49 protein-coding genes, 6 tRNA genes and 1 pseudogene (1 of these 56 running past the window's edge) are annotated in these 55,598 nt (G+C 72.5%); 24 read left to right on the forward strand and 32 right to left on the reverse strand.

Features of this window, described 5'->3' with window-relative positions; genetic code table 11:
* Together ANAE109_RS13450 and ANAE109_RS13455 are read left to right on the forward strand one after the other, a co-directional pair.
* Positions 1-805 carry the 3' portion of a right-handed parallel beta-helix repeat-containing protein gene (locus tag ANAE109_RS13450; protein ID WP_012097424.1) on the forward strand. Its footprint begins 485 nt before the window's first position, so 805 of the gene's 1,290 nt are visible here — the last part of the coding sequence; the start codon falls outside the window, past its left edge; it ends in the stop codon at positions 803-805.
* Between the two features lie 387 nt (positions 806-1,192).
* Positions 1,193-2,071 carry a hypothetical protein gene (locus ANAE109_RS13455; RefSeq protein WP_041448337.1) on the forward strand — a complete coding sequence of 293 codons (879 nt, stop codon included), beginning with the start codon at positions 1,193-1,195 and terminating at the stop codon, positions 2,069-2,071.
* 63 nt (positions 2,072-2,134) lie between these two features.
* Here the strand turns inward: ANAE109_RS13455 and ANAE109_RS13460 are convergent, their stop codons facing one another.
* From ANAE109_RS13460 to ANAE109_RS13480, 5 genes are all read right to left on the reverse strand, one after another.
* Positions 2,135-3,478 (reverse strand): O-antigen ligase family protein, encoded by a 1,344-nt coding sequence (locus tag ANAE109_RS13460; RefSeq protein WP_012097426.1) that lies wholly within the window; start codon positions 3,476-3,478, stop codon positions 2,135-2,137.
* Positions 3,475-4,707, reverse strand: a complete 1,233-nt coding sequence (locus tag ANAE109_RS23465) for a glycosyltransferase (RefSeq protein WP_012097427.1) — start codon at positions 4,705-4,707, stop codon at positions 3,475-3,477. The genes ANAE109_RS13460 and ANAE109_RS23465 overlap by 4 nt, the downstream gene beginning before the upstream one ends.
* Before the next feature lie 106 nt (positions 4,708-4,813).
* Positions 4,814-6,109 carry an oligosaccharide flippase family protein gene (locus tag ANAE109_RS13470; protein ID WP_041448338.1) on the reverse strand — a complete coding sequence of 432 codons (1,296 nt, stop codon included), beginning with the start codon at positions 6,107-6,109 and terminating at the stop codon, positions 4,814-4,816.
* A gap of 184 nt (positions 6,110-6,293) precedes the next feature.
* Entirely contained in the window at positions 6,294-7,610 is a 1,317-nt protein-coding gene (locus ANAE109_RS23470; protein ID WP_012097429.1) for a glycosyltransferase, read from the reverse strand.
* A 104-nt stretch (positions 7,611-7,714) separates the two neighbouring features.
* Positions 7,715-8,932 carry a glycosyltransferase family 4 protein gene (locus ANAE109_RS13480; RefSeq protein WP_158305891.1) on the reverse strand — a complete coding sequence of 406 codons (1,218 nt, stop codon included), beginning with the start codon at positions 8,930-8,932 and terminating at the stop codon, positions 7,715-7,717.
* A gap of 381 nt (positions 8,933-9,313) precedes the next feature.
* Between ANAE109_RS13480 and ANAE109_RS13485 the strand changes: the two genes are divergently transcribed.
* Positions 9,314-11,551, forward strand: coding sequence for a polysaccharide biosynthesis tyrosine autokinase (locus tag ANAE109_RS13485; RefSeq protein ID WP_012097431.1), 2,238 nt, complete (start codon positions 9,314-9,316; stop codon positions 11,549-11,551).
* Between the two features lie 116 nt (positions 11,552-11,667).
* Here the strand turns inward: ANAE109_RS13485 and ANAE109_RS13490 are convergent, their stop codons facing one another.
* A complete protein-coding gene (locus ANAE109_RS13490) occupies positions 11,668-12,840 on the reverse strand; it encodes a DegT/DnrJ/EryC1/StrS aminotransferase family protein (RefSeq protein WP_012097432.1) in 1,173 nt (390 codons plus the stop codon).
* A 212-nt stretch (positions 12,841-13,052) separates the two neighbouring features.
* Between ANAE109_RS13490 and ANAE109_RS13495 the strand changes: the two genes are divergently transcribed.
* Both ANAE109_RS13495 and ANAE109_RS13500 read left to right on the forward strand, forming a co-directional pair.
* Positions 13,053-14,186, forward strand: a complete 1,134-nt coding sequence (locus ANAE109_RS13495) for a GNAT family N-acetyltransferase (RefSeq protein WP_012097433.1) — start codon at positions 13,053-13,055, stop codon at positions 14,184-14,186.
* 118 nt (positions 14,187-14,304) lie between these two features.
* A complete protein-coding gene (locus ANAE109_RS13500; RefSeq protein WP_012097434.1) occupies positions 14,305-16,290 on the forward strand; it encodes a nucleoside-diphosphate sugar epimerase/dehydratase in 1,986 nt (661 codons plus the stop codon).
* Here ANAE109_RS13500 and ANAE109_RS13505 read toward each other — a convergent pair.
* Positions 16,284-17,765, reverse strand: a complete 1,482-nt coding sequence (locus tag ANAE109_RS13505; RefSeq protein WP_049768586.1) for a SpoIID/LytB domain-containing protein — start codon at positions 17,763-17,765, stop codon at positions 16,284-16,286. The genes ANAE109_RS13500 and ANAE109_RS13505 overlap by 7 nt on opposite strands.
* Positions 17,766-17,970: 205 nt before the next feature.
* Between ANAE109_RS13505 and ANAE109_RS24910 the strand changes: the two genes are divergently transcribed.
* Positions 17,971-18,291 carry a hypothetical protein gene (locus ANAE109_RS24910; RefSeq protein ID WP_200860858.1) on the forward strand — a complete coding sequence of 107 codons (321 nt, stop codon included), beginning with the start codon at positions 17,971-17,973 and terminating at the stop codon, positions 18,289-18,291.
* Positions 18,292-18,406: 115 nt separating this feature from the next.
* On the opposite strand, the gene ANAE109_RS23480 is transcribed toward ANAE109_RS24910, so the two are convergent.
* The 3 genes from ANAE109_RS23480 to ANAE109_RS13520 all read right to left on the reverse strand — a co-directional run bounded on the left by ANAE109_RS23480 (position 18,407) and on the right by ANAE109_RS13520 (position 20,751).
* Positions 18,407-19,057 (reverse strand): hypothetical protein, encoded by a 651-nt coding sequence (locus tag ANAE109_RS23480; protein ID WP_012097436.1) that lies wholly within the window; start codon positions 19,055-19,057, stop codon positions 18,407-18,409.
* Between the two features lie 10 nt (positions 19,058-19,067).
* Complete coding sequence (locus tag ANAE109_RS13515) at positions 19,068-19,781, reverse strand: HEAT repeat domain-containing protein (protein ID WP_012097437.1); 714 nt, start codon at positions 19,779-19,781, stop codon at positions 19,068-19,070.
* 73 nt (positions 19,782-19,854) lie between these two features.
* Complete coding sequence (locus ANAE109_RS13520; protein WP_012097438.1) at positions 19,855-20,751, reverse strand: aminotransferase class IV; 897 nt, start codon at positions 20,749-20,751, stop codon at positions 19,855-19,857.
* A 109-nt stretch (positions 20,752-20,860) separates the two neighbouring features.
* Between ANAE109_RS13520 and ANAE109_RS13525 the strand changes: the two genes are divergently transcribed.
* Both ANAE109_RS13525 and ANAE109_RS13530 read left to right on the forward strand, forming a co-directional pair.
* On the forward strand, positions 20,861-21,253 hold the full coding sequence (locus ANAE109_RS13525) for a hypothetical protein (RefSeq protein WP_012097439.1): 393 nt from the start codon (positions 20,861-20,863) through the stop codon (positions 21,251-21,253).
* 265 nt (positions 21,254-21,518) lie between these two features.
* A tRNA-Lys gene (locus ANAE109_RS13530) sits at positions 21,519-21,591 on the forward strand.
* Between the two features lie 3 nt (positions 21,592-21,594).
* Here the strand turns inward: ANAE109_RS13530 and ANAE109_RS13535 are convergent.
* The 6 genes from ANAE109_RS13535 to ANAE109_RS13570 form a co-directional block, all read right to left on the reverse strand.
* Positions 21,595-21,954: a hypothetical protein gene (locus tag ANAE109_RS13535; RefSeq protein ID WP_012097440.1), complete on the reverse strand. Its 360-nt coding sequence runs from the start codon at positions 21,952-21,954 to the stop codon at positions 21,595-21,597.
* Positions 21,955-22,329: 375 nt separating this feature from the next.
* Positions 22,330-23,199 (reverse strand): endonuclease/exonuclease/phosphatase family protein, encoded by an 870-nt coding sequence (locus tag ANAE109_RS13545; protein WP_012097441.1) that lies wholly within the window; start codon positions 23,197-23,199, stop codon positions 22,330-22,332.
* Between the two features lie 38 nt (positions 23,200-23,237).
* Entirely contained in the window at positions 23,238-24,746 is a 1,509-nt protein-coding gene (locus ANAE109_RS13550) for a hypothetical protein (RefSeq protein ID WP_234945145.1), read from the reverse strand.
* 176 nt (positions 24,747-24,922) lie between these two features.
* Positions 24,923-25,717: a hypothetical protein gene (locus tag ANAE109_RS13555; RefSeq protein WP_012097443.1), complete on the reverse strand. Its 795-nt coding sequence runs from the start codon at positions 25,715-25,717 to the stop codon at positions 24,923-24,925.
* Positions 25,714-28,317 carry a cytochrome c3 family protein gene (locus ANAE109_RS13565; protein WP_012097444.1) on the reverse strand — a complete coding sequence of 868 codons (2,604 nt, stop codon included), beginning with the start codon at positions 28,315-28,317 and terminating at the stop codon, positions 25,714-25,716. Before ANAE109_RS13565 ends, ANAE109_RS13555 begins: the two co-directional genes overlap by 4 nt.
* The gene (locus ANAE109_RS13570; RefSeq protein ID WP_012097445.1) at positions 28,314-30,536 is read right to left on the reverse strand and encodes an NAD(P)-binding domain-containing protein; all 2,223 of its coding nucleotides are present in this window, start codon (positions 30,534-30,536) and stop codon (positions 28,314-28,316) included. The genes ANAE109_RS13565 and ANAE109_RS13570 overlap by 4 nt, the downstream gene beginning before the upstream one ends.
* A gap of 185 nt (positions 30,537-30,721) precedes the next feature.
* Between ANAE109_RS13570 and cysK the strand changes: the two genes are divergently transcribed.
* The 4 genes from cysK (at position 30,722) to ANAE109_RS25145 (ending at position 32,772) form a co-directional block, all read left to right on the forward strand.
* Positions 30,722-31,654 carry a cysteine synthase A gene (gene cysK, locus ANAE109_RS13575; RefSeq protein ID WP_012097446.1) on the forward strand — a complete coding sequence of 311 codons (933 nt, stop codon included), beginning with the start codon at positions 30,722-30,724 and terminating at the stop codon, positions 31,652-31,654.
* Between the two features lie 158 nt (positions 31,655-31,812).
* Positions 31,813-32,499, forward strand: coding sequence for a hypothetical protein (locus ANAE109_RS13580; RefSeq protein ID WP_012097447.1), 687 nt, complete (start codon positions 31,813-31,815; stop codon positions 32,497-32,499).
* 64 nt (positions 32,500-32,563) lie between these two features.
* Positions 32,564-32,636 (forward strand) — tRNA-Glu (locus ANAE109_RS13585).
* Positions 32,637-32,665: 29 nt separating this feature from the next.
* Positions 32,666-32,772: transfer RNA gene (locus ANAE109_RS25145), tRNA-Glu, on the forward strand.
* Between the two features lie 8 nt (positions 32,773-32,780).
* Here ANAE109_RS25145 and ANAE109_RS13590 read toward each other — a convergent pair.
* The 4 genes from ANAE109_RS13590 to ANAE109_RS13610 all read right to left on the reverse strand — a co-directional run bounded on the left by ANAE109_RS13590 (position 32,781) and on the right by ANAE109_RS13610 (position 35,523).
* The gene (locus tag ANAE109_RS13590) at positions 32,781-33,800 is read right to left on the reverse strand and encodes a site-specific integrase (RefSeq protein ID WP_143827965.1); all 1,020 of its coding nucleotides are present in this window, start codon (positions 33,798-33,800) and stop codon (positions 32,781-32,783) included.
* A gap of 363 nt (positions 33,801-34,163) precedes the next feature.
* On the reverse strand, positions 34,164-34,874 hold the full coding sequence (locus tag ANAE109_RS23485; RefSeq protein WP_012097449.1) for an HNH endonuclease: 711 nt from the start codon (positions 34,872-34,874) through the stop codon (positions 34,164-34,166).
* Positions 34,875-34,876: 2 nt separating this feature from the next.
* Positions 34,877-35,074 (reverse strand): hypothetical protein, encoded by a 198-nt coding sequence (locus tag ANAE109_RS13605; RefSeq protein WP_012097450.1) that lies wholly within the window; start codon positions 35,072-35,074, stop codon positions 34,877-34,879.
* A gap of 2 nt (positions 35,075-35,076) precedes the next feature.
* Positions 35,077-35,523, reverse strand: a complete 447-nt coding sequence (locus tag ANAE109_RS13610; protein WP_012097451.1) for a hypothetical protein — start codon at positions 35,521-35,523, stop codon at positions 35,077-35,079.
* A gap of 452 nt (positions 35,524-35,975) precedes the next feature.
* Here ANAE109_RS13610 and ANAE109_RS24915 point away from each other — a divergent pair.
* Positions 35,976-36,094, forward strand: a pseudogene (locus ANAE109_RS24915) (DNA recombination/repair protein RecA); the annotation flags it as partial.
* Between the two features lie 337 nt (positions 36,095-36,431).
* On the opposite strand, the gene ANAE109_RS13615 reads toward ANAE109_RS24915, so the two are convergent.
* Entirely contained in the window at positions 36,432-37,376 is a 945-nt protein-coding gene (locus ANAE109_RS13615; protein ID WP_041448342.1) for a hypothetical protein, read from the reverse strand.
* Positions 37,377-37,887: 511 nt separating this feature from the next.
* On the opposite strand from ANAE109_RS13615, the gene ANAE109_RS13620 reads away from it, so the two are divergent.
* Together ANAE109_RS13620 and ANAE109_RS23490 are read left to right on the forward strand one after the other, a co-directional pair.
* Positions 37,888-38,244: a hypothetical protein gene (locus tag ANAE109_RS13620; protein WP_012097454.1), complete on the forward strand. Its 357-nt coding sequence runs from the start codon at positions 37,888-37,890 to the stop codon at positions 38,242-38,244.
* Positions 38,245-38,485: 241 nt separating this feature from the next.
* Positions 38,486-39,088: a recombinase family protein gene (locus ANAE109_RS23490; RefSeq protein WP_012097455.1), complete on the forward strand. Its 603-nt coding sequence runs from the start codon at positions 38,486-38,488 to the stop codon at positions 39,086-39,088.
* 119 nt (positions 39,089-39,207) lie between these two features.
* On the opposite strand, the gene ANAE109_RS24920 is transcribed toward ANAE109_RS23490, so the two are convergent.
* Positions 39,208-39,804 carry a hypothetical protein gene (locus tag ANAE109_RS24920; protein WP_143827967.1) on the reverse strand — a complete coding sequence of 199 codons (597 nt, stop codon included), beginning with the start codon at positions 39,802-39,804 and terminating at the stop codon, positions 39,208-39,210.
* Positions 39,805-40,367: 563 nt separating this feature from the next.
* Between ANAE109_RS24920 and ANAE109_RS13635 the strand changes: the two genes are divergently transcribed.
* Entirely contained in the window at positions 40,368-40,601 is a 234-nt protein-coding gene (locus tag ANAE109_RS13635) for a hypothetical protein (protein ID WP_012097457.1), read from the forward strand.
* A 52-nt stretch (positions 40,602-40,653) separates the two neighbouring features.
* Here the strand turns inward: ANAE109_RS13635 and ANAE109_RS13640 are convergent, their stop codons facing one another.
* Positions 40,654-41,799 carry a hypothetical protein gene (locus tag ANAE109_RS13640; protein ID WP_143827968.1) on the reverse strand — a complete coding sequence of 382 codons (1,146 nt, stop codon included), beginning with the start codon at positions 41,797-41,799 and terminating at the stop codon, positions 40,654-40,656.
* 472 nt (positions 41,800-42,271) lie between these two features.
* Between ANAE109_RS13640 and ANAE109_RS25150 the strand changes: the two genes are divergently transcribed.
* The 3 genes from ANAE109_RS25150 (at position 42,272) to ANAE109_RS25160 (ending at position 42,650) form a co-directional block, all read left to right on the forward strand.
* Positions 42,272-42,378: transfer RNA gene (locus ANAE109_RS25150), tRNA-Glu, on the forward strand.
* 29 nt (positions 42,379-42,407) lie between these two features.
* Positions 42,408-42,514 (forward strand) — tRNA-Glu (locus ANAE109_RS25155).
* A gap of 29 nt (positions 42,515-42,543) precedes the next feature.
* Positions 42,544-42,650: transfer RNA gene (locus tag ANAE109_RS25160), tRNA-Glu, on the forward strand.
* Positions 42,651-42,791: 141 nt separating this feature from the next.
* On the opposite strand, the gene ANAE109_RS13645 is transcribed toward ANAE109_RS25160, so the two are convergent.
* The 4 genes from ANAE109_RS13645 to ANAE109_RS23495 all read right to left on the reverse strand — a co-directional run bounded on the left by ANAE109_RS13645 (position 42,792) and on the right by ANAE109_RS23495 (position 48,878).
* Positions 42,792-43,979, reverse strand: a complete 1,188-nt coding sequence (locus tag ANAE109_RS13645; RefSeq protein WP_012097459.1) for a M48 family metallopeptidase — start codon at positions 43,977-43,979, stop codon at positions 42,792-42,794.
* Entirely contained in the window at positions 43,976-45,169 is a 1,194-nt protein-coding gene (locus ANAE109_RS13650; protein WP_012097460.1) for a YjgN family protein, read from the reverse strand. The genes ANAE109_RS13645 and ANAE109_RS13650 overlap by 4 nt, the downstream gene beginning before the upstream one ends.
* Before the next feature lie 245 nt (positions 45,170-45,414).
* Positions 45,415-45,804 carry a hypothetical protein gene (locus tag ANAE109_RS13655; RefSeq protein ID WP_012097461.1) on the reverse strand — a complete coding sequence of 130 codons (390 nt, stop codon included), beginning with the start codon at positions 45,802-45,804 and terminating at the stop codon, positions 45,415-45,417.
* 134 nt (positions 45,805-45,938) lie between these two features.
* Positions 45,939-48,878 (reverse strand): ATP-binding protein, encoded by a 2,940-nt coding sequence (locus tag ANAE109_RS23495; protein WP_012097462.1) that lies wholly within the window; start codon positions 48,876-48,878, stop codon positions 45,939-45,941.
* Between the two features lie 217 nt (positions 48,879-49,095).
* On the opposite strand from ANAE109_RS23495, the gene ANAE109_RS13665 reads away from it, so the two are divergent.
* Positions 49,096-49,545, forward strand: coding sequence for a hypothetical protein (locus ANAE109_RS13665; protein WP_012097463.1), 450 nt, complete (start codon positions 49,096-49,098; stop codon positions 49,543-49,545).
* 29 nt (positions 49,546-49,574) lie between these two features.
* On the opposite strand, the gene ANAE109_RS13670 is transcribed toward ANAE109_RS13665, so the two are convergent.
* The 3 genes from ANAE109_RS13670 to metF form a co-directional block, all read right to left on the reverse strand.
* Entirely contained in the window at positions 49,575-50,699 is a 1,125-nt protein-coding gene (locus ANAE109_RS13670; RefSeq protein ID WP_012097464.1) for a pectin acetylesterase-family hydrolase, read from the reverse strand.
* A 79-nt stretch (positions 50,700-50,778) separates the two neighbouring features.
* Positions 50,779-51,174 (reverse strand): low affinity iron permease family protein, encoded by a 396-nt coding sequence (locus tag ANAE109_RS13675; protein ID WP_012097465.1) that lies wholly within the window; start codon positions 51,172-51,174, stop codon positions 50,779-50,781.
* Positions 51,175-51,223: 49 nt separating this feature from the next.
* A complete protein-coding gene (metF, locus tag ANAE109_RS13680) occupies positions 51,224-52,126 on the reverse strand; it encodes a methylenetetrahydrofolate reductase [NAD(P)H] (protein ID WP_012097466.1) in 903 nt (300 codons plus the stop codon).
* 17 nt (positions 52,127-52,143) lie between these two features.
* On the opposite strand from metF, the gene greB reads away from it, so the two are divergent.
* From greB to ANAE109_RS13700, 4 genes are all read left to right on the forward strand, one after another.
* Positions 52,144-52,653, forward strand: coding sequence for a transcription elongation factor GreB (gene greB / locus ANAE109_RS13685; RefSeq protein ID WP_012097467.1), 510 nt, complete (start codon positions 52,144-52,146; stop codon positions 52,651-52,653).
* The gene (locus ANAE109_RS13690) at positions 52,650-53,165 is read left to right on the forward strand and encodes a hypothetical protein (RefSeq protein WP_012097468.1); all 516 of its coding nucleotides are present in this window, start codon (positions 52,650-52,652) and stop codon (positions 53,163-53,165) included. Before greB ends, ANAE109_RS13690 begins: the two co-directional genes overlap by 4 nt.
* Positions 53,166-53,249: 84 nt before the next feature.
* Complete coding sequence (locus ANAE109_RS13695) at positions 53,250-54,032, forward strand: endonuclease/exonuclease/phosphatase family protein (protein ID WP_012097469.1); 783 nt, start codon at positions 53,250-53,252, stop codon at positions 54,030-54,032.
* Positions 54,033-54,166: 134 nt separating this feature from the next.
* A complete protein-coding gene (locus ANAE109_RS13700) occupies positions 54,167-54,466 on the forward strand; it encodes a YtxH domain-containing protein (RefSeq protein ID WP_041448347.1) in 300 nt (99 codons plus the stop codon).
* Positions 54,467-54,489: 23 nt separating this feature from the next.
* Here ANAE109_RS13700 and yihA read toward each other — a convergent pair whose 3' ends face one another.
* Complete coding sequence (yihA, locus tag ANAE109_RS13705) at positions 54,490-55,140, reverse strand: ribosome biogenesis GTP-binding protein YihA/YsxC (protein WP_012097471.1); 651 nt, start codon at positions 55,138-55,140, stop codon at positions 54,490-54,492.
* Position 55,141: 1 nt separating this feature from the next.
* Positions 55,142-55,588 (reverse strand): cytochrome c family protein, encoded by a 447-nt coding sequence (locus tag ANAE109_RS13710; protein WP_234945146.1) that lies wholly within the window; start codon positions 55,586-55,588, stop codon positions 55,142-55,144.
* Between the last annotated feature and the right edge of the window lie 10 nt (positions 55,589-55,598).

The following is a 55,598-nucleotide window of genomic DNA, read 5'->3' on the forward strand; positions in this document are numbered from 1 at the left end:
GTTCCGGAGCGCCGCCGCGACGGGCAAGAAGCTCTTCGTCCCCGCCCCTCCGGTCGCGTACAAGCTGACCGGCAATGTCGAGGTGAAGAACTCCGTCTATGGAGACGGATCGATGCCGCTCATCCGCATGTACGGCGCGGACGGCGATCCCGATCAACGCCCCACTCACAGCATCTTCTACATCGCGAGGTACCAAGGCCCTGGGCTCGTCATCAATGGCCTGCACCTCGATGGCCAGTGGGACGGCGGCACGAACGGCGAGTATTCGATGGGCATCTACATCCTCAGCAGCAGCAACGTGACGGTGCAGCACTGCAACATCGAGCGGGCGTATGGAGATGACATCTTCGTCGCGGCGTTCGCGGAGCCGATGTCGAACAACATCGTCATCGAGAACAACACGCTGGGCACCCCTCGCCGATGCAACATCGCGGTGAACGGCGCCACGAACGTGACGATCCGGAACAACCAGATCACGAAGACCAGCAGCTACGTCAGCGCGATCGATCTCGAGCCCGACCAGCTGGGCGTCCAGTATGTCCGCGGCGTCGTCATCGACGGCAACCGCTTCGACGTGGTGGCGCAGGCCTACTACGCGGGCGCCATCAACCTGAACAATCCCGCCCAGAACCCGGCGTCGGGCGACGTGAGCGTGACCCACAACAGTGGCACCTGGACCCCGACGGCCCCGTACATGGACACGGTCCCCGGGAGCGCCGGCCTCGTCAGCGTGGTGCCGAGCGGCGGCATCGCCAGGCAGCCCTGGTACAACGTCACCGCCACCAACAACACTCCAACCCCTTAGGCCCGGACCCTCGGGCATACCCGGAGACCCTCCCCGTGTCTGGCGGAGGAGTCTCCGGGTGGATTCTCGCCCGTGGTGGCTCCCTCGCCAGGCCACGCCGGCGGGCTTGGCTGGGGACCCTCCGCGCGGCGCACGGGTGATGGCCCGCTGCGGCCTTAACATGACCGCATGCCTCGGCCGGGCCGGCTCTGCGCGCTTCGAACCGTGCTGCTCGCGGCGCTGGCGTCGGCGACCCTCGGCGCGAAGTCGGCCATCCCGGATCGGCTCATCCCAGCGACGAGGCCCGCTGCGAAGCCTGGGGCTGGCCCACGCGCCCCGCCGGCTCCCCCCGCGCGTAGTTCGCCGCCAGAAGATGGTACGACTGCCTGGGCTCCCTCCCCTGGAGACGTGGAATGGGTCGACGTCCGCCAGTACGGCGCGGTCGGCGACGACGTCGCGGACGACACGTCTGCGTTCCGAAAGGCTGCAGCGACCGGCAAGAAGCTGTTCGTCGCGAAGCCCGCGGTGGCTTACAAGCTCACCGGCTTCGTCCGAATCGCGAACTCCGTGTACGGAGACGGCTCGATGCCGGTCATCCGGATGCACGGGGCGGACGGAGATCCGGATCAGGGGCTCGCACACACCATCTTCGTCATCGACGGTTACACCGGACCGGGGCTCGTCCTGAATGGTTTACGCCTCGACGGTCAGTGGAACGGGGTGGAGGAGAGGGGGGAGTGGTCCCATTGCCTGAGGATCACGAGCAGCCGCAACGTGACCGTCCAGAACTGCGTGCTGGAGCGGCCGTACGGGGACTGCATCTTCATCGGTCATTACGAGGGCAGCTCCCCGTCATTCACACCTGGAGACATCGTGATCCAGGACAACCTGCTGCGCGGCCCCCGCCGGTGCTGCGTCGCGGTGATCTCCGGTACCCGGGTGACGATCCGGAAGAACCGGATCCAGAAGACGTCCGATTACGTCGCGGCGATCGATCTCGAGCCCGACCCGCTCGGCTATCAGCACGTCTTCGACGTGACGATCGACGGCAACGTGTTCGAGGTCGTGCCGCTGAGGCTGGGGAGCGGGGCCGTGAACCTGCACAACCCGCTGGGGAACCGTGGCGCGCAGCAGAGCGGCAACGTCTCGATCACGCGCAATCGCGGGACCTGGACGCCTCCCGCCTCGTATCTCGAGGTTCCCGGGAGCGACGACGGGCTCGTCGCGATCGTTCCTCATCTTCCGTGGACGCGAGTGACGGTGTCCGACAACCGGCGGGGCCCCTGACGCCTGGACGAGCACGGATGGTCCCAGGCGCAGCCCGCGACGCGCGGACCGAGGGCGACCCCCTCAGGCTCGGGACGCCGCGCCGGCCACTGCTGGGTCGTCGTCAGCTCTCGAGGCCGGGGGGTGCCGGCCGGTCGGGACGCGACACGAGAGCAACGAGGCGCTCGCGACGATGGCGAAGAAGAGAGGAGCGGACGAGACCGCGATGGGGACCACGGCTGCGGTTCCGAAGACGAGGTACGCGAGGATACCGGCCTGCAGGATGCGGGAGCGGGGGTCGCCGCGCGCCTCGCCGGCGACGTGCTTCCACGCCGTCCAGAACAGCCACAGAAGCCCGAGCAAGCCGAGGACTCCGGCGCCGAGGAGCGTATCGAAGTACACGCTGTCCGAACCCTTGAGATCGTACTTTCTGCTCACGGACGAGCCGGCGTCCTCGAGCCCCGTGTAGCCGACGCCGAGGGGATGGTCGACGAAGGCCCGGAGCGCGATCCACTGCATGCCGAGGCGGGAGCTGACGTTCTCCTCCGAGCGACCCTCGCGGTACGCACGCGACACCCGCTGCTCGAACACGCTCGTCGACGCGAAGCCCACCGCAACCGTCAGGACGGCCGCAGCGACGAGGGCACCCTTGGTCCAGAAGCGCATGCGGGATACGAGAACGAGGAAGAGGAGCAGCGCGCCCGAGCCGAGCAGCCCCGAGCGACTCGCGGCGGAGACGAGGCAGATCCCCGCTCCCGCGAGGACGAGCAGCAGGAGCGCACGGTCGCGGGCGCGGGCCGGCCATGGTGTCGCGGCCCCGTGCAGGATCGCGAGGGATACGACGCTGTAGGCGAGGTCGTTCGGGTTGGTGAGGAGCCCCGTCGCGCGGCCGAGGAACACGTCCTCGTAGTTCTCCGGGCGCACCAGGTGAGCCTGCAGCGACGGATGGAGCGTGAAGAGCGTCTGCGCGGCGATGGCGGCGGCCGTCACGATCCGTACGCCCGAGGCCATCCACTGCGCGCGGAAGAGGTGCGCCGCCAGCGGCAGTATGCCCGCCAGCCCGAACCGCTTCATGAACAACGCAAACTCGAACGTGCCGTGCGTCCGGGACGCGGTCACGGCGGCGCCGATGCCGGCGAGCGCCCCGATGGCCACGACGAGCAGGACGAGCGCGATCGGTCTCGAGCCCACACCCGATCCCGCTCGGAGCAAGACCTCCCACGCGCTGAGCACCCACAGCGTGAACAGCACCGCGTCGCTCATGGTGACGCGGCCCGCCGCCGGGATCGTCCCAATCGGCCACCACAGGCACGCGAGCGGGATCGCCGCGAGGATCGCGAGGCGCGCCGCGAGCGCGACCGGGCCACGCCGATCGGCGCGTGCGCCGCCCTCCAGGTGGTCGCTCCACGTGAATTCGAGCGCGTTCATGGGCACCTCGCCGTGTCGCAGGCGTCATCGTGCATGTGAGTGTCGGCTGTGCGCTGCGCGGGACCCCGGGCGAGGGCTCCGTCGAGCGCCACCGCGAGGACACGCGCCAACCGGTCGGCTTGCGCCTCCAGCGTGAAGAGGCGCGCGACGCGGTGCGCTCCTGCGTCGCCCATCGCATGGCGTAGCGCGGCAGAGCTCACGAGCGGGTCGAGGGCCGCGGCGAATGCCGCTGCGTCCGCCGGGACGACCCTCCCCGTCACTCCATCCTCGATCACCTCGGGAATTCCGCCGACCTTCGCGCCGACGCATGGCTTCCCGAGCGCCATCGCCTCCGCCAGGACCATCCCGAAGCTCTCCTGAACGGAAGGGAGGATCGCGACGTCGGCTCGCGAGATGACGTGTGCCGCGTCATTTCGCCACCCCAGAAAATGGACGCGGGATTCGACCCCCAAGGCCGCTGCGCGGCTGCGGAGCGCCACCCCGTAGCCGGCGTCGCCGCCCTCAGGGACGTCGCCGCACAGCCACAGAACCGCGCGAAGCGGCAGCCGTGCCAGCGCGTCGATCGATACGTGCTGCTGCTTGTGCGGCGCGAGCACGCCGACGTGCGCCAGCACCACCTCGCCCGGCGCGCGGGGGGGCAAGGCCTCCCCGGACGCGGCGGACTTGCGCAGCGCGTCGACATCGACGCCGTTGTGGATGACCTCGATACGGCCGCGGTCGATGCCAGCGTCGCCCATCGCGTCGGCGACCGCGCGCGAGACCGCGACCACACGGGAGCACCGCCGCGCAACGTTCCCCAGCCTGCGCACCTCGCCGGCCGAGAAGATGCCGTGCGCGTGGTACACGACGCGCGTATCCCGAGGAACCACGCGGGAGAAGAGGAGCAACGCAGGAAGCTGGTTGAAGCAGAGCACCTTCGGACGCCGCCCGCGGATCCATCGCCGAAGCCGCAGCGCGGCCGCGCCGAGCCAGGGTGCTCGCGAGGCGAGCGCGAGGAGCCTGGCCGGGCCGTGGCCACCGATGTAGCGCCGGCTCGGCGGGGGCAGCAGGTCGATGCGGTCGACGCCCGCCCCCCGGAACAGCCGCGCATACTCCGGGTTGCCGTACGGGTCGATGATGGCGACCCGGAACCGGTCGGTCAGGCGCGGCCAGACGCTCGCCGTGACCTGCTGGACTCCTCCGATCGACGTCACGAGATCGACGACCGCGATGAGCGGCAGATCGGGCATCTCCGGATCCCTCGGTTTGCGCCACCGCGCGACCGCTGGCCAACGTAGTCACGCGAGGCATCGACGTGTAGGCGCCCGGTCGAAAGGGAGTCCCCGGTGCGACCCGTCACCCGTCCAGGGCGACCGTCGCCATGGCCGGAGCACGCGTGCCGTTCAGCACGCCGCGTGCGCACGCAAGCGCCGCACCGAGGTGGACCGCGTACGCCGCCGCATACGCGACGGAGAGGCCGAAGGCACCGCGCGAACGCAAGCCGTAGGCCGCCGCGACCAGGACGATCGCCCAGGCGGCGTTCAGGGCGAAGCTGAGCCACATCCGGCCCGCCCCGGCGATCGCGTGCCCGACGATGCTGAGCGGTGCGGCGAGGGCTCCCGCCACGAGGAGCAGCACCATCACGTCGACCGCGTCGCGAAACTCGGCGCCGTACGCGCGCATGATCCAGGGGGCGCTGACCGCGAGCCCACCCGCCGCCGCGACGGAGGCGAGCGCCGTCAGGACGACGCTCGCCCAGAACGCCCGCGCGAAGGATCGAGTGCGCCCACTGTCGTGCAGGTGCGCGAACAGCGGAAACATCACCGCTCCGACCGAGGTGGCGACGAGGACGATCGCGTTGCGCCACTGGTTCGCGGCCGCGAAGAGGCCGAGCTCGCGAACGCCGCCCGGCTGGTTGGCGACGACGGCCGAGGTGGCCCACGTGGCGGGCGCGAGGAGGACGTTCCCGAGGGTCGTCGGAATGCTGTAGCTGAAGAGGATGCGCCATTCGCGGAGCGCCTGCCGGTAGACCGGGCGCAACCCGCAGGCGCGCGTCGCGCGGCGAACCGCGACCGCGTACAGGCCGGTCGTCACGGCTGAGCTCGCGACCAGCCCGATCACGCAGCCGAGCGTCCCGCCGAGGAGCGCTCCCCCGATGAGGAGCGGGATGCTCAGGGCCGAGGTCACCGTCGTGACCAGCCCGATGGTCCGGAACCGCTGGAGCCCCATGAGCGTTCCGAGCTGCGTTCCGTTGACGGGCCCGAACAGCAGAAGCACCGATCCTACGCGCAGCGCCGTCGATAGCTGAGGCGCGCCCAGCACGCTCTCGGCGACCCATCCGGCCGAGGCCGCCAGCAGCACGCCCGTCCCTCCGCCGACGAACGCGGCCACCATTCCCGAGAGCGCAACGACCCTGCCGGCCGCCTCCGGATCGGCGCGGTAGTTTCCGGCCAGATACTTCGTGGCGGTGGTGTTGAGGCCGAATCCGCCGAGCGCCATCAGCATTCCGGCGGTCGTCTGGACGAGGTTGAACTCCCCGAACGCCGTCGCGCCGAGTCGACGTGCGACGGCGATGGACGCCACCAACGCCAGCAGCCGCGCCAGCACGGACCCGAGCAGGCTCCAGAAGGCGTCGGTCGCGAGACGGCGCACCAGCGTCGATGCGGCGACCGCTCGGGCGTGCCGGAGAAGCCAGCCCCACCGTTGCTGGAAGCCACCCGGACGCGCAGCGCCGGGGCCCACGGCTCCTGACGGAGGGGCGGCGTTGGTGTTCGCGTCCATTCGGCCGGCGCCTCTCTCGAGGAGCGCATGTCGGGAGCGCCGCTCGCGACGTACGTTAGGTCACCCGTGTTGCCTCGCCGCGGGCCTCGACGGGTTCACCTCGGCGCGCGCCGTGCAGGATCATCGAGCCCGGACCGCTCGCCGTGGCGCGCCCGATCGAGCTCGGGTCGTTCGTCGCACCGCCTCGCGGGAGGGAGCGTGAGCGCCCCGCCGCGGCCTTCTCCTGCCAGACGTGCTCGATCCGCTGCAGGAGGGGCTTCGTCTGGCGCTCCCAGGTGTTCCTCCGCGCCACCTCGAGCGCCGCCGCCGCCATGCGCCGCCGGAGCGCGGGCCGCTCCCTCAGCGTCCGGAAGGCCTCCGCGAGCTGATCCGGTCGATGGACGTCGACGAGCACCCCGGAAATGCCGTCCTGGACCAGCTCGGGGATCCCGCCGACGCGGGTTCCGACCACCGGGAGCCCCTGGGACATCGCCTCGACGATGACCAGCCCGAGCCCCTCCGTGGCGCTCGGCAGCGTCAGGACCGACGACTTCCGCAGGATCGCGAACAGGCTCGGCCCCCAGGGGACGTAGCCGCACCACGTCACGCGGCGCTCCAGCCCGAGCTTGCGGCTCATCGCCTCGAGCTCGGCTCGTCTCGCGCCGTCGCCGACGATGGTGAGCGAGGTCTCCGGGACGAGGGCCACCGCGCGGAGCACATCGTCCACGCACTTCTCGGGTGCGAGCCGCCCGACGAAGACGATCTTCAGCGGGCCCTCCGGCTCCTCGGGAAGGGAGGGCAGAATCATGTCTTCGCCGACCTGGCTCTCGTTGGCAACGAGGAGGTCCATGCGGCCGGCGCCGTACCGTACCGCGAGGTCCCGGCTGACGAACGCGGCCACGTCCGCCCGCGCGTTGATCCTCCTGCAGCCGCGGGCGACGGCGTGCCGCAGGAGCGCGTAACGCGGATAGTTCAGGACGAGGCCCAGCTCCGCGTCTCCCATCTGCTGACTCACGACGACCTGCGCCGGGCGGCAGTAGCGGTGCGCGATCAGCGCGTAGACCATGGGTTGCTTCAGCCACACGACATCCGATCTGCGGACGAGCCGCTTCAGCCCGGCGGCGGACTTCAGCAGCGACCCCGCGTAGCCGAGCGGTCCACCGCGCTGGCCGCGCGGGCCCTCGAAGAAGAGCCGACCCGCCCAGCCGGGAGGCGCGTCCATGGGGAAGAGGCGGCTCGGATCGCCCGTGTCGTCGAGGCGGCCCCAGAACGTCCAGGTGCCGACGTCGAGCTCCCGGCAGATGTACTCGAGCCTGAAGCTCGCGCTCGCGTACCACCTGCCGTCGATGCACGAGAACCGCTGGTCCGAGATGTAGGCGACATCCAACGGCATCCGAGCCTCCCCGCCACGCGAGACGTCGCCTTCGGGTCACGTCAACGATGGGTTACGACGGCCAAGCGTTCTCTCCGCCTTCTTGGGCTCCGCGGAGTTCGCCGTCACCTGGTTCTGCCACGCGACTCCCCTCGTTTGCCGACGCTGGCGTCGCGCAGGTACTCGGCCTCCAGCGCCCTCCAGAGGCGCTCCTGCTGGAACTCGCGCAGGACCCGCGCCCGCCCGGCTTCGCCGTGTCGGGCGCGCAGCTCCGGGTCCGCCAGATAGGCGAGCAGCGCGGAGCAGAGCGCCCGATCGTCGCCGGGGCGAACCAGGGTGCCCGTGACGCCGTCGAGCACCGCGTCGAGGCACCCCGGGATGCGTGAGGCCACCACCGGGAGTCCCATGGCGGCGGCCTCGATCGAGACCACTCCGAACCCCTCGCGGTAGCTCGGAAGCGCGAGGACGTCCATCGCGCGGAAGTACCGGGGAGTGTCCCACTCGAAGCCCACCATGAGCACGCGCGGATCGTTCCGGAGCGACGCCGCGACCGCGGGCGGTACCGGATCCTGTCGCTCGAGTGGACCGACCAGCACGAGTCGCACGTCGGGCAGGTCGCGCCGCAAGGTTCGCCACGCCGCCTCCAGCTCGACGATCCCCTTCTCGCGGGTGACCCGCCCGACGAATCCGATGACGCGCGCGTCGGCCGGGAGTCCGAGCGCCCGCCGGGCAGCCTGCCGCTCCGCCTGCGTCGGAGGGGCGAAACGCGCCGTGTCGACGCCGTTGATGCTGCCGGACAGGACCACGCCGAGCTTCGCGGGCGGCGCGATGCCGTCGCGCATCGCGACCTCGGCGAGCGAGCGGCTGACGCACAGTACGCGGGTCGACAGCGCGGCGGTGAGCTTCTCGACGGACAGCAGGAGCCGCCGCCGGAGGCCACGCGAGGTGACATAGACGAGGCCGTGCAGGTGGTAGATCCGGATCGGGACGCCGGTCATCCAGGCCGCGAGGATGCCGAGCAGCCCGCCCTTCGGTGTGTGAGCGTCGACGACGTCGGGACGTAGCCGCCGCAGCGTCGTACCCAGCCGCAGCAGCGACACGATGTCGCGCAGCGGCGCGATCCGCCGCTCGATCGCCACGGCCCGCGAGGCGATGCCTTCGGCCGCCGCGAAGCGCCCGAGGCCCTCGCCGGGCGACGAGACCGCGAACACCTCCCAGCCACGTCGCGAGAGGAACCGAGGTTGCCCCGCCAAGAACGACAACGTCTCGGGGACCGTCGTGACGTGCACCAGCCGGCGCGAGGGCACCGTCCCGGGTGCGTACTCGCCGCAGGGTGTGCTCACGGCGCGCATGGAGTCTCCGCGCGCCAGGGCGTTCGTCCGGCTCCCGCGGGCGCGCGCGAGAGCCCGGCGGGAAGATAGTGCGTGCTGCGCCCGGGACGAGCAGTCGCTCCGTCCGGTACGGACGCCGGCCGCGGCTCACCTGCCCTCCTTCACCCCGCGCGAGCCGCGCGTGTGCACAAACAGTCACTCCAACTGTGGGGCTGCGTTTGCGATCGCGGCTGCGAACTCTCTCCGAGTCTGCGGCCGAGGGCGTCCACGCCAGGCAACCCGGTCATGCGCGGGGCTGCGTCAAACACGCTCGTCGCGTGTCGACGCACCAGCGGATGCCCTGAGGCGCGCCTTGCAGCACGTTGCAGCGTACCAGCACTCGAGGGAGTGAACATGGCAAGCGAGATCGAGAACGTCTCCGCGCCGAGCGTCCTCGCCACGCCGCTTCCCGGCATTTCGCCGTCGCCCCTCCGAAAGCCGCGCCGCGCCGCAGAGCCGTCGCTGAACGAGATCGCCAGGATCTTGGCCGGAGGCCGCTGGACACTCGCGGCGGTGACCTCTCTCGCGCTGGCCGCGGTCGCGGTCTACCTCCTGCTGGCGCGCCCGGTGTACCGTTCGACCGCGCTGATGCAGGTCGAGGAGCCCCCCACCATCGGCGCCGCGCTCGAGCGACTCTCGCCGCTGCTCGAACAGAAGACCTCCGTCGAGGGGTACGTCGAGATCATGCGTTCGCGCATGGTGCTCGGCCCGGTCGTCGACGAGGTCGGGCTCGACGTGCTGGCGGAGCCACGCCACCTCCCGGTGATCGGGACCGCGATCGCGCGCCGCCACCGAGGCGCGCCAGCGACGCCCCGTCTCGGGCTGGAGCGCTTCGCCTGGGGGGGCGAGCGCATCTCGGTGACGCGGCTCCGAGTCCCGGCGGAGCTGGTGGACCGACCGCTCACGCTGACCGCGCTGGAAGGCGACACCTACCGGCTCCAGGACGAATCGGGCCGAGTCCTGCTCGACGGCCGCGTGGGCGCGCCCGCCTCGGCAGGAGACGGCGAGCCGCTGGAGCTGCTCGTGTCGGAGCTCACCGCACGCCCCGGGACGGAGTTCCGCATCGAGAAGCGCTCCCGCGATGACGTCATCGACGCCCTCCAGGCGGATCTCCGCATCGACGAGAAGGCGAAGGACACGGGCGTCATCGTCATCGAGCTGGACGGGCACGAGCCGAGCCGCCTCGCCTCGATCGTTTCTTCGCTGACCTCGGTGTTCCTGCGAGAGAACATGGAGCGACGCTCCGCCGAGGCGGCGAAGACGCTCGAGTTCCTGGAGTCGCAGCTCCCCAAGCTGAAGGGTCAGATGGAGAAGGCGGAGACGGCGCTGATCGACTACCGGACGAGGCGGGGGACGGTGGATCTGTCCTTCGAGGCGCGCACGACGGTCGAGCGGGTGGCCGAGCTCGACAAGGCGGTCTCGGACCTCGAGAGCGAGCGTGTCCAGCTCGCGAAGCGGTACACCGGCAGGCATCCCGACCTCGTGGCGCTCGAGCGGAGGCTCCAGGCGGTACGCGACGAGCGCGCGGCGCTGAACCCCCGCGTCCGCTCGATGCCCGGCACGGAGATCGGGGCGGCGCGCCTCGTCCGGAACGCGGAGGTGGCGACGGGCCTCTACGTCCTGCTCTCGAACCAGGCCGAGACCCTGCGGGTCGCCAAGGCCGGGATGATCGGCACCGTGCGCCTCGTCGACCCGCCCGTCGTGACGCGGCGGCCGATCCGCCCCAGGCCAGTCCCGCTCGTGGCGCTCGCGCTCATCGTGGGGCTGGGCGCGGGCGCCGCGCTCGTGATCGGGCGACGGACGTTCGACGACGGTGCCGGCGATCCCCAGGACATCGAGGCCGCCACCGGTCTCCCCGTGTTCGCGACACTTCCCCATAGCGATCGCGAGTTGCACCTCGACGAACGCCATGCGGCTCGGCGCGAGGTGCTCGCGCTCGCGGCGCCAGACGATCCCGCGACCGAGCACTTCCGCACCCTCCGCACGGCCCTCGGGTTCGTGCTGAAGGCCCGGGGCAACGTGGTGGCCGTGAGCTCGCCCTCGCCGGGCGCCGGCAAGACGTTCGTGTGCGCGAACCTCGCGCATCTCCTGGCGGTCACGGGCAAGCGCGTCTTGCTCGTGGACGCGGACCTCCGTCGCGGAGCGCTGCACCGTCACTTCTCGGCCGAACAGGGCCCTGGCCTCGCCGAGGTCCTCACCGGAAACGTGCAGCTGGAGGGAGCGGCGAAGGCGACGCTCACTCCGGGACTCGACCTTCTCCCACGGGGAGACCTCTCCTCGACGCCTGGAGAGCTCCTCGCGAGCTCCCGCCTCTCGGACGTCCTCGCCGAGGCGGGGAAGCGGTACGACGTGGTGGTCGTGGACACCCCCCCGATCCTGGCGGTCGCGGACCCGCTGCTCATCGAGCGCTGCGCGAGCGTGAACCTGCTCGTCGTGAGGGCGCGTCGGGATCGCGTGCGGGACATCGCGCTCGCGGTCGAACGGCTCGCCCAGAGCGGAATCGTGGTCCACGGCGGCATCCTGAACGATGCCCGGCTGGCGAGCGACTACGGCCGCATGTACTCGCGCGTCGCGAGCGGCGGCAAGGCCTGATCCCGGCCCCTGGCGCCGGCCGCGAACCGGCGCCCGAGGGCCCGTCGCGGCGGTGACCGCCGGGCGCGCACCCTGATCGTGTGCGCGCCGAGCGCCGAGCGCGCAGCGCGGAGCTCTCAGGCCACGACCGCGGCAGGCATGGCGTCGCCGCGCGCGGCGACGGCGCGGCGCCGCCCGACGCGCCGGACGATCTCGACGATGCGCCGCTGGTCGGCGATCGGCAGGCTGCTCGAGCTCGGCAGGCAGAGGCCGCGCTCGAACAGGTCTGCGGCGACCTCGCCGCCGTAGCGCTCGCACGACGCGTAGAGCGGCTGGAGGTGCATCGGCTTCCAGAGCGGCCGCGCCTCGATGTCGTCGGCGGCGAGCGCGGCGAGGACGTCGTCGCGAGAGGCCCCGAGCTCGTCCTCGTCGACGAGGAAGCAGGAGAGCCAGTGGGTGTGAAGCCCGTACGCCGCCTCTGGCATGGGCGTGAGCCCGGAGAGCTCCTCGAAGGCCTCCCGGTACCGCGCCGCGACGGCCCGCCGCTGCTGTACGCGCTCGTCGAGCACCTCGAGCTGCCCGCGGCCGATGGCGGCGAGCACGTTCGAGAGCCGGTAGTTGTGACCCATCTCGACGTGCTGGTACGCGGCGCCGGGCTCGCGCGCCTGCGTGGCCCAGTAGCGCGCCTTCTCCACCCATCCCGGCCGTGAGGCGACGAGCATCCCGCCGCCCGTCGTCGTCACGATCTTGTTGCCGTTGAAGGAGAACGCGGCGACGTCGCCGAACGATCCGGCCGGCCGGCCGCGGTACGTCGCGCCGAGGGCCTCCGCGGCGTCCTCGAGCACCGGGACCCCGTGTCGCCGGCAGGTCTGGAGGATCGGCTCCAGGTCCGCGCACTGTCCATACAGATGGACGACGACGACGGCGCGGACCAGCCGGCCCCGCGCGGCGCGATCCTCGAGCGCCTCGGCGAGGAGCTCGGGGCTCATCATCCACGTCCCGGGATCGCTGTCCACGAAGACGGGGGTCGCGCCCAGGTAGCGGATGGGGTTCACGCTGGCCACGAACGTCAGGTCGGAGACCAGCACCTCGTCGCCCGGGCCCACGCCGAGGAGGCGGAGTCCCAGGTGGATCGCCGCGGTGCCGCTCGCGAGCGCCACGGCGGGGCGCCCGACGCGCTTCGCGAACGCCTGCTCGAACGCGTCCAGGTGCGGACCGACGGACGAGAGCCAGTTCGAGGCGAACGCGTCCCGCACGTATCGCTCCTCGCTCGCTCCCATGTGCGGCACGGACAGGTAGATGCGTCCCATCTGGCGTCCTCGCGGGAGACGCGTGCACGGCGCGCGCGGCAGACGCGAGAAGCTATGTCATGCCTACTCGGCTGGACAGCCGTGCGGCACCATGGTCCCCACCCGTGCGCGCGGTCCAGCCCTCACGGCGTCCCTCGTCCGACGTTGCCCGAGCGTGAAGGGGCCCAAGGAGACGCCACCGTCCGCGGCGCGCGCGTCGTACCCTCCGTCGCATGCGGTATCGCACGCTCGACGCCGCGCGCCCCGACGATCTCGCCGCCTGGCTCGCGCTCTGGCAGCGCTGGCCGGGCCGCGAGGTCCAGGCCCACCCCGAGTACGCGCGGCTCTTCGCGCGGACCTGCGACCGGGTCGTGTGCGCCGTCGGCGAGGGCCCTGGAGGTGCGGTCCTCTTCCCGCTCATCCTGCGGCCCATCGCGGCGGAGCCGTGGGCCCGCCCCGGCGAGCTCCGCTGGGACGCCGTCACCCCGTACGGCTACGGCGGACCCTACACCTGGGGTGAGGAGCCTCGCGATCACGCCGCGTTCTGGCGCGCGCACGAGGCGTGGTGCGCCGACGAGCGCCTCGTCTCCACGTTCGCGCGGCTGTCGCTCTTCCCGGAGCAGCTCGCGGCGATGCCAGGGAGGGTCGAGCCGCGCGCGCCCAACATCGCCGTACCGCTCGACGGAGGCTCCGAGGCGCTCTGGCGGGGCTACGACTCGCGCGTCCGCAAGTGGGTGCGCGTCGCGCAGGCGGCCGGGCTCCACGTGGAGCTGGACCGCGACGCGGCGCGGCTCGACGCCTTCATCGACGTCTACAGGCACACGATGGAACGAACCGGCGCCGAGCCCTGGTACTTCTTCCCGCGCTCGTTCTTCGAGGCCCTCGTCGCGCGCCTCCGCGGATACTACGCGTTCTTCCACACGCTCCGCGAAGGCGAGGTCGTCTCCTCCGACCTCGTCCTGTGCTCCGTCGAGAACGTCTACTACTTCCTCGGCGGCACACGCGCGGAGGCGTTCCCGCTCGGGCCGAACTACCTGCTGAAGCACCACATCGCGTGCTGGGCATCGTCCGAGGGGATGCGCCGGTACGTGCTCGGCGGCGGGTACGTTCCCGGGGACGGTCTCTTCCGGTACAAGCGGGGCTTCGCGCGCGCGGGCGAGGTCCCCTTCCGCGCCGCGTGCGTGACGCACGACGCGCTCGCGTACGCGGACCTGGTCCGCAGGCGCGCCGAGTTCGCGTCGCTGACGGGCGCGAGCTGGGAGCCGCGCCCGGGGTTCTTCCCGTCCTATCGCGCGACCCAGGCCGCGAGCGTCGCGCCGACGGAGCCCGCGTCCTCGCCGCGCGCATCCACGCCGGCGCCGCGATGAGGGGGTGCGCGCCCGGGACGCACGCGTGAAGGTGTGCACCCTTGGTGGAACCTGACACGGGCACGTGACGCCGGCGAGCGGGGTGACGACCTCGGTGCTGCGAGCCAGGAGGTGGGGGATGGGGGAGCACGCAGCGCTCCGTCGGGCACGGCGCACCCTCGCGCTGATCGCGCTCGACGGCGTCGCCGCCGTCCTCGCGCTCGGGGCCGCGCTGTGGCTGCGCTTCGACGGGGGCATCCCGGCGGTGTACCTCCGCGCGTTGCCTCGCGCGATGACGATCCTCGTGGCCGCTCGCCTCGTGTGCAACGCCGCCGCGGCGCTCCATCGCTGGTCGTTCCGCCTCGCGGGCCTGTCCGACGCCCTCCGCGTCGTCGTCGCCTCGCTCGGGGGCTCGGTGTGCTTCACCTCGCTCTCGGGCTGGCTGCTCCCGGCCGGGCTCCCGCGCACGGTCTACGTGCTCGAGTTCTTCGTCACGACGGCCCTGTCGGGCGGCGTGCGGTTCGGCCCTCGCGCGCTGCTGCGCTGGAACGGTCGGCTCTTCGGGGACCGGGGCGGCGCCCGGACGATCATCATCGGCGACGGCGCCGCCGCCGAGCTCCTCGGTCGCGATCTCGAGCGGCGCCGTGATGGGCGCTACCGGCTCGTCGGCTTCGTCACGGCCGACGCGAGCGCCATCGGGTGGCGGATCGGCGGCAAGCGGGTCCTGGGCGACGTGTCGGAGCTGCCGCGGATCATCCGACGCCACGGGATCGCGACGGTCCTCCTCGCGGAGCGCTGCAACGATCCGGCGCGGGTGCGCCGCATCATCGACACCTGCGCCGACTGTGCGGTGCGCTTCAAGATCGTGCCCGCCGTCCTGGAGCTGTCGGATCGCCTCTCCGTCTCGATGCTCGACGACGTGTCACCCGCGGATCTGCTCGCGCGCCCGAGCGTCGCGTTCGACGAGGCCGCGATGCGATCGCTCGCGCACGGGCGCTCCGCGCTCGTCACCGGCGCGGCGGGATCGATAGGGTCCGAGCTGTGCCGGCAGCTGGCCCGCTTCGGCGTCCAGCAGCTCGTGATGGTCGACATGAACGAGAACGAGCTCTACTTCGGCGCGCGCCGCCTGACCGAGCGCCACCCGAAGCTCGAGGTCCGGACGGAGATCGCGGACGTCCGCGATGCGGAGCGGATCCGCCAGCTCGGCGACCTGTACCACCCGCAGGACGTCTTCCACGCCGCCGCGCACAAGCACGTCCCGCTCATGGAGAGCTCCCCCGAGGAGGCGGTCAAGAACAACGTCTTCGGGACGTTGCACGTCGCGCGCATGGCCCACGAGTGCGGCGCCGAGCGCTTCGTCCTCATCTCGACGGACAAGGCGGTGAAGCCGACCTCGGTGATGGGCGCGACCAAGCGCGTCGCGGAGCTCGTCGCCCGGGAGCTCGGGCGCTCCTCGCGCACCCAGATGACGGCCGTGCGGTTCGGGAACGTCTTCGGCTCGGCCGGCAGCGTCGTCCCGCTCTTCAAGGAGCAGATCTCGCGCGGCGGGCCCGTGACGATCACGCATCCCGACTGCACTCGCTACTTCATGACCATCCCCGAGGCGGTCGGGCTGACGCTGCTCGCCGGGCTCGGCGGGTACGGAGATCTGTGCGTGCTCGACATGGGGGCACCGGTCCGGATCGCCGATCTCGCCGCGTACATGATCATGCTGTCCGGTCGGAGCGGGGAGGTCCCGATCGTCTACACGGGCCTCCGCCCCGGCGAGAAGCTGTTCGAGGAGCTCCTGACCGAGGAGGAGGAGCGGAGCGAGGTCGTACGCGATCGTATCCGCGTCACCCGCAGCCCGCCTCCTCCTCCCGACCTCGTGCAGCATCTCGATCGGCTCCGCGCGTGCGCCGAGGCAGGCGACCGCGCGGCCGTCCTCGCGACCCTTCGCGAGCTCGTCCCGTCGTACCGGCCTGCTCGAGACGGAACCGGACCGCGGGGCGCGGTCGCCGCAGCGCAGCGCGCCGAGGAGATGGCGAGGGTCGGCGTGGCGCTTCCGCCCACCGAGCGGGGCCGCGGCATCGCCAGGGGTCGTCGCACCGGCTCGATGGAGCCGGTGGCCGCGGGGCCTCAGTAGATCCGCGCGATCTCCGCGCCCGAGTAGTAGGCGGCCAGGATCTCCCGGTAGCCGCGACCCGACTGCGCGCGACCCACCGCGCCCCACTGGCACATCCCCGCGCCGTGCCCCCAGCCTCCGCCGCGGAGGAGGACGCCGTCGCCGCTGCGGTCGATCACGAACATGGCCGAAGGGAGGTCGCCGAGCAGCCGCCGGATGCGGAGCTCGCCCGCGATCTCGGCGCGCCCGCGGTCTCCCTCGATCGCGAGCAGCCGGGCGCGGCCGGACACCCCGCGGGCGCCGACGGAGATCGCGCGGACGCGGCCCACGCCGAGCGGGGCGGCCGCCGCGTCGAGCGCGGGGCCGGTGAGGCGCCGCTCCCAGCGGAAGCGCGTGACGCCCGGCGCGGCCGATCCGCGACACCAGGCGTGGCCCGGGTCGGCGAGGAACGCCCGCAGGCGCGGCTCCTCGGCGAGCCCGCCCGCCCATCGCTCCGCGTGCGGCGGCGCCGCGTCGGGCCTGCCGCGCAGGCTCGCGTTCGGCGCGGCGCCCCACACCGCGTCGTTGTCCTCGCCGTGCCCGCCGCAGGTCGCCGAGTACACCGCGTCCACGAGCGCTCCCTCCCCGGCGCCGAACAGCACCTCTCCCCGCGTCGCCCGCACGGCCTCGTCCGTGCGCGCGGTGCGGGCCGCGTCGCCGCGGTACGCCTGGCAGTGGACCTCGGCGCACAGCATGAAGGGGTCCGTGGCGTGGCGCGCGCCGATCTGGGCGAGCACGTTCGAGCGGGCGGTGACCGCCTGCGCCTTGAGCGCCTCGAGCGGCGACGAGGCCGGCATCTCGCTCGGCACGAGCCCGCGGAGCAGCTCCTCGACCGGTACCGCGTGGACCGCCGCCAGCGCGCCGCGCGCGTCGAGGGCGACGTACAGCCGGCCACGGTAGGCGCGGTCCTCCCTCGCGCGCGCGCGCGGACCGCGATCGTGCTCGACGTCCTCGACGAGGACGCCGCCGTCCGCCGCGACGTCCAGCCAGAGCGCCCCGTCCGCCTCTCCGAGCGGGGCGCCGCCGTCGGCGCGGAGCACGAGCGTCCCGCGCGGCCGGGATACCACCTCGGCGTGGACGACCGCCTTCGCGCCGAAGCGCGCGTCCAGGGAGGCGATCAGCGCACGAGCCGAGTCGAGCGCGCCGTCCCCTTCGGCGAGCAGGAGCTCACGACGGGTGTCCACCACCCGCCCGGCGACGCCGTACACCGCGCCGACGAGCCGGGAGCGCACGTTCACGCCGCGCGCCGCCCACGTGCGCCGGACCGCGTCGAGCGACGCGCGAGCGGCGAGCGGCGCCTCCGCCAGCAGCGCGTGATGGACCACCACCGCGGGCGCCGCCCCCGAGGACCGCACCGAGAGCCGTGCGCCGGCCGGGACCTCGACGACCTTCCCCCCGCGCAGGGTCACTCGGCCCGGCGCCCGCGCGCGAAAGGCGATCTCGCGCTGGCCTTCCATGAGGCGGATGGTGACGAGGGGCTCGCCCGAGGGGGTGAACTGAAGGCGGTGGGACCAGAGGAGCTCGAGCGGATCGGACAGGTCGAGGGTCTGGGGGGGTGGCGTCGCTCGACTTCGCCCGTCCTGAGCGTAGCGGCCTTGGGCCGCGGAGTCGAAGGGGTCGGGGTGAGCGGCCGATGGGTCCGTCGCGGTCGGGGTCGCGGTCGTGGTCGCGGTCGCGGTCGCGGTCGTGGTCGCGGTCGTGGTCGCGGTCGTGGTCGCGGTCGTGGTCGCGGTCGGGGTCGCGGTCGCGGTCGCGGTCGGGGTCGCGGTCGGGGTCGCGGTCGGGGTCGCGGTCGGGGTCGCGGTCGGGGTCGCGGTCGGGGTCGCGGTCGGGGTCGCGGTCGGGGTCGCGGTCGGGGTCGCGGTCGGGGTCGCGGTCGGGGTCGCGGTCGGGGTCGCGATCGGGGTCGCGGTCGCGGTCGCGGTCGAGGTCGTCCCTCGACTCCGCGGCTCCGCCGGGGCGGAGCCGCTACGCTCGGGATGAGCGGCCGATGAGCCCGTCACGCTCGTCGCCCCGGTCTGCGTGGCGGTCCGTCTCCCCTGCCCCAGCGCGCAGGCGAGCAGGACGGCGGTGGCGATCGCCGGGGTCCTGCGGCCGATCACGACTCGAGCCGCGCGTCCTTCTCGGCGGCGAGCGCCTCGAGCGCGCTGGCTGCCGCGGTGCGCGCGGCGGCGGGGCTGGACGGCTCGCGGAGGCAGGCGGCGGCGCGGGTGAGCTCGTCGCGCTCGCGGAGCTCGCGGGCGCGGAGCGCCTCGATCATGAGGGCCACCTCGTCGGCCAGGTCGGCGAGCATGTCCCGGGCGCGCAGGCGCCGCGCCGGGGCGAGCCGGCCGGCGGCGACGTCGCGGCAGACGCGGCGCAGCACGAGCGCGGGGCCGGCGATCCGGTGCGTCACCACCACCGCGGCGACGAGGAGGCACGGCAGGGCGGCGGCCAGCACGACCGCGACCAGGCCGATCCGGCCGCGGTCCTCGGCCGCGAGCGCCCGGGCCAGCGACTCGCTGGCGACGGGATCCCCGAGCGCCACCACCCGGCTCGTCTCGCGATAGGCGGTCCAGAGCAGCCAGCCGAGGCCGACCGAGAGCGCGACCGCGACGGCGAGCAGGTAGCTCCCGAGCCGGAGCTGAAGCCGCGCGTCGAGCAGGTAGTTGCGGAACAGGCGTCGCGGGGTCTCTGCGGGCGCCCCTTCGGACGAGACGCCGGGCTCGAGCGGCGGCGGAGCGGACGGCGGGGCGCGAGCGGGTTCCATGATGTCCGGTTTACCTCTCCGCGAGCCGCGCCGCGAGATCCTCGCACAGCGCCCGCGCGGCCGCGTCGAGGGCCCGGGAGGCGTACGAGGCGAGCCGCGCCTCCGGGACCGCGCCGGCCGCCGAGAGCCGCGCGCCGCTCTCGAGCATGGCCGCCATGCGGCCGTCGAAGTCGACCGCCACGAGCGCCGCCTTCACCGCCACCTCCGTCCGGCCCGTGCCCTCCTTCACGTCCACGCGGAGCACCGTCGGCTTCAGGACCATTCCGCCGCGCTCGACGACGGCCCACCCGCGCGCGGACAGGTGACGCGCCAGCGCCTGGCGGAGCGCGCTGCGTGCCGCGGCGCCGCCCGCGTTCCCCGCGGGCTCCTCGATGGAGAAGGCGAGGCCCAGGGCCTCCAGCGCCAGCGACGCGGCCTCGCGCACGCCGCGATCCGCGTCCGAGCGTCGCGCGAGCTCGAGGGCGGTCCGGGCGTCGTCGCCCCGCAGCCGGCCCAGCGCCCCCGCCGCGGCGATGCGGACGGCCGGCGCCTCGTCGGACGCGAGCGCCTCCGCGAGCACGGCGACCGCGGCCGGCTCGCCCCGCTGCCCGAGCACGATGGCCGCTTGCGCCCGGACCTTGACGGAGCCGTCCTCACGCAGCGCGCCCGCGGCATCGTCGCCGGTGTCTGCACGTGCGGGAGCGACGAGGGTGAGGGCGAGCGCGCAAGCCACGATGCGGAGCATGTGCCCGGAGTGTACGCTCGTGCCCCGCGCGCGGCGAAGCCGTCTCGCGGCGCGTACCTCTGCACCCGCAGTCCTACACCGTCGCGGCCTCGCGGAACGCCGCGTGCAGCCGCAGCGTGACCGGCCCGGGGCGGCCGCTGCCGACGCGGCTGTCCCCCAGTCGAGTGACAGGGAGGATCTCACGCACGGTGGAGGTGATGAAGAGCTCGTCGGCGGTCTCGAGATCCAGGGGCCGCAGCGCCACCTCCTCCACCGGCAGGCCCGCCGCCCGGGCCAGCCGGAGCACGACCGCGCGCGTCACCCCCTCCAGGATCCCGGCCGCGAGCGGCGGCGTCAGCACGCGTCCGGCGGAGACCGCGAACACGTTCGACGAGGACCCCTCCGTCACGAACCCGGCGTCGTCGAGCAGCAGCGCCTCGTAGGCACCCGCCGCGCGCGCCTCGCGGACCGCGAGCACGTGCGTGAGGTGGGCGCCCGTCTTGGCCGAGGGGTCGACGGCCTTCGTCGAGGCCCGCCGTACGCCCACGATCGCGGCGGGCACGCCCTCGGCGTAGGCGCGCGCGGGCGGGCCCGACAGCGGCTGCACGATGACGATCGCGAGCGGGTCCACCGCGAGCGCGGGATCGAGGCCGATCTCCCCCGCCCCGCGCGTCATGACCACGCGGATGTACCGCTCGCCTCGGTTCCAGGGCGCCGCCTCCGGATCCGGCGCCTCGGCGCCGCGCGCCGCGGCGAGCGTGCGATCGATCTCGGCGCGGGCGCGATCGGCGTCCCAGCGCGGCGTGAGCGCGATGCGCCCGGCGGAGTGGGCGAGTCGATCGAGGTGCGCGCGGAGCTCGAAGGGACGACCGCCGTACGTCCGGATCACCTCGTACACGCTGTCGCCGTACAGGAACCCACGGTCGAACACCGAGACCTTGGCCTCCGAAGGCGCGACGAGGGAGCCGTCGAGGTTCACGAGCGTGCGCATGGCCGGGTTCTAACCTGCCCTCGGCCGCCGCGGTGGTCCGCGGCCGCCTGGGGCTGAAGGGGCCCGATTTCTTGACCAGCCGATCCACGGGCGATATCCCCAGAAATCGATGGATGCCGCGGTCGAGTGCACGCACTGCAAGGTCGTGATGACGAGCTGGTCGGCTCCGGGCAGCCAGATCCGCTACTTCCAGTGCCCCTTCTGCGCCCGGACCCACTCGTCGCTCTACGGCGAGGTGTTTCGCCGCCGCGCCGGCGCGCGCGTCGTCGACGCGCCCGTCCGAGCAGGCGCGCCCGCCGAGATCCCGATGGCCAGTCCCGAGGACATCCGCTGGGCCCAGGTCAAGGCGACCGCGGCGCAGTGGTTCGCGCGCGTGGAGGCGGACGAGCGGACGCGTGAACCGCGGGCGGTCCCCGTCCCGCTTCGCTCGGTCGCCGCGGCCAGGCCGGCCCCGGCCGCCGCTCGCGCGCCGGTCGCCGTCCGCGTCAGGCGCAAGGCGTGAGCGGCGCGCCGGGTTGCCGGCGCTCCGAGCTCCGCGTTCCGTCCGTCGACCGATCGGCTCGAGCTCGCTCCGCGCCGCGATCCGCGGCGGTGAGGTCACGTCGACGACGCGAGCGCCAGCCCCCCCGACCCTGACCTCTCGCCGCTTCGAGGCCGGCCAGGCCAGGCTCCCTGGGCGATGATCCCGTGGTATCAAGCGGCCCGGCACCGCGCGATGCGCACGGTGCACAGGTCTGAAGAATTCGCTAAGAAAGCAAGGCACCTTCGAGGCGCTAGCTCAACTGGCAGAGCATCGGCCTTTTAAGCCGGTGGTTCTGGGTTCGATTCCCAGGCGCCTCACTCTCACCTGTCGGGCTCTTCTTCTGGACGCGCGCCGGGAGGCGCCGTGCCCTCCGCCAGCGGCCTCGGCAGCGCCGCGGGCGGGTAGAGCTCCGTGACGTCCACCCACGTCTCGGAGCTCTCCCCGGAGAAGACCATCTTGTAGCGACGGACGGCGCCGCAGACGTCGAGGTCGGCCTGCGCTCCCACCTTGCGCAGGACGGCGATGCGGTCCTTCCTGCAGCCGTGATCGAACGCGACGGCGTTGACGAGGAACTGCGACACGCGCGTCGTCTCGCCGTGCGGAGCCGCGACCCGGGTCGAGCCACAGCCGGACGAGGCTGCGACGACGAGCGACAGCGGAAGGGCGGCGATCGCTCTCATGGTTCACCCGCTGCCGATGCTATCGGCAGGGGCCCGCGCGCGGACTGTCCGTGCTGGTCCACCCCATCGGTGAGCGCCCGTCTCCCCTCCCTCAGTCTGGCTCCCCGCGACCCGGCGGCTCCCGGCGCTCGACCGGCTCGCCCTCACGGTCCTGTACCTCCTCGGCTCGAGGGATCACCGCACCCGCGGGCGGACGCCCCGGAGAGCCGTCGCCGAGGATGCGCGGCGTGCCGTCATCGAATCCAGGCGGATTCGGCCCCGGCCCGCCCGCCAGTCCCGGCTCGGTTCCCAGCTCGTCCTTCGGCTTGCGCTCGTCGGTCATTGAGCCACCCCTCCCCCCTCAAAGCTGGATCGCTCCACCCCCGCCGGGGAACCTCACGGCAGGCGGAGATCGAGCACGACGGGCTGATGATCGGAGGCGCGCGCCACGTCGGTCCCGCGCTCGACGACGGCGCGGACGATCGCCGCCGCGCTCGCCCGACCGACGAGCAGCGCGTCGAGCCGCTCGGCGGGTGAGCCCGAGGACCACGTCGTCTCCCAGCTCGGCAGCGGATCGACGTGGGCGCCGTCCCCGGCGAGCGGCGCCAGCGCCGGTGCCGTGGGCGGATCGTTGAGGTCGCCGCCCACCAGCACGAGCGCCTCGGGGTCCGCCTCGGAGATCGCGTCGGCGATGGCCCGCATGCGGGCCGCCTGCGCCGCGCGGCGCGTGCCGTCATCGGAGAGGCGCGAGCTGAGGTGGCTCGCGACGATGGCGATCCGCCGGCCGCCCACGCCGAGGTGGACCTCCACGCAGTCGCGCGGCCACAGCGTGCGCCCGTCCCCGTCGAGCTCGGCGGCGTGGCTCACGTACCGATGGATGGAGGGCCGCGACAGCACCGCCACGTCGATGCCGCGCGGATCGTTCCCCTCGACCAGCCGCGCCTCGCCGTAGCCGGCGCGCGCCGCCAGGGCGGACGCGAGCGCGAGGGTCTCGACCTCCTGGAGCAGGACCACGTCGGCGTCGACCCGGAGCAGGACCTCCGCGACGGCGTCGAGCTTCGCCTTCACCGCCTCGGGGGACGGGAGCGCGTCCTCGGCCCCAGGCGGCAGCAGGCGATCCTCCGCGTCGAACAGATCGTGGACGTTCCAGGTCGCGACGCGCAGCACAGTTCCCTCGAGCCCAGGGCGCCGGTCCGCGGGAGCGTCCAGGAGCGGACCGCACCCGGCGACGACGGCCGCGACGAACGTGAGCGCTCGTGACCTCATGCCGCGGGCACGATTGCAAATCGAGCGCCCGCGGCGACTCAGTAGGTCGCGTACAGCGCCACGTTGCCGGTGAGGCCCCACGAGGTCGACCCGGCGCCCTCCGCGGTCGTCAGGGGTGAGCGGGAGAGGGCCGAGATCTTCAGGCCCAGGTGGCGACCGAGGTCCGCCGCCGCGCTCGCCACCACCCCGAGCTCGTCGCGATCGACGCCGAGCGTCTTCGCATGAGACCAGGTGGCGCGGGCGAGCAGGCGGAGCGGATCCCACGGCCGCGCGACGAGCTGGGCGTACGCGCTGCGGCCGGCGAGCCACCCGCCCTCCTCGAGGTAGCCGACGGTCAGCCCGCCGCGGCGCCCGAGGAGCCGCGGGATCCCCAGCTCCGGCCCGGCCCAGGCGCGACCGAGGTCGTGCTCCGCGTCCCGGGAGAACCCTCCGGTGGCGCCGAGGCGGAGGAAGGATCCGAGCTCGACCGCGGCCCAGGCGTCCGCGGCGTCGCTGCGGCCCGGGAAGAGGGCCGGCTCGGTGACCTCGGGCCACGCCAGCCCGGCGTGACGGTAGCTCGCGCCCAGGGAGACCGTCCGCGTAGGCCGGGCGGCGACGTCCACGCGCGCCGCGTCGAGGAGGGCGCCCGCCTGCTCCTCGCCGCCCGCGCCCAGCTGGGCCTCCGCCGAGACCTCCCCCGCGCGCAGCCAGGCGCGTCCGGCCAGCGTCGCCTCGACCCGGGTGCCCAGCTCGGGCGAGCGGACCACGGCGAGCCGTCCCTCATGCCGAAGCCTCCCGCCACCCAGCGCGCGCTCCAGGGACCAGAACCCGCCGCCGGTCGAGCGCTCCGTGGTGGGCGAGAGCGTGTCTGGCTCGGGCACCACCCCGCCGAACAGCCCCACCTCGGCGCTGCCTCGCCGGACGGACGCGCTCGCGCCGTCGAAGACCGTCGCCCCGAGCACGTGGTACGGCAGGATTCGACCGGCGGAGAGCCGGACGGCGGACACGGGCGCGGAGAGCTGCGCCTGCCACAGGTACAGCCGGGCGTCGTCGTCGGGCCGGAAGCGCGGGTTCGCGCCCGGAACCCAGCGCTCGGCGCGCGCCTCGAGATCGAGGACCACGTCCGCGCCGAGCGGCGCGCCGCGCAGCGCGAGATCGAGCCGCTCGACGGAGAGCGTCGACGCTCCCGTGGAGGCCCAGCTCACGTGCTCGAGCCCCGCCACGGCGATCCGCCGCCGCGCGGGCGCCTCGCGGCGCTCTCCGGGACGGAACTCGACGCGCACGACGGGCGCCTCGGCCGCGGCTCGGGCGCGCGCGGCCAGCTCCTCGGCGGTGGGGAGCGGGGCCGGCGACGGCGGCGCTGCGGGCTCGGGAGCCGGCGCGAACGTGACCGTGTCGCCCGGACGGAGCGCCGTCGCGGGGCAAGCGGCGTGGTGCTCTCCCAGCTCGTCCACGGTGCAGCGGCCCGCCTCGGCGCCCCTGCGTCGGGCCATCACCACGGCCTCGAGAGCGAGCCCATCGGCCGCGCCGACGTCGAGGTAGGCGCGCGCGGCGGTGACGTAGACCACCGCGCCCGTGCCGCGACGACGTTCGGGGCGGGGCGCGTCGGTCGCCGTTCCGGCGCTGGAAGGGGCCGGCGAGGCCGCGAGCACGACCGCTCGCCCTTCGACAGGCTCGGGGCGAGCGGAACCGGTTGCGGGCAGCGCAACGGCGGAGACGACGGCGAGCAGGAGGCAGGCGCGCATCAGCCTTCCACCCGCCCCGCCGGATGACACCCGAGGCACGCCGGGGTCTCGTAGCGGTAGTCGGGCTGGTTGTCGTGCCTCCCGTCCGTCTCCGCCCGCACGTGGCACCCCAGGCAATCCGCGACGGTGAAGTCCGCGCCGAAGGGCTTGTCGGCGCGCCAGGCGGGGTGACACCGGAGGCAGTCCGCCCGATCGGCGACGTGCTTCGTGCCGGAGCCGATCGGGAACCCGGTGTGAGTCGACAGGCGATCGACCTGCGAGTCCGCGTGGCAGGCGAGGCAGCGGCGCGAGTCGAAGGCGTAGCCGCCCACCTGGAGGTGGTCGCCGTCGGCGGTCGCGCGGGTGTGCGGGTGGCACCCGGCGCACGCGAGCGCGGTCCGGTCCGTCGGCGAGAGGTGGCACTCGCGGCAGGAGGTTCCCGCGTGCGCGCCGCTCGAGATCGGGAAGATGGGCCCGTGGTTCACCCCGGCGCCGTCGGGGTGGCAGCGGTAGCAGGCCTCGCTCGCCCAGGAGAAGTCCTGCACCGCGGCGTCGGCGTGCTGCTGCGCCACCTCCGCCTCGCTCGCGTGCGCGCCGGTGTGGCAGTGCAGGCAGTCGAACTGCCGGAAGCTGGGGAAGTCGGCGTGGCAATCGTCGCAGCTGCACTCCTCGTGCGGCGTGCCCGGCGTGGCCGGGAACGAGCGGGCGGCGTGCTGCTCCGGCGTGGGCATGGTGAGCCAGGGTGGCGCCGGGTCCCTGCAGCCGGAGAGCGGCGCGAGCGCGAGGCCCAGCGCGACGAGGAGCGCGCGCGTCATGGGAGCCCTCCGGGGCGGGCGCGGCCGAGGTTCTCTCCGCCCCCGTCGTCCGTCGAGAAGCGGTGGCACTCGTAGCAGCGCCGGTCGGCGCAGGCGAAGCCGCCCACCGGCTCGTGCTCGGCGCAGGAGTGGCAGCGGGTGCAGGCGGCGGTGCCCGACTGGCACGCGAAGGGCTGACCGTAGTCCACGGGAGGGATCGACGTGTGGCAGTCGCGGCAGCGGATCCCCGCGTGGTGGCCGCGCGTGATCGAGAAGCACTCCTCGTGCGCGGGCAGACCCGCCGGGGCGAACCGCCAGGTGCCGTGGCAGCCGCGGCAGTCCCGCGGGAAGCCGGCGAGGTCGTGATTCACCGGGGAGGCGCCAGAGGCCGCCCGCTGCCAGTCCGGCTCGTGGCACGCGACGCACTCGCGCGTGGGGCGGGTGAACCCGCGATCGCGGCGGTCGCCGTGGCAGGACTCGCACGGGGTGACCGCGTGCCGGCCCGTGAGGGGGAACGCGCTCCGCCGGTGCGCGTCGGCGTCGAAGGTCGTCGTCTCCCAGCCGGTCGCCTCGTGGCACCTCTCGCAGCGCCGGCCGAGCCGCCCCTGGTGCACGTCCGCGTGGCACGCACCGCAGGCGCGCGGCAGCGGCGTGGCGAACGACGCGTCGGGGTGGCAGCCCCGGCACGACGCCTCGCGGTGCCGTCCCTCGAGCGGGAAGCCCGTGGCGTCGTGCGAGAACGCGACCTTCTGCCAGCTCTCCGCCGTGTGGCAGCGAGCGCAGCGGGTCTCGCCGTCCTGCCGGAACGCCCCCCGGTGGAAGTCCACGTGGCAGGCCTGGCACTCGCCCGGGAGGGGCCGGTACCGGCGCACCTCGACCGTTCCCACGCGCGCGGCGGGGTGGCACCTCTCGCATGCGACCCCCCGGTGCTTCCCCTCGAGCGCGAAGGCGGTGAACGGCTTCCGGTGCTCGAAGCGGAGCGGCGCCGGCGCCTTCCAGCCCTCCGTCCCGTGGCAGCGGCCGCAGTCGGTCCCCTTCCCCTCCGCGGCGAGCTGTCCCGCGTGCGCGTCGGCGTGGCACGCGGCGCACGAGGTGTCGAGCGGGCGGTAGCGCACCGTCCCGGCCGCGTCGCGCCGGTGGCACGCGCCGCACGCGGCCTTCTCGTGCTTGCCGGCGAGGGGGAACCGGCTGTCCTTCGCGTGATCGAACCGCGCACGGCGGAACGACTCCACCAGGTGGCAGCTCGCGCAGCCCCCCTCCTCGAGGCGTTTGCCGAACTGACCGGCGTGCGGATCGCGGTGACAGGTGCGGCAATCGCGCGCCCTGGGCACGTCGAAGCGCGCGAGGCTCGCCTTCACCGGCCGCCCCGCGCGGCGGAGCTCGGCCCGGGTTCCGGTCGGGATCGTGCGCTGCTCGTCCTTCGGGTGGCACAGGGCGCAGGCCACCGCGCGGTGAGCGCCCTCGAGGCGGTAGGCGAGCCGGTCGTGATCCGCGGCCTCGAAGCGCGCCGGGAGCCAACCTTCCAGGCCGTGGCAGGCGTCGCAGGTCCGCTGCGGGGTGCCTGCCGGCGCCTTCAGCGCCGTCGCCAGCGTCTCGAGCTGCCCCGCGTGCGCGTCGGCGTGGCAGTCGGTGCAGCGGCCGAAGGGCAGCCCGCGGAAGCGGGCCTTCGCGCCTGCGGTGGAGCCGTGACAGGCCTCGCAGCGCACCGCCGCGTGGGCCCCGCGGAGCGGGTAGCGCGTGCGGTCGTGGAAGGCGCGCTCGCGCACGGCGCCGCTCACCTTCCTCCAGTCCGCGGGGGCGTGACAGCCCGCGCAGGCCGACCCGAGCCGACCCTGGTGCGGATCCTTGTGGCAGTCCGTGCAGGCCTGGAACGCGAGCCCCTTGTAGCGCACGAACCCCGACCGCGAGACGGGCGGGGTCTGCCCGGGCGCGCCCGACGGCGGGGCCGGCTCCGGCTCGCTGCGGTGACACTTCGCGCACGGGATCGTCGCGTGCTTCCCCTCGAGCGGATAGGCCGCCCGCGCGTGGGCGAAGCGCGGAGCGGGCTTCCAGGCGTCCTCGACGTGGCAGCGCTGGCACTCGGCGCCGAGCTGCCCGCGGTGCTCGTCGAAGTGACACGCGGCGCAGGCGGTGGGCGCCCCGAGCAAGGTCTCCCGCCCCGGCTGCTTGCCGAGCACCTCGAGGACCGCCGGATCGCGGACCAGGCGGCGATCGTGGCAGCGCGCGCAGTCCACGCGCCGGTGCTTCCCCCGCAGCTCGAACCCTGCCCGGGCGTGATCGAACCCCTTCCTGCCCGCCCTGCCCCAGTCGACGAGGGGGAAGTCGCGGCCCTGGTGCTCGTGGTGGCACGTCTCGCAGGCGCGCTCCCTCGGCGGGAGCCGGCCATGGAACCCGCGCCCCTCCAGGACGCGCGCCCGGAGCTCGGTGTGGCACGAGAGGCAGCGGTCCGGCGAGAGCTGCTCGCCCGCGACGTGGCACCTCGTGCAGCTCGCGAGCCCCTCGAGCGCGCGGTGGGGGCGGGAGAGCTCCCCGGGCGAGAAGACGCTCTGCGCCCTGGCCACGCTCGCGAGCATGGCCAGGGCGGAGAGGACGAGGGCGGAGGTCGCGCGCGAGGTCGTCATCTGCGGAGGAGCCCGTAGCCGAGGTAGAGCGAGAGCCCGATGTGGGCGGCGATGGCGAGCACGAGGAAGACCGCCAGGGAGGCGTGGAAGACGCGCCAGCCGCGCAGGAGGCGCTTCAGCGAGCCGTAGAAGCGGATCTGCCAGCGGAGCCGCGCGAGCCGCACGACCTCGTCGCGCAGCTCGCGGAAGCGGCGCCGGTCCTCGAAGCGGCCGCGCAGGGCGAGCAGCCGCACGCGCACCGAGAGCGCCTCGAGGGGCATCCGCACGAAGAGCAGCGCGAACGAGCTCGCCTGGACGGGAGCGGTGACCCGGTCCACGAGCGCCCGCGCCGGAGCGCCGCCGCGCGCGAGCAGCGGCCCGAGGTCGTCGCGCAGCCGCTCGAAGCGGGCGAGCAGGTCCGCGAGCTCGACGGCCTTCCCGCCGTCGGACGGGACGGCCCCGTAGATGAACCGGCCCACGATGCCCGTGGTCACCACGATGCCGAGCGCGCCGGCCGTGCCGCTCGCGAGGAGGTTGTTCGACTGGAACGCCGCGTGGAACGCGATGACGAGCGGGCTCATGAACCCCACGAAGACGTGGAAGTCGAGCCAGCCCTTGATCTTCCCGAGCGCCCCGAGCCGCTTCCAGCGCTTGCGCGCGGCGTAGAGGAAGTTGGAGAGCATGAACGCCGTCGCCGCGATCCCCACCCCGTGCCCCCACGGCCCCGCCGACTTGAGGCTCGGGTGCGCCGGAGAGCGGAGCCGCTCGACGCGCGACAGCGGGTAGTACTCGTGCCCCTTCCACGCGAGGAAGGCCAGGATGGCCGCGCCGGCGAGGACGTAGAGGACCCGGAACACGCGCCGCCGGAGGCGCTCGGCCCGCTCCTGGCCCGCCGCGGCGCGGCGTCGCGCCGCCTTGGCGTCGTCGCCGCGCTCGCCGGGCGCCTCCCCGTGGAAGCGCCGCAAGGCGACGCCGGCCTTCGCGAGGAACTCGAGCGGCAGCTCGCCGCCCACGTTGACGATGACGAAGTCGTTCTCGAGGCTGGTGACGTGGCCGCCGAGCTCGAGCGAGACCTCGCCCGGGCGGATCTCCCGGACCTGGGACGGCAGGAGCATCGTCACCCGCCCCGCCGCCGCGAGCGCCTCGATCTGCTTGCGGTTCGCCTCGCGGCAGCGCGCGAGCTCGGCGCCGCGGTACGAGAGCGTCACCTCGGCGTCGCTCTGCCCGGCGAGCTGGATCGCCCCCTCGAGCGCAGCGTCCCCGCCGCCGACGACGAGGACCTTCGCGCCGTCGTACTGCTCCGGATCGGTCAGGCCGTAGGAGACCTTCGCGAGCTCCTCACCGGGCACGCCCAGCTTCCGCGGCGTCCCGCGCCGGCCGATGGCCAGCACCACCTTCGCGGCGGGCACGGGGCCGCGCTCGGTCTCCACGACGAAGCGGCCGTCCTCGCCGCCGATGCCGGTGACCTTCACCCCGTGCTCGACCCGGATCGCGGCCCGCTCGAGGACGCGGCGGAAGTCGGCGAGCAGCTCCTCCTTCGTCATGAGGCGCCGCCCGAACCGACCGACGAGCGGCAGCTGAACGGTCTCGGTCATCGCGACCTTCTGCCGCGGGTAGTGCGCGATGGCGCCGCCCACCTCGCCTTGCTCGAGCAGCCGGAACGGCACCCGCCGCGCCTTCAACCCGAGCGCCGTGGCGAGGCCGGCCGGGCCGCTGCCCACCACCACGACCTCGCCGGAACCCGGCGCGACGAGCTCGGCGAGCCGCTCGGCCGCCTCGAGCCCCTGCGCGAAGGCGTTCTTGATGAGGCCCATCCCGCCGAGCTCGCCGACGACGTGCACGCCCGGGCGGGAGGACTCGAAGAACCCGTCCACCTCGGGGAGGTCGACGCCGCGCTCGGCGGTCCCGAACACCAGCCGGATCGCGCCGACCGGACACTCCGCCGCGCAGCGTCCGTGGCCGATGCAGTGATCGCCGTGCACGAGCCGCGCGGCGCCGTCCACGACGCCCAGGATGTCGCCCTCCGGGCACGCGCGCAGGCAGGAGAGGCTGCCGATGCAGATGTCCGGGTCGATCACGGGGTGCAGCGAGCGCGGGAGGTGCCCGCCGCGCGCGGATCGCTCGCCGAGCGTGGCCTCGTCACGGCGCTGGCGCGCGCTGCGCCGCGCCACGTGGCCGCGCGCGAGGAGCCCCACGGCGAGGAGAGAGCCGGCGACGATCACCGCGGAGGCGAGATCCATGGGCGGGCGAGATCCGGCGTCCACGTTCGCGCGTAACTTCGCTGTCGGGCAAGTACCGGGAACGGGTCGCTCGCACCGTGGGTTCCTGGCCTCCGCTTGACAAGCCGACCATCCGCTTTTAAAGATGGCCTCCGCTATAACGGACACGGGCCCGCGCGCCGCGGGCCGCTCTCGCGGAGACCCAGATGCGCATCGCGGACGACATCACCCGGCTCATCGGCAACACGCCGCTCGTGCGGCTCAACCGCGTCATGGACGGCGCGCGCGCCACCGTGGCGGCGAAGCTCGAGAGCTTCAACCCGTGCTCCTCGGTGAAGGACCGGATCGGCGTCGCGATGATCGAGGCGGCGGAGCGCGACGGGCTCATCAAGCCGGACACGGTCCTCCTCGAGCCGACGAGCGGGAACACCGGCATCGGCCTCGCCTTCGCCGCCGCCGCGAAGGGCATCCCCATCGTGCTCACCATGCCCGAGACGATGAGCGTCGAGCGGCGCAAGCTCCTCCTCGCGCTCGGCGCGAAGCTCGTCCTCACCCCCGGGCCGGAGGGCATGAAGGGCGCCATCCGGAGGGCGGAGGAGCTGGCGGCCGAGGACCGGCGCTACCTCGTCCTGCAGCAGTTCGACAACCCGGCGAACCCGGAGATCCACCGGCGCACGACCGCCGAGGAGATCTGGCGCGACACGGAAGGCCGCATCGACATCCTGGTCGCCGGCACGGGGACGGGCGGGACGATCACCGGCTGCGCCGAGGTCCTCAAGGCGCGCAAGCCGGGGCTGAAGGTCGTCGCCGCGGAGCCGGCGGACTCGCCGGTCCTCTCCGGCGGCAAGCCGGGGCCGCACAAGATCCAGGGCTGGGGCCCGGGGTTCGTGCCGAAGGTCCTGAACGCGAACCTGGTGGACGAGGTGATCACGGTGGGCCACGAGCCCGCCGGCGAGATGGCGCGGCGGCTCTGCCGGGAGGAGGGGATCCTCTCCGGGATCTCTTGCGGTGGCGCCGCCTGGGCCGCCCGAGAGGTGGCGCGCCGGCCCGAGAACGCGGGCAAGCTCGTGGTGGTCGTGCTGCCCGACACCGGCGAGCGCTACCTCTCGACCTGGCTGTTCGAGGACGGGGCGCGCTGACGCCCCGTCCGGCAGCGTCCGGCGGCCTCGCCCCCTGACGCGCCGCGGGATCGCGGCGTCCCGAGGGCTCGAGTCGCGTTGCCGGCGGCGCGGCTGCCTCCTACCTTCCAAGGGAGGGGCGGCGTCCCGCTCCTCGACCTCGGGAGGCAGCGCCGCTCATGACGCACGCGTCGCGCGAGGAGCTCCGCGCCGAGCTGACCGGGCGCATCCCCTCGTCCTACTCGCCCTGGCTCCACCTGACGATCCCGACCGTCGGCGGCCTCGCGCTCGCGGCGTTCGCGCTCTCGCGGGTCGAGGGGCTCGCCGCCTGGGAGCTCCTCGTGCTCCCGCTCTTCTTCGCGGTCGGCAACGCCGTCGAGTGGCACGTGCACCGCGGCCTGCTGCACCGGCGCGTGCGCTGGCTCGGGGTCTTCTACACGCGTCACACGCCGCAGCACCACATGGTGTTCGCCGCGGACGACATGGCGCTGCGCAACCCGCGAGAGCTGAAGCTCGTCCTCCTGCCGGCGTACGCGATCTTCGGGATCGTCGTGCTGACGTCCCCGGTCACCCTCGCGCTCGCGTGGCTCGGCCAGCCGAACCTCGCCGCGCTGTGGGTCGCCACCGTGGTCCTGTACGTGCTCTCGTACGAGTGGCTCCACCTCGCCTATCACCTCCCGGAGCACTCCCTCGTTGGACGGAGCCGGGCGATCGGGTTCCTGCGCCGCCACCACCAGCTCCATCACGTCACGCATCTCATGCACCGGTGGAACTTCAACGTGACGGTGCCGCTCTGGGATCACGTACGCGGGACCGTGTATCGCCCGCGCGCGGTTCCGGCCCATCCCTCGCCCGTCCGGCACTGACGCTCGTCACAGGCCCTGCGCCGACCCTTTGACACGCGGCTACTTGTCGGGTACTAGACCGCCCGACCCCATCGTCTAGAGGCCCAGGACTCGGCCCTTTCAAGGCCGCAACCGGGGTTCGAATCCCCGTGGGGTCAACTCGTCTCTCCCGCTCGGCCGAATCCCGGGCCTCGTAGCGCCCTGCGGGCGCGGAGACGATGACCCGCATCGGGAGAGCCCAGGATCCTCGGCCCTTTCAAGGCCGCAACCGGGGTTCGAATCCCCGTGGGGTCACTTTCTTTCTAACTGAAGTTGCTGCTGTTTTTCTCGGACGCCTGATTCTGTGCCCGATTTGTGCCCTGGTCCTCCAGGGCCCTGATCCCCTCGACCGGAGCCGAGGCGGACAGGTGCAGGTAGCGCATCGTCGTCTCCACCGACTGATGCCCTGCGAGTCCCTTGATGGTCAGCATCGGGACGTTCCGCGCAGCCAGCCGCGAGCAGAACGTGTGACGGAGGATGTGGACCCTCCCACCCTGCCGTAGCCCTGCCCGACGCTCAGCGACGTCGATGAGCCACTTCAGTGGCCACTTCGTGATCGGCTCGATGCCCTCGTAGAGGATGCGAGGGCCCTTCAGATGCCGGTGGGCGTGTAGCGCTGCCTTCAGCCTCGCGGTCATCGGGACGACTCGCGGCTTGCCGCCCTTTGGCAGGGTCACAGCCCCGTCGCACTCCGACCGCTGGACCTTCATCAGGCCTCGAGTGAAGTCGAGATCCGACCACTCCAGGGCGAGTATCTCCCCGAGCCGGAGACCGGCGTCACCGCCCAGGAGGACGGCAACGTGGGTGCGGGGATCGACCTTTCCGGCTGCCGAGACGAGCCGCTCGAGCTCCTCGTCCTCGTAGAACTCGACTACCGGCTTGGCGGACTTGAGGAGCCGTATCCGGCACGGCATCGCCTCGATCACCCGCCACTCCACCCCGACCTTCAGCATCTTGGAGAGGACGGTGACGACGTTGTTGACGCTCTTCGGCTTCAGCTTCTGCGCCGAGAGCCGCCCCTTCAGCAGCTGCACCTGGGCGTCATCCACCTCGTCCAGGCGGCGGTCGCCAAGCGACGAAAGGTGCTTTTTCCAGATGCGTTCGTGCGTCGCGATGGTTGAGGGCTTCTGCTGGTTCGCCTGAGCGTGGCCCTCGATGAACTTGGGCCAGAACTCAGCCAGCGTCAGTACCTCCTTCTTCACCGGAGCTTCGGTCCCGCCCTGGGCCAGGATCTGGTCACGCCTCTTCGCTGCCCAGAGCCGAGCCTCTGTCTTGTTCGCCACCTGGGCGACGACTCGCTCCCGGACGATCTGTCCGGATGCCAACCTGATTCGGATTTCACAGATCCAGCCGCCCCGCTTACTGCGCGTGTTCGGCTTGACGATGATGCCGTCCTTAGCTTGCGCCACCGGAAACCTCCGAAGGCGACAGCCCACAGGCGACGACCCCTAGCACGTCCTTCCGGCGGAGGTACACGCTCCTCCCCACCCGGACGACGTCGAACTGGCCTCGCTTGATCCGACAGCGCAGGGCGTTCTCCGTCATCCCCAAGACGACGGCGGCTTCCTTCAGCGGAAGCAACATCGGTTCGGCCACGGCTCACTCGCATCGCCACTCCTCCATGAGATCGGCGCTAGGGTTGTCAGCTACGCTGCCTCGGTCTCATCAGCGGTCTCGTCCTCGTACATCCACTTGTGTTCCTGGAAGTACTCCTCGCACTCGCGGTCCTCGTACTGCTGGCTGGAGTACCACTCCTCCTGTTGCTCCCAGGTGGCCTTGCGGATGGGTTGGACAAGGGAGGGGGTAGAGTAGCTATTGGCTACTCTACGATCCGCGTGGGGGTGCGGATTCCCCAATGTGACCGCAGTGTTGGCCGCGTAGGGCCGCGCAGGGGAAGAGCTGATCCCCTTTACCCCTACGCACCTGAACATGACCTTGCGGGCTCTACCGTCGGTGAACGTCATCATCCACTCGAAGGGGTCCTGGTCTCCCTTGTCGTTGTTACACCTGCTGCATGAGGGGACCATGTTGTCGATGTCGCTGCCGCCTCCGCGCTCCAGCGGGATGAAATGATCGTCTTCCTCGTACTTGCCCCCGCAGTAGAGGCACTTGTTCCCGAACAGCGCTGCCTTGGTCCTCATCTGCTCTGCGGTGTAGGTGCCCGCCAGCCCAGCTTGTGCGGCCCGCGTGTTGTTCTTGTGGGCCCGCTTGTGCGCCTTCTGCAGACCAGCTGCGGCCCGACGTTTCCGCGCCTTGTCGTTCTCCTTCTCCTGGCACGGCTGGCACCGCCGACCACAAACGATGGCCGTACCGCAGTCCTTGCACTTCTGAGCCTTCACTTCCGTCGTCGTGTCCATCGCTACTGCCCCGCCTTCTCGTCATCGACCAGGGCCACACCCTCGTAGCCCTCCAGCTGCGCCTTCTTCAGCGACTCGAACACTCGCGCTGCCTCGTCACCCGCGAGCCGGCGGACGTCGTCCACGGACATGGCCAAGGCTTCGGGGGTCAGCTTCAGGAACTCGGCCTGCTTCTTCCTGGGGTAGGGGAACTTGGCCATCGCTATGCCTCCTCCGACGCGGTCTCGGCTGCAGCCAGCTGCGGTGTGTTCCGGGTGACGATGGGCCCGCCGTTCTTCGCGACCGTCGGCTTCCAGGTCTTGCCCCGGGCGATGTCGTAGACCGTCCCGGGAGCCACACCGAACTTCTTCGCGACCTCGCTGATCGGCCGGCCCGAGCGCAACTGGCGCAGCATGTCGATGACGTGGACCTCGCTCAGCTTGCTCTTCGCGCAAGCGGCGCCCTTCTTGCGCGGGCTCTGCCGCTTCCTCGGCGGCGCCGTCCGCTTCAGCGTCTCTTCCATGCTCCACCCACGGACCAGCCGGGACCGGATGACCTTGTAGGTCAGGTCCGTCCTACCCATCGCCTGCGCCTCCTTCACCAGGGAAGGGATGTCCACCTCCTTCAGGTCCACCTTCGACGGCTTCAGCTTCGTGATCGTGATGCCCACGGGCCTCGCTCCCTTGATTGCGCGGATTGTTTGTCACCGCCCCGATACGGACCCACATGTATATGCTTCCGTCCGGAGAGACACAAGACCCATCGAGCTGAACCCGCTGGGACTCAGGCCATCCGCATGCCATAGCGTATACGCCTGTCCAATCAATCCGGTGCCGTGCTGGCGCGGCGGCTCTGCGTAATATTGGTTCTTTGGCCGCTGGTGCACTGGCATTCCGACCCAGGATCAGCCTGGGGTTCTCCTGCGAGCCAGCGACACCTTCCGAACCCAAGGCGAGGCCACGGCGATGAAGAACGCCAGGACGGAAGGCGCGGCGATCCTCTAGGCGATCGGCCTGAAGCCTCACGAGCGGGCGATGGCAGAGGCTTCTGAGTTGGATCGGGGGAGACGCTGCGATTTCAGCGGTGGAGCGGCAGCGACAGGATCTCGCCCACCCTGCCCTCGGCCACGCCTTCAAGTTCTACGCACGCAGCGCCTCAACATCCGCCACATCGACGCGATCAAGGATGGCGATCAGGTCATCGGGAATCGCGCCCGCGTGAAGGTGGTGAAGAACAAGGTCGTCCGCTGCCACGGCTAAGCGGCGCCAACGTCTTCACCGCAGCCCCGACCGAGAAGCAGGCCAACAACGTTTTCCAGCCTGCCAGGAGATGCTTCGCCTGCCTCCCGAGGTGCTTGATGTGTCACATTCCGTAAGCTTGTGTGCTGACGGCCAACCCTCCGACAGTCCCGTCAGCACTCCACGTCGCCGGTCACCAGTCGCGGCCGGAGCCCGGCGTCGCAGGCGAGATGGCGCCCCGCGCTGATGGGCTTGCCGCGCCGAGGAACTCCGCCATCGGTCGTCGAGCCCCGGGGCACGTGCCGTCGGGAGCGCGTCTGGCGCGCGCCGCAACTGCCGGTCATCGTAGGTGCCGCACGAGCTGGTCGGACCGTACGTAGTACACGTACCGGTCGTCGACGCGAGGACTCGTCCATCCGATCATCACCGAGGAGTCGAGGTAGACCTCGCCCGTTCCATCGGAGCGCGTCAGGCCGGGGCGCGGCCTCGGGTCGGGGTTCCAGCGCGCATTCCACCAGTCGATTGTCGCGTACACGGAGGACCCGTTCACGTCGAAGTCGGTGTACTTCCCGAGCGTGGTGATCTTCGTTCGCTCGCCGTCCGTCTTTCGCTGCGCCCACACGTCGGAGGCGGCATCGAGGAAGTAGAGGCGCTCCCAATCCGCACGGATCGCGAACCACCCGCAAGCACGGTCGCTCGCGCAATCGACCACGACCTCGGCAGCGCCGCCGCTCTTCGGAACGCGCAGGATGAAGGCGCGGTCGCCGGTCCCGTCGAGGTTCGCCGGCGGAGGATCGTCGACGAAGTAGACGAACTCATCGTCGATGGTGAACCCTGTTCGCCATCCCCACATCGTGAGCCCGTCGTGTAGCACGAGCGGAGACCGGCTCGTGTGCGGGAGCGCGTAGACCGCGCCCGTCCCTGCGCCGCTACCGGGGAAGCTCGCGAAGTAGATGTTCCGGTCGTCGACGGCGAGATCCGACAGGAACAGCCCGGAGAAGACGACCTCCGCAGCGCCGCCGGATGCCGGCGCGCGGTAGAGCTTCGCGACGGGTCCGCTGGAGGCGCTCGTCGCCCAGTAGACGAACTGTTCGTTCGCGGCCAGCGCGACCGGGTACTCGGCGCCGACGGAGACGTGCCGCGGAGGCCCACCCGCCTTCGACACTGCGAGGATCGGATATTCAGCCCGCGTCGACGCAGGCAGTTCCGGCTGATCGACCGTCGCGTAGAAGACCTCGGTGGAGGTCAGGGCGAGCGCGGACCCCGCGCGTGACGCGAGCGTCACCTCGGTCGCGTCGGGATCGGTGGGTCGCCCGGAGGACGTCTCGGACGACGGGGGCGATGGAGCTTGGGTTGGGTCCCCGACGGGAGGCGTCGTCGAAGCGGTCCCACCTCCGCACGCCAGCAGCAACGAGACGACCCAGATCACGCGTCGCACGATCATCGCTCCCCCCGTCCGCCTGCTCGATGAAGCTAAGACTCGGGCACCGGCGCTGCGCGGCCCTCGAGAGTGCACGCTCGGTCGCGCGGGGGTGTCGCTCGGCCCCCGGATACCCGGCGACGGGCTCGCGGACATCCTGCCGAGGTGGGCCCCTGCGACAAAAGCCCGGGGGCGGGGGGGGGCATCTGCGGACTGTGCGCCGCGTCGCAGGACCGCTGGAAGAAGCGCGACAGATGTGACGTTGCTCGCCCCCCCTCACCCGTAGAGATTGAGGGGAGCACGCAGCGCGATTGGCTCTGACGGTCTCGCCGGTCCCGCGTTGCAGGCGCGACCGTACGAGGGAGGAACGGGTGTCATGCCTAACACGCTGTCAGCGGAGGCGGTGGCGGCGGCCCTGGCGGCCGGGTGGACCTACCAGCCCAAGCGGCCCGGATACAGCTCGGGCGAGGCGTTCATGCTGAGGGGCACGTGGTCCTACGTGGACGAGCGGGGGCGCACGGTGACTGGCCGCGTCCGCGTCATGAGGGACCGCGGTGAGTGGGTCGTCTACACCCGTGTGCTGCGAAACGGCGATACGTACGGCGGCAACGGGCGCGAGACCAAGTTTCCCGAGGTCGACCTTGATAAGGCGCTCGCCCACGGGCGCAAGGCGCTCGCCGCGCAGGGCAAGCGGTACGCGGCGAAATACGGTGTTTCCAGCAAGCCCGACTGATCCAGCCAGGGAGACGGCGCCACGACTTCCCTCGGCTGGAGGCGACCACCTCGCCGTGCTTGTCGGACCCGCCCATGACCGTCGAGCGCGGACGAGAGCGCGCGATGACCGGCGGTACCGTGGCCAACAAACATGGCGCCAGCAGCAGGGTCGGATCTGCACGCCCAGCGCGGCGCACCAGGGTCTGGTCAGGAAGTGTACTTGTTGACCAAGCCCATGGGCACGGCGTACGCTCCTCGGCATGAACGCGACCGCGTACATCAGGGTGAGCAGCAAGGCTCAGAACCTCGCGATGCAGCGCCACGCCATCGAGCAGGAAGCGGCGCGCCGAGGCGACACCATCGTGGAGTGGTACAGCGAGAAGCGGAGCGCGAAGACCTCCCAGCGCCCCGAGCTGGAGCGGCTCCGCGCCGACATCCGCGCGGGCTGCGTCCGCAAGGTGTACGGCTTCCGCTTCGACCGCTTCCTGCGCACGGGCCCTGCCGACGCGTTCAAGTTCGCGGAGGAGTGCCACCAGAACGGAGTAGAGCTGGTCACGGTCGCCGACGGGCTGCACCTCAAGCCGGGGAAGGACGATGTCGTCACGAGCGTCCTGCTGTTCGCGTTCTCGCTCGCCGCCAAGCTGGAGAGGGCAGCCATCAACGACCGGATCGCGGCTGCCCGCGAGCGCTTGGAAGCCGAGGGCAAGCCGTGGGGGCGCCCATCCCGGCTGACCTCCGGGGACGTAGCGAAGATCGTCGCGCTCCAAGCGCAGGGGCTCTCGCACCGCGCCATCGCGGTCCGCGTCCACGTCCCGCGTTCGACGGTCACCCTGGCATTGAAGCGGGCCGCCGCAGCGGCGTAGCGCTCGAAGGCGAGACGAGCGGCAGCGGACCGCCCAGCGCTGGCGTCACGCTTTCCGCACCTCCACGACGAGATGCTCGCCACTCGGCCCGCTGACCTCGACAGCCTTCATCGCCGGGCTCAGAGAGACATGATGGACTTCGCGGCTTCGCTCGCTTCGCTGATGGCGGCAGAAGCCGAAGCCTTGCACTCGTCGGTCGCTCCACACGCATCCGCGAACGCATCGAAGGCTGGCTTGACCAGTGCGGCGGCCTTCGCCGTGGCGGGATGCGAGGACCCATTCTTCATTGCGCTGATGAAGCGGATCGTCAGTTCGGCCTTGAGCCACGCCCGCGCGTTCCGAGCGGACTCGGTTTGCAGCCCACTCGTTGCGGGCGCATCAGAAGACTCGCTGGACACGCTCGCGGCCCGGTACTTCCGACAAGCCGGGTACTTCGTGACGACGCGCTCCTCCTCCTCAACATTTCCGAGGCAGCCAGAGAACAGGTACTTGCAGAGGTTCTCCTGACGTTCCTCGTTGTCTACTTGTCCTCGTCCAGCGAACGGCACAGCTGCCATCAGCACTGCTAAAAGCATCCCCCTCTTTATCGGTCGGTCCCCCCAGACGGTGAAGCGACCGCCAGTGTATCGCGCACGGGCAAAGAGGCCGATGAGATGAGATGCCCCACCCCATGGACTCCGACCGGCTCCGGTGATGATCGACTTCCTCTCGCTCATCACCGGCGTTCCGACGGCGCACGAACATGACGCCGACACCGTGCATGTTCCTGCCGATCGGTGGCAAGACCGCGTCGCTCTCAACGTCCGCACCGGCTACTTCACCACGCGAGCGCGCGTGATCCTCCTGTGGATACGCGCGATTCACGTGGTGGCGCGGTGTTGCGCGCCGTCGCGACAGTCGCCGGGACGTAGGCAGGATGTCGGTAAGGAACACGTCCCATCCACGCGAGATCCACCGGCTGTCCACAGCGGAATACCCCACGATTCACGAGGTTTTCCACCGCCCATCCACGGTGATCCCGTCGGACGTCGCTGGTAGGCTGTCTCCGCTGCAAATCCGGCGGCATCAGCGGTGGACGAAAACTAGTTGCCGCTTGACGGTCGCCATCTGTTCGGCAGGATGGTGTGTAGTCGCTGGACGTGAAAAGGGCCCGCTGCCAGGCGGGCCCCGAGTAGCGAAACAAACAGGGAAGCCCTGCTTGTCACACTGAGCAACTCGGAGGAGACACCTTCCACCGAGGTGATGTCAAGCACGGGCTCCCTCCACAACTGAGGTGTGCATGACGCTTGACTGGAAGCGCCCGGGGCACGTCTGTCCCGACGGGCCCAACGACAACCTGGAGCAGCAGCTGAACCGGCTCGCGAAAGCTGAGGGCGTCCCCAAGTACGACCCCAGGATCCGCTGGGTGGCTAAGCAGGCCCGGTGGTGCATGGAGCGCGGCATGACCGCCAGCGAGGCTGTAGCTGGTGCAGCCGTGATCGCGTTCCGCAAGTACGCGCAGCCGCTGTCGTAGTCGGCACGGGGGGGCCGGTGGGTACCTCACCGGCCCTCCCTCAGTGAATCTTTCACCTGAACAGGCCTGGCCACCACCGCCACTCGCACTCGTCGGCAACGCGCGGGTCGTAGGAAGCGCCCATGCCCCCGACGATCACGGTCCCATCGCGACCGATGTTCACGTCCCGGGTGTGGGCGACGGACGGGAGCACGACCGTCCCGCAGGACTCGCCGTTCGCGGCGACGATCTCGATCTGCACCAAAGGGCTGTCCTGGACCACCGCCGGGAGGAGCGCGTGCGCGGTGCCGCCGCGGACGAGGACGATGGACCAGTAGCGGCGACCGCTGAGCCAGCTGGGGGCGGGCGACAGACGCGTCTCGCCATCGCGGACGACGCTCACCGCCTCACCGCGACCCCACAGCGCGACCGAGCCGTCCGCGAGGCGCATCCCTTCGGGTACATTCGGCCACTCCACGCCCGGGCTTGGGAACGGGTCGGAGACGGGGCCCGAGGGACCGAGCCAGCGTAGCGTCGTGGTTGGCGCCGAGCCCGCCTCGCTCACCGCGACGAGCGCGTTGCCCGAGCGGCCGACGCCGACGACCGCGTAGAGCCCGGCGACCGTCGCGGACGCAGTCACCGCGCCGGTCGCTGTCCGCCATTGCACCTCGGGTGCCCTAGGCACGCCGGGGGGAACGAAGAACACGACCGAGCCACCGCGCGCGTTCACGCGGACAGTGCTCGAGGGAGCCTCTTCACGCACGATCTCGTTCCCCAGTTCGTCCACGACGCGGAACTCGTGGTTCATCGTCATCTGGAACCCGCTCTCCATCGGGGCGAGGTACGGCTCGATAGGATACGGCACGAAGGTGCTGCCCACTGGCTCGCCCCCTGCGATCGGGACGATGTCGAACATCCACCATCGCGGATACCCGTGCCCGAGCGCGACGTACGTTCCCGTGCCGTCGGCCGTTCCCAGGCAGTTCTCGGAGTACGTGCCGGGTCCGGTCGCCGAGAAGAACGGTCCCGGGGTCGGGACGAGGCCGTCGCATGCGGACGCCGCAGGTGGCGGAGTCAGGGGCAGTTCGGGCGGTATCTCAGGATCCCCGGGCGAGACCACTGCTGGCGTTCCCGCTGTCTTCGGCTGCGCGCCACAGGAAACCAGCCACGCTGCGCACGCGGCGACGCATAGGCCCCGTCCGGACATGTTCCTCTCCACCCTGCTGGCGTTCTCGTTCCCGGCAAAAGATTGTGCGACTAACAGTGAGTGGAAGCCTCACAACGCCTGCCCTTCGGGAGTGCGCGCTGGTGACGCGCCTGAGGATGGGCGAACGTGCCCGTACATCTGGCCGTCGCGCTGAACTGGGCCGCCTCATCGGAGGGGTTTGGCGGCGTGTTCGCGCGGCCCTTGAGGCTCTTCTTACGGGACCATTGGGGCCATGCGAGCACGCCGCCCTGACCGCCCCGTGTCGACCTTCCGTGCGGAGAGTTGTGCCCGATTTGTGCCACGGCTAACGACGAAACCTGACCAGTCGTGACCTACCGGGACCAACCCCTCGGGAGCCCGAACCTTCCGTCTTCTCTGGTGAATTGGCGGAAAGCTGTGGGCTGTCGCCTAGTTAGTGAGAAGCCGGGTTAGGGGTTCGAATCCCCGTGGGGTCAACTCGTCTCTCCCGCTCGGCCGAATCCCGGGCCTCGTAGCGCCCTGCGGGCGCGGAGACGATGACCCGCATCGGGAGAGCCCAGGATCCTCGGCCCTTTCAAGGCCGCAACCGGGGTTCGAATCCCCGTGGGGTCAACTCGTCTCTCCCGCTCGGCCGAATCCCGGGCCTCGTAGCGCCCTGCGGGCGCGGAGACGATGACCCGCATCGGGAGAGCCCAGGATCCTCGGCCCTTTCAAGGCCGCAACCGGGGTTCGAATCCCCGTGGGGTCAACTCGTCTCTCCCGCTCGGCCGAATCCCGGGCCTCGTAGCGCCCTGCGGGCGCGGAGACGATGACCCGCATCGGGAGAGCCCAGGATCCTCGGCCCTTTCAAGGCCGCAACCGGGGTTCGAATCCCCGTGGGGTCACTCGGTAACTTACCCGCCTCTGCTGCACTTCTCCTGGGCGCCTCCCCGTCTCCCTCAGGTCTCCCGCGCGGACCGCGTCGCTCGCGGCGGCGCGGACGCGGCGACCTGCGTCCCGGATTTCTCGCCGCACCGGGCTCCGGTCTAGTCGCTGCCCGGACGTGGCGCTCCCTCCGGCTCGCACGTCGCCGTCCCGTCCTCGCCTTCCTCGTCCTCGCCGAACCCGTCCTCGCCGTCCTCGTCCTCGTCGGAATCGCAGGTCGTGCACGCCCGCGGCGGCGGGTCCGGGCAGCGGTAGGACGGGTCGACGCCGCCGAGGTCGCGCACGTGCGCGATCCGCTCCGCGAGCTTCGGATGCGTGGAGAGGAGCCCTGGCAGCTCGCCCATCCCGGCCTCGAGCTCGACGCTCTGGAGCAGGCAGAGCGCGTCCACCATCGGCAGGGCGGAGCGCCCGGCGGCCCGCAGGAAGCGGACCCCGTCCTCGTCCGCCTCGCGCTCGGCGTCCCGCGAGTAGTCGAACATCGCGAGCGCGGCCGGGATCGCCGCGGCCTGGCCGGAGAAGTCGCCCCAGAGCAGGCTCGCCGCCGCGCCCACCCCGGCGCTCTTCAGGAACGCCTGCATCGAGTGGCGCCGGGCGACGTGCCCGAGCTCGTGCCCGACGACCGCGACGAGGCGATCGTCGCTCGCGGTGCCGCGCACGAGGCCGTCGAGCAGGACCACCGTGCCGCCGGGGAGCGCGAAGGCGTTCGTGCTCGGCCCGAACCCGGCGGCGCGGAAGAGGAGCCGATAGCTCACCGCGGGCGCTCCGAACCGCGCCGCATCGTCGACCCGGGCCTGCGCGGCGCGCTGCTCCTCCTCCGAGAGCGTCGTGGGGCGGAGGAGGTTTCGGTCGAGGACCTCGAGGACGCCGTCCCCGAGCCGCCGCTCGGCGCTCGGCGGCAGCCTCCCGGCGACCCAGCGGGCCGCGGCGGGGAGCCCGTAGACGTACGCCGAGACGAGGACGCCGACGCCCGCGACGACGGCTGCGAGCGCGGCAGGCCAGCGCGCCTCGAGCCGGGCCACGAGCCCGGGGCGCCGGCCCGCCGCAGCGAGCGCGGCGGTGAGGGCCGAGCCGTCCGCGACCTCGACCACCGCGCCGCCGGGCAGCCCGAGCTGCCGCGGCGCCGTGGCGAACGCCTCGGACACGGTGAGCCGGGAGAGGCCGTGCTCGAGGAGGAGCACGCCGTCGGGCGTCCTGACCGTGAGGACGCCTCCGGCGATCGAGAGCCGGACCGGCGTCGAGGCGGCGCTTCGCCCGTCGAAGAGGAGGCCTTCGAGGACGGGTTCGCTCACAGGCCGAGGTCCCACCCGAAGAGATCGACCGCGCCCTCGCCCGTCGCGGAGCCCTCCGCCGGAAGGCTCCCCGCCGCGATGGCCTCCACGGGCGCGCTCGCCTCGACCGTCATGCACTCGAGCCGGTAGCGCGCGATCGCCACCGCCGCCCACGGCCAGTACATCCCGACCGTGAGGAGCGTCAGGACACCGTTCACGAGCCAGACGCGCATGAAGCCGCGCGCCGTGACGCTCGTCGAGAAGCGCAACGGGCCGCCGTGGGTGCGGGTCCAGACGAGCCGCTGCAAGCGCGCGGTGAAGAACGCGCCGGCGAAGGCGTACGCCACGAGGAGCATGGCGTAGGTGACGACCACGATCGGGACGAGCGCGCGCTTCACGGCCCCCGGGTCCTCGACCCGGCCCGTGGCCGCGAACACGCCGGCGATGGCGATCCCGAACAGCACGAAGAGGGGCAGCGCGAAGAGGAAGGTCTTGCCGTAGACGCCGTAGAACGCGCCGGTGGATGGCTCGAGCTCGAACGCGAGGTTCCCGTAGCGCGCGCGCCCGTGCTGGTACGCCTTCACGCGCGCGTGCAGCCAGGGCCAGAGAGTGAAGAGCGCGAGCTCCGCGAGGAGGACCGGCACGAAGTTCGGCTTCTCGCCCGGAGCGATCCGCTGCATGGTCGCGAGCGAGCCGAGGAAGAGGACGCCGAGCACCACGGCCGGCGCGAGGACCGCGTACGCCTGCCCCACGGTGGAGTCGAACCCGAACCGCAGCCCCCGCCAGCTCGTGTTCGCGAGCTTGAAGCGCATGGACTTGTAGAAGAACCAGGGGGCGAGCAGCATGAGCACCGCGCCGGCCACCAGGCCCGCGGTGACCGAGATGCGCCCGGCGACCGAGTACGCGACGAAGAAGGCGCCGGCGAGGAGCCGGCCGCGCAGGATCGCGCCGGGGCTCCCGTGGTACTGGAAGGCCGCGCCGGCGAGCTGCGTGTTGCTCCAGAAGTAGCGCGTCTTGCGGACCTTCGCCCACGCGGACCAGATCCCGAGCGTCAAGAGGACGAGGAGCAGGTTGACGATCCAGATCCGGAAGTACTCTCCGCCCGACCCGGTGAACCGGATCGGCAGGGGCTGCGGCCGGGGCGGCGGTGCGGGTGCGCCCGGGAAGGCTTCGGCCGACGCTGCCGGCGCCGGCACGGCGAGCTCGCTCATGGGTGGTCCCCCTCGATCCGCCGCGGCCCTCTGCGGCGCCAGCGCGGACCCCTAGACCGCTAGCACGGGAGCGGGACTCCTGCCCAGGGTGAACATCACTCCGAGCATATGAGACGAGGTGCGTGCCTCGCGCCGGCCGCGGCGGATCGTCGCCGACGTCGTGCTCGAGGCGCAGACGGAGGGTGAGGGATGACTCCGGGTCTCATGCGCCGGCGTGGCCGGCCCGCGACGCGACCAGCGCCGTCTCACGACACGGGACGCCGCGCGTGCCGGCCCGCTCCCCACACCCGGTCGCGCGTCCACCCTCCGCCGCGCCTCACCGGGCCGGCGCCTCGCTGCCACGCGAAGAGGAGCGCGGCGGCGAGCGCATTCGCGGCGACACAGGCGAGGAGGGACGCGAGCGCCAGCTCTGCGCTCCGGACGTCGCGCTCGCTCCAGTGCTTCGTGCGCTCGGCGACGCCCCACAGCCCTGCCCAGAGCGCGACCGACAGGGCCGTCCCCACGAGCCACGCGCGCCACCGGGAGCCGGCCGCGGGAACCCCCGCCAGGTGCGAGCTCGCGAGCGCGTACGCGCCCATCCCCGGCGCGACGAACACGAAGAGCATGAAAGCGATGGTGCCTGCGTCCCCCCTCATCGGCCCCCCGGCTACCGCGCTGCGTCGACTCTAGACGGCGCGGCAGGACGACGAGGAGGCCTGGTGGGTTCCGACCGAAGGGCGCCCCCGACGGGCTGTCGCCGCCCGCTCGCCGCGATTCCCTTCACGCGGCCCTAGCTCGACTTCTCCTCCGTCGCGGAGGACGTCCCGCCCTTCTCGCCCTCGCGGCGGCCGCCGCGGCGCGAGGACACGCCGCGCGCGGCCGAGGGCTGTCGGCGCGGCAGGGTCACCGTGAACGTGCTCCCCGCGGAGGAAGACGACGACAGCTCCACCGTCGCGCCGATCGCGGCGGCGAGGTCCCGCACCACCGCCAGCCCGAGGCCGAGGCCCGGGACGAACTGCTCGGCCACGCGCACCCCGCGCTCGAACGGCTCGAAGACGCGCGCGCGATCCTCCGCGGCGATGCCCGGTCCGGAGTCCCTGACCTCGACGCGCAGCTCGTCGCCGCGCCCCTCGACCCCGACCTCCACCACGCCCGCGGCGGTGAACTTCACCGCGTTCCCGACGAGGTTCGAGAGGATGAGCTTGAGGAAGCGCGGCTCGGTCTCCACCCACGGCACGTGGTCGCGCGCGCGGAGCCGCAGCGCGAGCCCCTTGTCGTCGGCCAGCGGGCGGTGCTCCTCCACCACCTTCGCGACGAGCGCGCCGAGATCGACGTCCTCGACCGCCACCGAGAGGCGGCCGCTCGCGAGCTGCGCCTCGTGCAGCAGCGCCTCGACGAGCCCGGTGAGCCGCGTGGCCGCGAAGCTCCCTCGCCGCACGATCTCGCGCTGGTGCGGTTCGAGCGGGTGCTCGGTGTCGCGGGTGAGCCGCTGCAGCTGCAGGTGCAGGGTGGTGAGCGGCGTCCGCAGCTCGTGCGACACCAGCCGGAGGAAGTTCGTCTTGACCGCGCTGGCCCGCTCCGCCTCCTCCTTGGCGAGCCGCGTCACCTCCAGCGCCGCCTCGAGCTCACGCTTGCGCGCGGCGACCTCGCCGGCCAGCGCGACCACGTCGCTCGTCTGCGTCCTCAGCTCGCGCTGCAGCACCTCGCGCGCGAGCTTCACCGAGACGAGGTTCGCCGTGCGCGCGCGCAGCTCCTCCGGCGAGAACGGCTTCATGAGGTAGTCCTGCGCCCCGTCGCGCAGGAGCTGCGCGCGCAGGGCGTCGTCGGCCCGCGCGGTGAGCACCAGGACCGGCACGCCGGCGAGGGCGTCGTGGCGGCGCGCGGCGCGGACGAGCTCCTCGCCGGACATGCGCGGCATCATCATGTCCGTGACGACCGCGTCGGGGGGCCGCGCCAGCGCCGCGGCGAGCCCGGCCTCGCCGTCCGGCGCGGTGGCGACCTCGAACTCCCCGGAGAGCGCGTCGCCGACGAAGCGGCGCATGTCGGGGTTGTCCTCGACCACGAGGACGAGCGGTCTTCCGCGCTCCCCCGTCGCGGCGGGCTTCGTCGCGCGCGAGCGGAGCTCCTCGACCACGCCGGCCCCGTACTCGGAGGCGCCCTCGCCCGTGCCCTGCCCTGCCGGCGCGCCGGCGGCCGCCCGCAGCGGGAGGTGAACGCTGAAGATCGCTCCACCCTCGGGCGCCTCGCCGAGCGCGATCCGGCCCCCGTGGAGCTCCACGAAGTCCCTCGTGATCGCGAGGCCCAGGCCGGTCCCGCCCACCCGGCGGGCCGTGTCGTCGTCGCCGCGCGTGAAGCGCGCGAACACCGTCTCCCGCTCCGCCGGCGGGACGCCCGGCCCGCTGTCCGCGACCTCGATCGCGAGGTCGGGGGCCGAGCCCGCCCCCTCGGGCTCGACGCGCAGCGTGCAGCGGACCTTCCCCGCCTCGGGCGTGAACTTGAACGCGTTCGAGAGGAGGTTGAACACCACGCGCTGGAGCTTGTCCGGATCCACGCGCGCGGCGAGCGTCGCGGGCGCCTCCACGGAGTAGGCCATCTCCCGGCTCGCCGCGAGGGCGTCGAAGTGGGCCGCCACCAGCCGGACCAGCTGCGCGACGTCCACGTCCGAGAGCTCGAGCGCCATCTTCCCGGCCTCGAGCTTCGCGACGTCGAGCAGGTCGTTCACGTGCTTCGCGAGCGTCCGCGCGTTCCGCGCGATCACCTCGACGTCGCGGCGCGGCCCTGGCGGCAGGTCCGAGGCGAGGAGCTCGTCGGCGGGACCGAGGATGAGCGCGAGCGGCGTGCGCAGCTCGTGGCTGACGTTCGCGAAGAACTGGGTCTTGAGCCGCTCGAGCTGCTGCGACTTGTCGTACGCCGCGCCCAGCTCCTCGAGCGTCGCCTGGAGCTGCGCGTGCAGCCGCGCCCGGTCCTCCTCGGCGCGCTTGCGCTCGGCGACGTCCCGGATCGCCGTGATGGCGAGCAGGCCGTCCGCCGTCTCGAGGGGCGAGAGGCTGATCTCCGCGGGGAACTCGGTGCCGTCCTTCCGCAGGCCGTACAGCTCCAGTCCGCCCGCCCCCATCGGACGCGGCCGCGGCTCGTCGAAGTAGCGGGTGCGGTGGGCGGGGTGCGCGGCGCGGAACCGCGGCGGGATGAGCGCCTCGACGCGCTGCCCGAGCAGCTCCTCCCTGGTGTAGCCGAAGAGCCTCTCGGCCTGGGCGTTCACGAGGAGCACCTTGCCGCGCCGATCCGCGATCACCATCGCGTCCGGCGCCGCCTCGAGGAGCGCCTTGGTGTGCGACTCGAGCTTCCTGCGCACCGTCACGTCGCGGATGGCGGTGATGGCGAACATCCCATCCTCGGTCTCGAGGGGCGAGAGGCTGATCTCGGCGGGGAACTCGGTCCCGTCCTTGCGCAGGCCGAACAGCTCCACGCCGCCCGCGCCGCCCATCGGGCGCGTCCGCGGGTCGAGGAAGTACCGGTTGCGATGGTGGGGGTGCGCCGTCCGGAAGCGCTCGGGGATGAGCGTCTCCACCGGAGAGCCCAGCAGCTCGCCGCTGCCGTAGCCGAAGAGCCGCTCCGCCTCGGAGTTGACGACGACCATCCGGCCGACGCGATCCGTGATCACCATCGCGTCCGGCGCCGCGTCCAGCACCGGCTTGAACTGCAGCGCCACGCTGGGGCTCCAGTCGGCCATCTCCGCATAGACCTCGCCCGAAGTGCTGCCGGCTCGCCACGGGCGATGCCATCACCTCTCGGGGGCGTAAGCGGGCGACGACGACGACGCGCGCCCTGCAGCGGCACGCCCGTCCCCAGGGCGTCTGGCGCGGCGGCCATCGCGAGGGCCTTGGCGCGCGCGAGCAGGGAGCGTTAGCTCTGGCTCGTACCTCCATGCCCGAGCCCGGAGATCCCGTATGTCCGTCGCGAGCCGCCTGATGATCGGCATCACGCTCCTGACCGTGCCGACCATCGTGTTCGGAGGGCTCACGGTGCTCGGCGTCGTCACCGCCGGCGAGGCCGGCCTCCCGGGCCCCGCGCTGACGCCGCTGCAGGCGACGCTGTACCGCGCCGGCCACGCGCACGCGGGCGTCCTCGTGATCCTGTCGCTCGTGCTCCAGCTCCTGCTGGACCACGCCAGGCTCGGCCAGGGGACGGCCTGGAGCGCGCGGGTGGCGGCGCCGCTCGCGGCGATCCTGGTGCCGGGGGGCTTCTTCGGGCTCGCCCACGCCCCGCCGCTCCGGGTGCTGCTCTACGCCGGCGCTGCGCTCATCGCCTACGCGACGCTCACCGCCGGCGTCGGGCTCCTGCGGTCGCTCCGGAGGGAGACCGGGGCGATGCCCGCGCAGCGGGCGGTCCCGGCTTGAGCGGACGGCCTCCCCTGGTCCGGCCACGATCAGGGGGCCATCACCGTCGTCCAGCCGGGATCGTCCGCGACCATCAGCTCGAGCCAGTCGGCGAGCGTCCGGCCACCCTCCTCGTGCGAGGCCACGTAGGACGCCGAGCCTGACGGCGTCGCCGGCGTGAGCAGCATGTGCGCGTCGAGCTGGCCGCCGTCGGCGTCGTAGAACACCCGCGCGTTGGAGGTCGGCGCGAAGACCGCCGCCTCGAGCTGGCGCAGGTCGTCCGCGAACCCGCCCGGCGTCGAGAGCAGGAACGCCGACATCACCGGATCCTGCGCGTGCGAGAGGAAGGCGATCCGGTCCTGGGGGTGCAGCTCGGCCAGCTCCCGGTACGCGGCCGACAGGTCGGTGCGGCAGTCGAGGCAGACGGGGTCGAGCGCCTGATTGAGCCCCCACGAGCGGTAGAATGCGTCGCGCAGGTCGGCGGGGACGTCGTTCCTCACGAGCGCCGGGCCGGAGTCGTCCACGAGGTAGCCCTGCGCCTCCGGCCAGTACCAGCGGAACGCCTCGTAGCTCACGAGCGCGCCGAACCCGCCCGCGGACGATCCGGCCACCACGAGCTTGCGCGGCGACGGGAACGTCGGGGCGAGCCGCGCGAGGAAGGCGAGCACGTTCGCGTGCCCGACGTGGTTCCAGGTCTCGGACACGAAGTCGTTCCCGTACCTCTTCACGTTGCTGCCGCCGTGCACGTCGCCCGTGCAGTACGGGACGAACACGATCGTGGCGCCTGCCAGCGTGGGCGGCAGGTGCGCCCGCTCGGTGAGGGAGCTCGGGACGTAGTCCCGCAGCTCGACCTCCCACTCCGCCGGGCCGTAGCGATCGTCCACCGCCGTGCCGGCCACGCAGGTGAGGTAGTCCCAGCAGGCGCCGCCCCCGTCGAAGAAGACGAGCAGGTCGGGTCCGCTGCCGCGGTTCACGGCGAGGCCCGTGGTCGAGCCGTCGGCGCACGTCGCGTCGTCGAACGGGATCCACGCCCAGCTCTCGAGCGGCAGCTCCGCCTCCGAGATGGCGACGCCGAGCGGGGGCTTCCCCGTGTAGCCCTTCTCCTCGATGGGGGTCGTGTTCTGCGCGCAGGCGGCGAGCGAGAGGACGGCGAGCGTGGCGAGCAGGCGGCGCATGGTCGATCACTCCGAGTGACCGCGATGGTCGCCTCCGGGCGGGTGTGCACTCAAGCCCGGGCGTCCCACACGCGACGCGTCAGTGCGGGCGGCTCGCTTCCTTCGCCTGGCGGCGCGCCTCGGCGCGCGCGTGGACCCTGCGGAACTCGGCCTCGAGCTGGGCGAGCTCCTCGTCGGTCGCGTGCTCGAGGTCGGCGAAGATGTTCCTCGCCCGCCGCTGCGCGCGGATGAGCTCGTCGAGCTTCAGGTGCAGCGCGCGCGTCTCGCGGTTCTGGGTCGCCTGGATCAGGAACACCATGAGGAACGTCACGACCGTGGTGCCGGTGTTGATGACGAGCTGCCAGCTGTCGCTGAAGTGGAAGACCGGGCCGCTCAGCCCCCACACCACGACGAGCGCGAGCGCGAGCAGGAACGCGCGGGGCGTCCCCACGACCTCCGAGATGGCGAGCGCGAACCGGGCGAAGCGGTCGTTCACCTTCTGAAGATAAGGCCGCGGGCAGCCGCGGCGGGGGCCGGGGGAACGCTCAGCCCCTCCACGGCTCGCTCGCCCGGAGCGCGGCGACGATGGCGCGCGTCGAGGTCGAGCGGTTCAGCGTGTAGAAGTGGATCCCCGGCGCCCCGCCGCGCAGGAGCTCGGCGCACTGCAGCGTCGCGTACGCCACGCCGAGGTCGCGCGCGGAGTCCGGATCCTCGCGGCGGACCTCCATCGCGGCCCGCAGCCGCGGCGGGATCGCCGCGCCGCACATGGCCGTGAAGCGCTCCGTCTGGTCGACGTTCGTGAACGGCATGATGCCCGGGATGATCGGCAAGGCGATGCCGGCCGCCCGCGCCCGCTCGACGAAGCGGAAGTACTGCGCGTTGTCGAAGAAGAGCTGCGTGACCAGGAAGTCCGCGCCCGCCTCCACCTTGAGCTTGAGGTTCGCGAGGTCGGCCGCGAGGTCCCGCGTCTCGACGTGGCCCTCCGGGTACGCGGCGGCGCCGAGGCAGAACCGCCAGCGCTCCGGGCGCGAGCGGATGAAGGCCACGAGCTCGCTCGCGTACCGGAAGCCCTCAGGGTGCGGCGAGAAGCTGGTCTCTCCGCGCGGCGGGTCGCCCCGGAGCGCGAGCACGTTCTGGATCCCGGCCTCGGCGAGCTCGTCGAGCACCGCCGCCAGCTCCTCGCGCGAGGCGCCGACGCAGGTCAGGTGCGCCATCGCCTCGACCTCAGTGTCCCGCTTCAGGCGCTTGACGAGCTCGAGGGTCCGCTGCCGCGTGGAGCCCCCCGCGCCGTAGGTGACGGATACGTACGCCGGCGCGAGCGGCCGGAGCGCCTCGACGGTCTCGAAGAGCTGGCGCACCCCGTCGTCCGTCTTCGGGGGAAAGAACTCGAAGGAGAAGACGGGTTCGCCGCGCTCGCGGGCGAAGCGGAGGAGGTCGCTGATGCGCACGGTCGACGGAGGTTACAATGAAGGCCGTCCCGTCCGCCATGACGAAGCCCCGCTACATCACCCCAGAAGGCTTCCGCCGGCTCGCCTCGGAGCACGAGCGGATCTGGTCCGTGGACCGTCCGAAGATCGTCGCCGAGGTGGAGGCGGCGGCCGCGCTCGGCGACCGCAGCGAGAACGCCGAGTACGTCTACGGCAAGAAGAAGCTCCGCGAGCTCGACCGGCGACTCCGCTTCCTGTCGGAGCGCATGGACGCCCTCACCGTCGTCGACCCGCGGCCTCACCCGCACGGCCGCGCGTTCTTCGGGGCGTGGGTGACCATCGAGGACGACGAGGGCGAGGCGCGCACGTTCCGGCTCGTCGGGCCCGACGAGTTCGACGTCGCGGCGGGCCTCATCAGCGTGGAGGCGCCCCTCGGCCGGGCCCTCCTCGGGAAGCAAGAGGGCGATACGGTCCTCTTCCTCCGGCCCGCGGGCGAGGCGGAGCTGACCATCATGGCCGTCCGCTGGTCACCCCCGGAGGAGACATGACCGCCGTGAAGGACCGGGCGGCCCAGCGCGCGCTCATCGAGCGCTTCGTCCACGAGCGGCCGGGCGCGCTCCTCCTCGACGCCTCGACCCCCGCCCTGCTCGACGTGGCCTCCGGCAAGACGCTCGCCCTCGACCTCGCGCGCCTCGCCGCCGCCGAGGAGCGGAAGGACGCCGAGAGCGGGCGCCCGTACCTCGCGCTGCTGCGAGACGACGGCGCGGAGGTCGCGCTCACCGACGCCGGCATCGCCTTCCCGCCCATGACCGCGGGGACCGGGCCGCTGCCAGGCCTCCCGGCCGCCGTCTGCCTGCGAGATCTCGCCGGCGCAGAGGCTCAGCTCACGCACTTCCTCCGCGATCACCCGGGCGAGCGCCCCGAGCGCGCGCACGTCGACCTGTTCATGTTCTGCCTCGCCGTCGTGGATGGGGCGCGCGCGGCCGGGTTCGACGTCGCGCGGGAGGAGCGGCGGCTCGAGCGCATCCTCGGCGAGCTCGAGGCGCGCCGCCGCGGCTGATGGGTGGCGAGGACGTCGCGCGTCCTACCTTGTGGAGGTGAGCCGCGAGGCACCACTCCGCCTCCCGCCGGGAGGGGCGGCCCCGTGAGGATCCTGAGCTGGAACGTGCACTCGCTGCGCGGGACGGACGGCCGGCGCGATCCCGAGCGCATCGCGCGCGTGATCGCCGACCTCCGTCCGGACATCGCCGGCCTGCAGGAGGTGGGCGGGGAGCTCGCGGCCGACGGGCCACGGGACGTCGCGGAGGCGCTCGCGAGCCTCACCGGGATGCGGAGCACCTTCGGGCCGACGATGAGCTTCCGCGGCCATCCCTACGGGAACGGGATCCTCACGCGCCACCCGATCGAAGCGACGCGGACGTACGACCTCTCCGTGCGCGGGCGCGAGCCCCGCGGCTGCCTGCGCGCGGACGTGGAGGTGGGCGGCGTCCGGGTGCACTTCTTCTCGGCGCACCTGGGACTCCACTGGCGCGAGCGCCGCAAGCAGGCGGCGCAGCTCCTCTCGGCCGACATCCTCCGCGACACGGCCCTCGCGCACCCCCTCGTCCTCGTGGGCGACTTCAACTCGCTCTCGAACCGCTCGGCCGTGCCGCGCTGGCTCCGCCGGCAGCTCGTCGACTGCGCCCACGCGGCTCGCAACGAGGCCCCCACCTTCCCCTCCCGCTTCCCCCTGCTCCGGCTCGACCGCGTCTTCGTCGATTCGGCCTTCCGGGTCGTGGGGTGCGAGGTCGTCCACACCCCGCTCGCCCGGCGCGCCTCCGATCACCTGCCGCTCGTGGTCGATCTCGAGCCAGCGGAGTCGGCGCGGCGCCCGCCCGCGCCCCGGGCGATCGAGGTAGCGGGCGTCACGACGACCGTCGCCCCCTGAAGCGCGCCTCCCGGGAGCTCCGCCTCGCGAACGGCCCACCGGAGCGGCGGAAGTCCGCCCCGCGGGGTGAATGTGAGGGACGGCGACGCGTGCGCAGCCTTAGTGCGTCGCCCGAGGCGGGCGGGAGGGACTCGATGAACCAGAACCTGAACTGGAAGCAGATGAGCAAGTACCTCGAGCGCGACGCGCTCCTACGGCGGATGGGGCTCGAGGAGCGGACCCCGACGAGCGACGTCTTCACGGGGCTCGGACTGTTCGCGGTGGGCGTGCTCGTGGGCGCCGGCCTGGGCCTCATGTTCGCACCCAAGCGCGGGGACGAGATGCGGCAGATGGTCGGCGAGGCGTGGAAGAGCCGGGGCCGCACCGGCCAGGAGTTCCAGCGGGAGATGGGGGTCGACACGGGGATGCCGCCGACGACCTCTGCGGGCCACTGAGCGGCGGATCTCCGGCGGGCGCGCTACGCGCCGGCCCCGGCCGGCGCGGGCGCCCCCTCGTCGGTGGCGGCGGAGGCGATGCGCGCCCACAGGGCGTCCGTGCCGGTCCCCTCGACCGCAGAGAAGGGCACCGCCTCGCCCTTGGCGAGCGCGAGCGCCCCCTCGACCGCGCGGAGGGCGGCCCCACGCCGCGTCTTCGGGAGCTTGTCCATCTTCGTGGCCGCCACGAGCACGCGGCGCCCCGTCGCGCGCAGGAACGCCGCGGCGTCCACGTCGCTGTCCGAGGGGGCGTGCCGGGCGTCCACGATGAGCACCACCGCCCGCAGCACGTCGCGGTCGCGGAGGTAGTCCTCGATCATCGCCGCCCAGCGATCGCGCTCCTCGCGCGAGACCTTGGCGTACCCGTAGCCGGGCAGATCGCAGAAGCGCACGTGGCGCGGCCGCGCCGCCGGCGTGGGACGGTACGCGACGTCGAAGAACTGGAGCGCGCGGGTGCGACCGGGGGTCGCCGAGACGCGCGCGAGCCCCTTCTTGCGGGTGAGCGCGTTCAGCATCGAGCTCTTCCCGACGTTCGAGCGCCCGACGAAGGCGAGCTCCGGGGTCTGCCCGCGCGGCCACTCGGGAGGGCGCGTCGCGGTCTTCACGAACTCCGATGAGACGACCTGGACCGGCACGTCAGCGCCCCTTCCGTTCTTCGACCCAGTGCTCGATGAGCGGGAGCTTCTTCTTCGGGTCGAAGCGCTCCAGGCTCGGCGTGGACTCCGTGTGACACGCGCCGCACGAGCGCGCACCCGGCTCGACGAGGCCGAGCGCCCGCGAGAGCTCGGGGTCGCGCATCACGTAGCTCGCCGCGTAGAGCGCGCCCGGCCCGTGGCAGGCCTCGCAGCTCACGCCCGAGATGCCGTCGGCGGCGTCGGGCGCGTGGCAGCCGAGGCAGCGCCGGTCCTCGCGGCGCTCCAGCGGGAGGCTCTCGCGGGCGCGTGCGTGAGGCCCGGCGCTCCAGCGCGCGTAGGCAGCGGGGTGGCAGGCCTTGCATGTCTCGGGGCCGACGCGATCGCCCGCGAGGGCGACGGCGGGCAGCGCGAGGGCGCACACGAGGAGGAGACGGACGGGGGCGGGCACGGGCCACGGA

This window comes from Anaeromyxobacter sp. Fw109-5, from assembly GCF_000017505.1.
Classification (GTDB): domain Bacteria; phylum Myxococcota; class Myxococcia; order Myxococcales; family Anaeromyxobacteraceae; genus Anaeromyxobacter.

Bases quoted from the DNA above. Each gene is read 5' to 3' on its own strand.
- ANAE109_RS13460 (WP_012097426.1), bottom strand. From the start codon at position 3,478: ATGAACGCGCTCGAATTCACGTGGAGCGACCACCTGGAGGGCGGCGCA.
- ANAE109_RS23465 (WP_012097427.1), bottom strand. From the start codon at position 4,707: ATGCCCGATCTGCCGCTCATCGCGGTCGTCGATCTCGTGACGTCGATC.
- ANAE109_RS23470 (WP_012097429.1), bottom strand. From the start codon at position 7,610: ATGCCGTTGGATGTCGCCTACATCTCGGACCAGCGGTTCTCGTGCATC.
- ANAE109_RS13485 (WP_012097431.1), top strand. From the start codon at position 9,314: ATGGCAAGCGAGATCGAGAACGTCTCCGCGCCGAGCGTCCTCGCCACG.
- ANAE109_RS13490 (WP_012097432.1), bottom strand. From the start codon at position 12,840: ATGGGACGCATCTACCTGTCCGTGCCGCACATGGGAGCGAGCGAGGAG.
- ANAE109_RS13495 (WP_012097433.1), top strand. From the start codon at position 13,053: ATGCGGTATCGCACGCTCGACGCCGCGCGCCCCGACGATCTCGCCGCC.
- ANAE109_RS13500 (WP_012097434.1), top strand. From the start codon at position 14,305: ATGGGGGAGCACGCAGCGCTCCGTCGGGCACGGCGCACCCTCGCGCTG.
- ANAE109_RS13505 (WP_049768586.1), bottom strand. From the start codon at position 17,765: ATGGAAGGCCAGCGCGAGATCGCCTTTCGCGCGCGGGCGCCGGGCCGA.
- ANAE109_RS23480 (WP_012097436.1), bottom strand. From the start codon at position 19,057: ATGGAACCCGCTCGCGCCCCGCCGTCCGCTCCGCCGCCGCTCGAGCCC.
- ANAE109_RS13515 (WP_012097437.1), bottom strand. From the start codon at position 19,781: ATGCTCCGCATCGTGGCTTGCGCGCTCGCCCTCACCCTCGTCGCTCCC.
- ANAE109_RS13520 (WP_012097438.1), bottom strand. From the start codon at position 20,751: ATGCGCACGCTCGTGAACCTCGACGGCTCCCTCGTCGCGCCTTCGGAG.
- ANAE109_RS13525 (WP_012097439.1), top strand. From the start codon at position 20,861: ATGGATGCCGCGGTCGAGTGCACGCACTGCAAGGTCGTGATGACGAGC.
- ANAE109_RS13535 (WP_012097440.1), bottom strand. From the start codon at position 21,954: ATGAGAGCGATCGCCGCCCTTCCGCTGTCGCTCGTCGTCGCAGCCTCG.
- ANAE109_RS13545 (WP_012097441.1), bottom strand. From the start codon at position 23,199: ATGAGGTCACGAGCGCTCACGTTCGTCGCGGCCGTCGTCGCCGGGTGC.
- ANAE109_RS13555 (WP_012097443.1), bottom strand. From the start codon at position 25,717: ATGACGCGCGCGCTCCTCGTCGCGCTGGGCCTCGCGCTCGCGCCGCTC.
- ANAE109_RS13565 (WP_012097444.1), bottom strand. From the start codon at position 28,317: ATGACGACCTCGCGCGCGACCTCCGCCCTCGTCCTCTCCGCCCTGGCC.
- ANAE109_RS13570 (WP_012097445.1), bottom strand. From the start codon at position 30,536: ATGGATCTCGCCTCCGCGGTGATCGTCGCCGGCTCTCTCCTCGCCGTG.
- cysK (WP_012097446.1), top strand. From the start codon at position 30,722: ATGCGCATCGCGGACGACATCACCCGGCTCATCGGCAACACGCCGCTC.
- ANAE109_RS13580 (WP_012097447.1), top strand. From the start codon at position 31,813: ATGACGCACGCGTCGCGCGAGGAGCTCCGCGCCGAGCTGACCGGGCGC.
- ANAE109_RS23485 (WP_012097449.1), bottom strand. From the start codon at position 34,874: ATGGACACGACGACGGAAGTGAAGGCTCAGAAGTGCAAGGACTGCGGT.
- ANAE109_RS13605 (WP_012097450.1), bottom strand. From the start codon at position 35,074: ATGGCCAAGTTCCCCTACCCCAGGAAGAAGCAGGCCGAGTTCCTGAAG.
- ANAE109_RS13620 (WP_012097454.1), top strand. From the start codon at position 37,888: ATGCCTAACACGCTGTCAGCGGAGGCGGTGGCGGCGGCCCTGGCGGCC.
- ANAE109_RS23490 (WP_012097455.1), top strand. From the start codon at position 38,486: ATGAACGCGACCGCGTACATCAGGGTGAGCAGCAAGGCTCAGAACCTC.
- ANAE109_RS24920 (WP_143827967.1), bottom strand. From the start codon at position 39,804: ATGAGCGAGAGGAAGTCGATCATCACCGGAGCCGGTCGGAGTCCATGG.
- ANAE109_RS13635 (WP_012097457.1), top strand. From the start codon at position 40,368: ATGACGCTTGACTGGAAGCGCCCGGGGCACGTCTGTCCCGACGGGCCC.
- ANAE109_RS13650 (WP_012097460.1), bottom strand. From the start codon at position 45,169: ATGAGCGAGCTCGCCGTGCCGGCGCCGGCAGCGTCGGCCGAAGCCTTC.
- ANAE109_RS13655 (WP_012097461.1), bottom strand. From the start codon at position 45,804: ATGAGGGGGGACGCAGGCACCATCGCTTTCATGCTCTTCGTGTTCGTC.
- ANAE109_RS23495 (WP_012097462.1), bottom strand. From the start codon at position 48,878: ATGGCCGACTGGAGCCCCAGCGTGGCGCTGCAGTTCAAGCCGGTGCTG.
- ANAE109_RS13665 (WP_012097463.1), top strand. From the start codon at position 49,096: ATGTCCGTCGCGAGCCGCCTGATGATCGGCATCACGCTCCTGACCGTG.
- ANAE109_RS13670 (WP_012097464.1), bottom strand. From the start codon at position 50,699: ATGCGCCGCCTGCTCGCCACGCTCGCCGTCCTCTCGCTCGCCGCCTGC.
- greB (WP_012097467.1), top strand. From the start codon at position 52,144: ATGAAGGCCGTCCCGTCCGCCATGACGAAGCCCCGCTACATCACCCCA.
- ANAE109_RS13690 (WP_012097468.1), top strand. From the start codon at position 52,650: ATGACCGCCGTGAAGGACCGGGCGGCCCAGCGCGCGCTCATCGAGCGC.
- ANAE109_RS13700 (WP_041448347.1), top strand. From the start codon at position 54,167: ATGAACCAGAACCTGAACTGGAAGCAGATGAGCAAGTACCTCGAGCGC.